This is a genomic window from Actinacidiphila acididurans (genome assembly GCF_016918855.1).
GTDB lineage: Bacteria > Actinomycetota > Actinomycetes > Streptomycetales > Streptomycetaceae > Actinacidiphila > Actinacidiphila acididurans.
On record NZ_JADKYB010000007.1, the window covers coordinates 343,431 to 401,101 of the forward strand.

47 protein-coding genes, 1 tRNA gene and 2 pseudogenes (2 of these 50 cut by a window edge) are annotated in these 57,671 nt (G+C 71.8%); 22 read left to right on the plus strand and 28 right to left on the minus strand.

Annotation, left to right across the window (positions count from 1 at the left end):
* The 3 genes from cydD to ITX44_RS15850 all read left to right on the plus strand — a co-directional run.
* Nucleotides 1-736, plus strand: partial view of a thiol reductant ABC exporter subunit CydD gene (gene cydD / locus ITX44_RS15840; protein ID WP_205357852.1) — the 3' portion only. It extends 2,855 nt beyond the left edge of the window; 736 of the gene's 3,591 nt are visible here — the last part of the coding sequence; its start codon lies off the left edge, out of view; the stop codon is at nucleotides 734-736.
* Nucleotides 737-1,025: 289 nt separating this feature from the next.
* A complete protein-coding gene (locus ITX44_RS15845) occupies nucleotides 1,026-1,700 on the plus strand; it encodes a DUF6344 domain-containing protein (RefSeq protein ID WP_205357930.1) in 675 nt (224 codons plus the stop codon).
* 161 nt (nucleotides 1,701-1,861) lie between these two features.
* Entirely contained in the window at nucleotides 1,862-2,806 is a 945-nt protein-coding gene (locus ITX44_RS15850) for an HAD family hydrolase (RefSeq protein ID WP_372440924.1), read from the plus strand.
* A gap of 119 nt (nucleotides 2,807-2,925) precedes the next feature.
* On the opposite strand, the gene ITX44_RS15855 is transcribed toward ITX44_RS15850, so the two are convergent.
* Together ITX44_RS15855 and ITX44_RS15860 are read right to left on the minus strand one after the other, a co-directional pair.
* Nucleotides 2,926-3,705 carry a VOC family protein gene (locus ITX44_RS15855; protein WP_205357854.1) on the minus strand — a complete coding sequence of 260 codons (780 nt, stop codon included), beginning with the start codon at nucleotides 3,703-3,705 and terminating at the stop codon, nucleotides 2,926-2,928.
* A gap of 252 nt (nucleotides 3,706-3,957) precedes the next feature.
* Nucleotides 3,958-5,193 carry a GDSL-type esterase/lipase family protein gene (locus ITX44_RS15860; RefSeq protein ID WP_205357855.1) on the minus strand — a complete coding sequence of 412 codons (1,236 nt, stop codon included), beginning with the start codon at nucleotides 5,191-5,193 and terminating at the stop codon, nucleotides 3,958-3,960.
* Between the two features lie 196 nt (nucleotides 5,194-5,389).
* Here ITX44_RS15860 and ITX44_RS15865 point away from each other — a divergent pair, with 196 nt between their 5' ends.
* The gene (locus tag ITX44_RS15865; protein ID WP_205357856.1) at nucleotides 5,390-6,340 is read left to right on the plus strand and encodes an amidohydrolase family protein; all 951 of its coding nucleotides are present in this window, start codon (nucleotides 5,390-5,392) and stop codon (nucleotides 6,338-6,340) included.
* An 87-nt stretch (nucleotides 6,341-6,427) separates the two neighbouring features.
* On the opposite strand, the gene ITX44_RS15870 is transcribed toward ITX44_RS15865, so the two are convergent.
* Both ITX44_RS15870 and ITX44_RS15875 read right to left on the minus strand, forming a co-directional pair.
* Complete coding sequence (locus tag ITX44_RS15870; RefSeq protein WP_205357857.1) at nucleotides 6,428-7,981, minus strand: glycosyltransferase family 39 protein; 1,554 nt, start codon at nucleotides 7,979-7,981, stop codon at nucleotides 6,428-6,430.
* A 362-nt stretch (nucleotides 7,982-8,343) separates the two neighbouring features.
* Nucleotides 8,344-9,588: a hypothetical protein gene (locus ITX44_RS15875; RefSeq protein ID WP_205357858.1), complete on the minus strand. Its 1,245-nt coding sequence runs from the start codon at nucleotides 9,586-9,588 to the stop codon at nucleotides 8,344-8,346.
* Between the two features lie 469 nt (nucleotides 9,589-10,057).
* Here ITX44_RS15875 and ITX44_RS15880 point away from each other — a divergent pair, with 469 nt between their 5' ends.
* Complete coding sequence (locus ITX44_RS15880) at nucleotides 10,058-10,966, plus strand: LLM class flavin-dependent oxidoreductase (RefSeq protein ID WP_205357859.1); 909 nt, start codon at nucleotides 10,058-10,060, stop codon at nucleotides 10,964-10,966.
* Nucleotides 10,967-10,991: 25 nt separating this feature from the next.
* On the opposite strand, the gene ITX44_RS15885 is transcribed toward ITX44_RS15880, so the two are convergent.
* Both ITX44_RS15885 and ITX44_RS15890 read right to left on the minus strand, forming a co-directional pair.
* Nucleotides 10,992-12,179: a MerR family transcriptional regulator gene (locus ITX44_RS15885; protein WP_372440925.1), complete on the minus strand. Its 1,188-nt coding sequence runs from the start codon at nucleotides 12,177-12,179 to the stop codon at nucleotides 10,992-10,994.
* A 184-nt stretch (nucleotides 12,180-12,363) separates the two neighbouring features.
* Nucleotides 12,364-14,229: an SDR family oxidoreductase gene (locus tag ITX44_RS15890; protein ID WP_205357924.1), complete on the minus strand. Its 1,866-nt coding sequence runs from the start codon at nucleotides 14,227-14,229 to the stop codon at nucleotides 12,364-12,366.
* A 342-nt stretch (nucleotides 14,230-14,571) separates the two neighbouring features.
* Here ITX44_RS15890 and ITX44_RS15895 point away from each other — a divergent pair, with 342 nt between their 5' ends.
* The 5 genes from ITX44_RS15895 (at nucleotide 14,572) to ITX44_RS15915 (ending at nucleotide 19,110) form a co-directional block, all read left to right on the plus strand.
* Nucleotides 14,572-15,573, plus strand: a complete 1,002-nt coding sequence (locus tag ITX44_RS15895; RefSeq protein WP_205357860.1) for an ABC transporter ATP-binding protein — start codon at nucleotides 14,572-14,574, stop codon at nucleotides 15,571-15,573.
* 58 nt (nucleotides 15,574-15,631) lie between these two features.
* Complete coding sequence (locus tag ITX44_RS15900) at nucleotides 15,632-16,498, plus strand: ABC-2 transporter permease (RefSeq protein WP_307795292.1); 867 nt, start codon at nucleotides 15,632-15,634, stop codon at nucleotides 16,496-16,498.
* Nucleotides 16,495-17,412, plus strand: coding sequence for an ABC transporter ATP-binding protein (locus tag ITX44_RS15905; protein ID WP_205357862.1), 918 nt, complete (start codon nucleotides 16,495-16,497; stop codon nucleotides 17,410-17,412). Before ITX44_RS15900 ends, ITX44_RS15905 begins: the two co-directional genes overlap by 4 nt.
* A 13-nt stretch (nucleotides 17,413-17,425) precedes the next feature.
* The gene (locus tag ITX44_RS15910) at nucleotides 17,426-18,232 is read left to right on the plus strand and encodes an ABC transporter permease subunit (RefSeq protein WP_205357863.1); all 807 of its coding nucleotides are present in this window, start codon (nucleotides 17,426-17,428) and stop codon (nucleotides 18,230-18,232) included.
* Between the two features lie 77 nt (nucleotides 18,233-18,309).
* Nucleotides 18,310-19,110 carry a rhomboid-like protein gene (locus ITX44_RS15915; protein ID WP_205357864.1) on the plus strand — a complete coding sequence of 267 codons (801 nt, stop codon included), beginning with the start codon at nucleotides 18,310-18,312 and terminating at the stop codon, nucleotides 19,108-19,110.
* Between the two features lie 85 nt (nucleotides 19,111-19,195).
* Here ITX44_RS15915 and ITX44_RS15920 read toward each other — a convergent pair.
* From ITX44_RS15920 to ITX44_RS15960, 9 genes and pseudogenes are all read right to left on the minus strand, one after another.
* Nucleotides 19,196-20,002: pseudogene (locus tag ITX44_RS15920) on the minus strand (HAD family hydrolase); the annotation flags it as partial.
* Nucleotides 19,999-21,297, minus strand: a complete 1,299-nt coding sequence (serS, locus tag ITX44_RS15925; protein ID WP_205357866.1) for a serine--tRNA ligase — start codon at nucleotides 21,295-21,297, stop codon at nucleotides 19,999-20,001. The pseudogene ITX44_RS15920 and the gene serS, both read right to left, overlap by 4 nt.
* 554 nt (nucleotides 21,298-21,851) lie before the next feature.
* Nucleotides 21,852-22,781, minus strand: coding sequence for a prephenate dehydratase (gene pheA / locus ITX44_RS15930; RefSeq protein WP_205357867.1), 930 nt, complete (start codon nucleotides 22,779-22,781; stop codon nucleotides 21,852-21,854).
* An 84-nt stretch (nucleotides 22,782-22,865) separates the two neighbouring features.
* Nucleotides 22,866-24,269, minus strand: a complete 1,404-nt coding sequence (gene efeB / locus ITX44_RS15935) for an iron uptake transporter deferrochelatase/peroxidase subunit (RefSeq protein WP_205357925.1) — start codon at nucleotides 24,267-24,269, stop codon at nucleotides 22,866-22,868.
* Between the two features lie 5 nt (nucleotides 24,270-24,274).
* Nucleotides 24,275-26,512 carry a copper resistance CopC/CopD family protein gene (locus ITX44_RS15940; protein WP_205357868.1) on the minus strand — a complete coding sequence of 746 codons (2,238 nt, stop codon included), beginning with the start codon at nucleotides 26,510-26,512 and terminating at the stop codon, nucleotides 24,275-24,277.
* 7 nt (nucleotides 26,513-26,519) lie between these two features.
* Nucleotides 26,520-27,008, minus strand: coding sequence for a copper chaperone PCu(A)C (locus tag ITX44_RS15945; RefSeq protein ID WP_307795286.1), 489 nt, complete (start codon nucleotides 27,006-27,008; stop codon nucleotides 26,520-26,522).
* A complete protein-coding gene (locus ITX44_RS15950) occupies nucleotides 27,005-27,685 on the minus strand; it encodes an SCO family protein (protein ID WP_205357927.1) in 681 nt (226 codons plus the stop codon). Before ITX44_RS15950 ends, ITX44_RS15945 begins: the two co-directional genes overlap by 4 nt.
* A gap of 250 nt (nucleotides 27,686-27,935) precedes the next feature.
* Nucleotides 27,936-28,895, minus strand: a complete 960-nt coding sequence (locus tag ITX44_RS15955) for a YcnI family copper-binding membrane protein (protein ID WP_236060645.1) — start codon at nucleotides 28,893-28,895, stop codon at nucleotides 27,936-27,938.
* Between the two features lie 277 nt (nucleotides 28,896-29,172).
* Nucleotides 29,173-30,078: a hypothetical protein gene (locus ITX44_RS15960; protein ID WP_205357869.1), complete on the minus strand. Its 906-nt coding sequence runs from the start codon at nucleotides 30,076-30,078 to the stop codon at nucleotides 29,173-29,175.
* 224 nt (nucleotides 30,079-30,302) lie between these two features.
* On the opposite strand from ITX44_RS15960, the gene ITX44_RS15965 reads away from it, so the two are divergent.
* Nucleotides 30,303-30,749, plus strand: coding sequence for an ATP-binding protein (locus tag ITX44_RS15965; protein ID WP_205357870.1), 447 nt, complete (start codon nucleotides 30,303-30,305; stop codon nucleotides 30,747-30,749).
* Between the two features lie 80 nt (nucleotides 30,750-30,829).
* Here ITX44_RS15965 and ITX44_RS15970 read toward each other — a convergent pair whose 3' ends face one another.
* Together ITX44_RS15970 and ITX44_RS15975 are read right to left on the minus strand one after the other, a co-directional pair.
* Complete coding sequence (locus tag ITX44_RS15970) at nucleotides 30,830-32,242, minus strand: aminopeptidase P family protein (protein WP_372440931.1); 1,413 nt, start codon at nucleotides 32,240-32,242, stop codon at nucleotides 30,830-30,832.
* Between the two features lie 233 nt (nucleotides 32,243-32,475).
* Nucleotides 32,476-33,906 carry a PP2C family protein-serine/threonine phosphatase gene (locus tag ITX44_RS15975; protein WP_205357872.1) on the minus strand — a complete coding sequence of 477 codons (1,431 nt, stop codon included), beginning with the start codon at nucleotides 33,904-33,906 and terminating at the stop codon, nucleotides 32,476-32,478.
* Nucleotides 33,907-34,506: 600 nt separating this feature from the next.
* Between ITX44_RS15975 and ITX44_RS15980 the strand changes: the two genes are divergently transcribed.
* Nucleotides 34,507-35,199: a bifunctional DNA primase/polymerase gene (locus tag ITX44_RS15980; protein WP_205357873.1), complete on the plus strand. Its 693-nt coding sequence runs from the start codon at nucleotides 34,507-34,509 to the stop codon at nucleotides 35,197-35,199.
* 677 nt (nucleotides 35,200-35,876) lie between these two features.
* Here ITX44_RS15980 and ITX44_RS15985 read toward each other — a convergent pair.
* Complete coding sequence (locus ITX44_RS15985) at nucleotides 35,877-36,845, minus strand: DUF5926 family protein (protein WP_205357874.1); 969 nt, start codon at nucleotides 36,843-36,845, stop codon at nucleotides 35,877-35,879.
* A gap of 664 nt (nucleotides 36,846-37,509) precedes the next feature.
* On the minus strand, nucleotides 37,510-37,905 hold the full coding sequence (locus ITX44_RS43020; protein WP_372440927.1) for an ATP-binding protein: 396 nt from the start codon (nucleotides 37,903-37,905) through the stop codon (nucleotides 37,510-37,512).
* Nucleotides 37,906-38,128: 223 nt separating this feature from the next.
* Here ITX44_RS43020 and ITX44_RS42180 point away from each other — a divergent pair, with 223 nt between their 5' ends.
* A complete protein-coding gene (locus ITX44_RS42180; RefSeq protein WP_265934225.1) occupies nucleotides 38,129-38,254 on the plus strand; it encodes a hypothetical protein in 126 nt (41 codons plus the stop codon).
* Between the two features lie 236 nt (nucleotides 38,255-38,490).
* Here ITX44_RS42180 and ITX44_RS15995 read toward each other — a convergent pair whose 3' ends face one another.
* Entirely contained in the window at nucleotides 38,491-39,324 is an 834-nt protein-coding gene (locus ITX44_RS15995) for a glycerophosphodiester phosphodiesterase (protein WP_307795287.1), read from the minus strand.
* A gap of 253 nt (nucleotides 39,325-39,577) precedes the next feature.
* Between ITX44_RS15995 and ITX44_RS16000 the strand changes: the two genes are divergently transcribed.
* The 6 genes and pseudogenes from ITX44_RS16000 to ITX44_RS16025 all read left to right on the plus strand — a co-directional run bounded on the left by ITX44_RS16000 (nucleotide 39,578) and on the right by ITX44_RS16025 (nucleotide 47,011).
* Nucleotides 39,578-41,404 (plus strand): S1C family serine protease, encoded by a 1,827-nt coding sequence (locus tag ITX44_RS16000; protein WP_205357877.1) that lies wholly within the window; start codon nucleotides 39,578-39,580, stop codon nucleotides 41,402-41,404.
* Between the two features lie 57 nt (nucleotides 41,405-41,461).
* Nucleotides 41,462-41,548: transfer RNA gene (locus tag ITX44_RS16005), tRNA-Ser, on the plus strand.
* A 299-nt stretch (nucleotides 41,549-41,847) separates the two neighbouring features.
* Nucleotides 41,848-42,576 carry a WXG100 family type VII secretion target gene (locus ITX44_RS16010; RefSeq protein WP_205357878.1) on the plus strand — a complete coding sequence of 243 codons (729 nt, stop codon included), beginning with the start codon at nucleotides 41,848-41,850 and terminating at the stop codon, nucleotides 42,574-42,576.
* Entirely contained in the window at nucleotides 42,573-43,832 is a 1,260-nt protein-coding gene (locus tag ITX44_RS16015) for a DUF6531 domain-containing protein (protein WP_205357879.1), read from the plus strand. Before ITX44_RS16010 ends, ITX44_RS16015 begins: the two co-directional genes overlap by 4 nt.
* Nucleotides 43,833-43,934: 102 nt before the next feature.
* Nucleotides 43,935-46,475: pseudogene (locus ITX44_RS16020) on the plus strand (RHS repeat-associated core domain-containing protein); the annotation flags it as partial.
* Nucleotides 46,472-47,011, plus strand: coding sequence for a hypothetical protein (locus ITX44_RS16025; protein ID WP_205357881.1), 540 nt, complete (start codon nucleotides 46,472-46,474; stop codon nucleotides 47,009-47,011). The pseudogene ITX44_RS16020 and the gene ITX44_RS16025, both read left to right, overlap by 4 nt.
* A 24-nt stretch (nucleotides 47,012-47,035) precedes the next feature.
* On the opposite strand, the gene ITX44_RS16030 is transcribed toward ITX44_RS16025, so the two are convergent.
* Nucleotides 47,036-47,632, minus strand: coding sequence for a DUF4291 domain-containing protein (locus ITX44_RS16030; protein ID WP_205357882.1), 597 nt, complete (start codon nucleotides 47,630-47,632; stop codon nucleotides 47,036-47,038).
* A gap of 347 nt (nucleotides 47,633-47,979) precedes the next feature.
* Here ITX44_RS16030 and ITX44_RS16035 point away from each other — a divergent pair, with 347 nt between their 5' ends.
* Nucleotides 47,980-48,684: a hypothetical protein gene (locus ITX44_RS16035; RefSeq protein WP_205357883.1), complete on the plus strand. Its 705-nt coding sequence runs from the start codon at nucleotides 47,980-47,982 to the stop codon at nucleotides 48,682-48,684.
* Nucleotides 48,685-49,111: 427 nt separating this feature from the next.
* Here the strand turns inward: ITX44_RS16035 and ITX44_RS16040 are convergent, their stop codons facing one another.
* Nucleotides 49,112-49,627 (minus strand): site-specific integrase, encoded by a 516-nt coding sequence (locus ITX44_RS16040; protein WP_205357884.1) that lies wholly within the window; start codon nucleotides 49,625-49,627, stop codon nucleotides 49,112-49,114.
* Nucleotides 49,628-50,053: 426 nt separating this feature from the next.
* On the opposite strand from ITX44_RS16040, the gene ITX44_RS16045 reads away from it, so the two are divergent.
* Together ITX44_RS16045 and ITX44_RS16050 are read left to right on the plus strand one after the other, a co-directional pair.
* Entirely contained in the window at nucleotides 50,054-50,329 is a 276-nt protein-coding gene (locus ITX44_RS16045; protein ID WP_205357885.1) for a hypothetical protein, read from the plus strand.
* A gap of 35 nt (nucleotides 50,330-50,364) precedes the next feature.
* Nucleotides 50,365-50,607, plus strand: a complete 243-nt coding sequence (locus tag ITX44_RS16050) for a hypothetical protein (RefSeq protein ID WP_205357886.1) — start codon at nucleotides 50,365-50,367, stop codon at nucleotides 50,605-50,607.
* Between the two features lie 297 nt (nucleotides 50,608-50,904).
* On the opposite strand, the gene ITX44_RS16055 is transcribed toward ITX44_RS16050, so the two are convergent.
* From ITX44_RS16055 to ITX44_RS16085, 6 genes are all read right to left on the minus strand, one after another.
* Nucleotides 50,905-51,360, minus strand: a complete 456-nt coding sequence (locus ITX44_RS16055) for a hypothetical protein (protein ID WP_205357887.1) — start codon at nucleotides 51,358-51,360, stop codon at nucleotides 50,905-50,907.
* Nucleotides 51,347-51,949 carry an RHS domain-containing protein gene (locus tag ITX44_RS16060; RefSeq protein WP_205357888.1) on the minus strand — a complete coding sequence of 201 codons (603 nt, stop codon included), beginning with the start codon at nucleotides 51,947-51,949 and terminating at the stop codon, nucleotides 51,347-51,349. The genes ITX44_RS16055 and ITX44_RS16060 overlap by 14 nt, the downstream gene beginning before the upstream one ends.
* 173 nt (nucleotides 51,950-52,122) lie before the next feature.
* Nucleotides 52,123-52,320 carry a hypothetical protein gene (locus ITX44_RS16070; RefSeq protein ID WP_205357889.1) on the minus strand — a complete coding sequence of 66 codons (198 nt, stop codon included), beginning with the start codon at nucleotides 52,318-52,320 and terminating at the stop codon, nucleotides 52,123-52,125.
* 194 nt (nucleotides 52,321-52,514) lie between these two features.
* A complete protein-coding gene (locus ITX44_RS16075) occupies nucleotides 52,515-53,270 on the minus strand; it encodes a hypothetical protein (protein ID WP_205357890.1) in 756 nt (251 codons plus the stop codon).
* Nucleotides 53,271-53,277: 7 nt separating this feature from the next.
* Nucleotides 53,278-57,150, minus strand: a complete 3,873-nt coding sequence (locus tag ITX44_RS16080) for a DUF6531 domain-containing protein (RefSeq protein WP_307795288.1) — start codon at nucleotides 57,148-57,150, stop codon at nucleotides 53,278-53,280.
* On the minus strand, nucleotides 57,147-57,671 hold the 3' portion of the coding sequence (locus ITX44_RS16085) for a WXG100-like domain-containing protein (RefSeq protein WP_205357891.1). 204 nt of this gene lie beyond the right edge of the window; 525 of the gene's 729 nt are visible here — the last part of the coding sequence; the start codon falls outside the window, past its right edge; its stop codon occupies nucleotides 57,147-57,149. Before ITX44_RS16085 ends, ITX44_RS16080 begins: the two co-directional genes overlap by 4 nt.

Sequence of the window (57,671 nt, forward strand, 5' to 3'; positions counted from 1 at the left end):
GGGGCTGACGGCCCGGCACCCCGGGCAGTTGGCGCCCGCGCTCGACGGGGTGGACCTGACCCTCACCCCCGGCCGCCGGATCGCCGTGGTCGGCCCGTCGGGCGCCGGCAAGACCACCCTCGCCCATGTCCTGCTGCGCTTCCTCGACCCGGAGTCCGGCGACTACACGCTGGCCGGGCGGGACGCGCGGGACCTGGCCGGGGACGACGTACGCCGCATGGTGGGCCTGTGCGCCCAGGACGCGCACGTCTTCGACAGCACCGTCCGGGAGAATCTGCGGCTGGCCCGGCCCGGCTCGTCCGACGCGGACCTGCGCCGCGCGCTGGCCGCCGCGCGGCTGGACATCGACCTGGACACCGAGGTCGGCGAGCACGGCGCCCGGCTGTCCGGCGGCATGCGGCAGCGCCTGGCGCTGGCCCGCGCGCTGCTGGCCGACTTCCCCGTCCTGATCCTCGACGAGCCCGCCGAGCACCTGGACCTGGCCACCGCCGACGCCCTGACCGCGGACCTGCTGGCCGCCACGCGGGGCCGTACCACGCTGATCATCACCCACCGCCTGGCGGCGCTGGCCGGCGGCGCGGTGGACGAGATCGTGGTGCTCGAGCAGGGCCGGGTGGTGCAGCGCGGCGAATACGAGGAACTGGCCGCGGCCGCCGGGCCGTTCCGCCGCGCGCTGGAACGCGAACAGGCGGCGGAGCACGGGGTGGGCGAGCGGCGTACGCCGCTTCCGGTGTGAGGCATGGGGGCCCGGGACCGCACGCCGGTCCCGGGCCTCGCGCTTTTACGGGGCCCGGCACGGCTGGGGAGGGCGGGCGTTCCGTGGCGCGTGCCGGCACCGGTGCGCTCATCAGCCCGCGCGGGCCCCGGAAACCGCCGGAAGAACCGGTCCCGCCCGACCGAATTGCACCATCCGGGTGGCGTTGATGTGAATATCGCCGTTTCCGAGGTGCGGCTCCGTGAATTCTGTGCTGGCTTCCCCATGATCGGAACAACAGCTCACCGCATCATGGGAAGGCGGGACCGTCATGGCCGTCACCGACGTCAAGACGTTGTGGCACGCGTTCGTGCGTGTGCTGCTGCAGTGCATCGCAGCGCTGGGGTTCGCCACCCCGGCCACCCGGAACTCGACCGCCGCCCAGGCCGGGCCGGCCGTCCGTACCCCGCGTGGCGTCCGCGCCGCCGTCCCCGCGGCCGGCGCCGCCCTGCCGGCCCAGGCACAGGCCCCGGACCGAGCACACGCACCGGAACGGGCCGGCGCCGCCCGATCGGCGTCCGGCGCGGAACCCGCAACAGCGCGAGCCGCGGGCAGGAACCGCCGCCGTACCACCGCAGGGCACGCCGAGCAGGCCAAGCACGCCAAGCAGGTCAAGAAGCAGGTCAAGAAGCGGGTCAAGCGCACCGCTCACACCGAGCCCGCCGGCCCCGCGATCCCGGCACCGCGCTCCGCGCAAGCCCGGTCCTCCCGCCGCGACCCGCGCACCCGGACCCTGCCGCCCACGATGAAGCAGCGCATCCGGGCCGAGGCGCACGGCGCCACCCCGACCGCCCGCAGCGTGCTCGACCCGGACCTCGCCGAAAGCCTGGCCGGGCCGGCCGCGGCCGGCCTGCCGCTCGCCGCCGCCCGGCCGGCCGCGGCCCGGACCACCGGCACGCTGATCCCCGCGCCCCGGGCCCGCGCGCACGAGGCGCTCTGCGACTAGGGCCCGCCGCACGGCCGGCCCCGTACGGCGGAACAACCCCGTACGACCTGCGCGATCCGCACGAAAAGCCGCTCTGATGACGACACCCCTTTGACCGATCCGGCTCCCCCGCGCCGCACCTGTCGGCTGCCGCGGAACCGCGATACGGGAGGATGGGGGTCGTGACCCCAGCCTCCGCACCCGAGACGACGCCCGGGACGACCCCCGGCAGACCCCTCGGGACCACCGCCACGACACGTGCCGAGCCGACCGACGGGACACGTGCCGAGACAAGCACCGACCCGCATGCCACCCCCGCGCCGCGACTGATCGCCACCGACCTGGACGGCACCCTGCTGCGCGACGACAAGACCGTCTCGCAGCGCACGATCGACGCGCTCGCGGCGGCCGAAGCGGCCGGCATCGAGGTCTTCTTCGTCACCGGACGGCCGGCCCGCTGGATGGGCGTGGTCGCCGGACATCTCGCCGGGCACGGCCTGGCGATCCTGGCCAACGGCGCCGCGGTCTGGGACCTGCGCGCCGACGAGCTGGTCGAGTCCTTTCCGCTGCCCGAGGCCGACGCCCTGGCAGTCGCGCAGGCACTCCGCGCGGCCGTACCCGGTACGGCCTTCGCCGTCGAGCGCACTCATGCGTTCCGGCGTGAGCCCGAGTACCAGGCCTTCGAGCCCGACGGGGACCTGCCCCCGGCTCCCCTGGAGGAGCTGCTGCGGGCCGACCGCACCCAGCCGCTGCTGAAACTGCTGGCCAAGCACCCCGCGCAGGACCCCGACGCCTTCCTGGCCACCGCCCTGTCCGTGGCGGGCCGGTACGGCGAGATCACCCGCTCGGCCGAGTCCGCGATGCTGGAGATCAGCGGCGCCGGAGTGAGCAAGGCGACCACCCTCGCGAAGTGCTGCGCCGAACGCGGCGTGACCGCCGCCGAGGTCGTCGCCTTCGGTGACATGCCCAACGACCTGGCGATGCTGCGCTGGGCGGGTACGTCGTACGCCGTCGCCAACGCGCACCCGCACCTGCTGGCCGCCGCCACCCACCGCACCGCCTCCAACCAGGACGACGGGGTGGCCCAGGTGATCGAACACCTCGTCGCGGGCCGCCGCACGCGCTGACCACTCTTCTCGTCCGGACGCCGGCCGGGGCGCGAGCGGCGCCCCGGCCGGGATCCGGACTGTGACGGGATGCGATGGGCTCTGGCGGGCTCTGATGGGCTCCGGTGCGCTGTGACGGGCTACGAGGACAGCGCCACCACCGAGAAAACGGCGCCCCACGGGTCGGCCAGCACGGCCATCCTGCCGACCTTCTCCATGTCGAAGGCCGGGACCAGGACCGCGCCGCCGGCCCGGACCAGGGCGTCGACGGTGCTGTCGGTGTCGTCCACGGCGAAGTTGACCAGCCAGTGCGGCGGGGTGCCCTCGGGGATGTTCGACATGTCCTGCACGCCGCCGATGGTGCGGCCGGCCACCTGGAAGCCGGTGAACTCCGGCATGTCCGGCATGGGTGCGGCGTCCAGGCCCAGCACGGGCTTGTAGAAGGCGGCGGCGCCCTTGGGGTCGGGGGTGCTGAGCTGGTTCCACACCAGCGCGCCCGGCTCGTTGACGATCCCCGCGCCGGGGAAGGACCGCGGCTCCCACACCCCGAAGATCGCGCCCTCGGGGTCGGCCGCGACGAACATCCGGCCCAGGTCCGACACGTCGGCGACCGGCATCATCACCGTGCCGCCGTTCGCGGTGACCGCGGCCTGCGCGTTGTCGGCGCTCGCGGTCGAGAAGTAGGTGGTCCAGGCCGGCGGGGGCGGAGTCTGCCCCTCCGGCGCCATGGCCTTCATGATCCCGGCGACCGGCTTCCCCTTCAGCGTGCACATCGAGTACCCGCCGAATTCCTCCGAGCCGACCTCGCCCTGCCAGCCGAGCAGGTCACGGTAGAAGTCGAGGGCGGCCTGCTGGTCGGGCACCATGACGTCGATCCAGCACGGTGTTCCAGGTGCGTACGGAGCGGTGACTTCGGGCATCGGCTTTCTCCCAGTTTCTCCCGGCGATCTCCGGCCGCGGCGGACTGCCGCCCCGGCGGTTCCACGCCCCCTGCCCACCTTGCTCGCGCCGCACGGATCGCGCCAGCCGGCGCCGGCGGCGGGTTCCCGCCCGCGCGCCACCGCCGTACGCCGGCCCTACGCGGGTCGTATGAAGGGCGTGCACGGGTCGTATGAAGGGCGTGCACGGGACGTACGAAGGGCGTGCGCCGGGGTCCGGGTGCGTTGTCCGGGTCAGCGGCGCGGACGGGAACGTACCGGACGTACCGGATCTGCCGGAGCGGTCAGCGCGTCCAGCGGGACCGCCGCCGCCAGGGCCCTGGCGCCCGCGTCGCCGGGGTGGACGCCGTCGCCGGAGTCGAATAGGGCGGCCAGCCGGGTGGGGTCGGCCGGGTCGCCGAGCGCCGCGCCGAAGTCCGCGACCGCCCATTCGTCCTGGGCGGCGACGGCCTTGTTCACGGCCTGCCGGACCTCCTCGTTGCTCCCGGCGCGGAAGGAGTCGAAGCGGCTGCCGCCGGAAGGGGTGATGGTGCCGAGCACCGGCCGGATCCCGCGCGCGTGCGCCCGAATCGCCAGGGCGAACAGCGCGCCGGCCAGCGCGGCCGGGTCCGGGGGCGGCTCACCGGCGGTGTACGCGGTCGCGACGTCGTTGATGCCGCCCATCAGAACGACATGGGTGGCCTCCGGCACGGCCAGCACGTCGCGCGCGAACCGCTGCACCATCGACGGCCCGACCCCCGGGGTGAGCAGCCGGTTCCCGCCCAGGCCCGCGTTGAGCACGACGGCTCCGGCCACCCCGGCCGCGTCCAGCCGGCGCTGGAGGTGGTCGGGGTACCGCTGCTCGGTGTCGCTGCTCGTGCCCACGCCCTGGGTGATCGAGTCGCCGTACGCGATTACCACCGGGCCCTGGGCGGGGGCGTCGACCAGGACCCGGGCCAGCCAGTAGAGGGAGGGGAAGGGGGTGCCGGGGTCGTTGTCCGTACGGTCGTCGCGGTCGTCGCGGTCGTCGCGGTCGTCGCGGTCTGCGCGGTCGCCGGGCAGGTGGCGGCCGGTGCGCTGGTACGAGTGCAGGTAGCTGGCGGCCGGGACGGGTCCGGGCAGGAAGCACTCGACGTGGAGGTCGTCGCCCGCGGCGGTGGGCAGGTCCACCGGGTCGCCGGTCGCGGTGGCGCCCGCCGGGATCGTCCAGCGGGCGGCGCCGTGCAGGAGGGCGAGCCGGGCAGGGCCGTCGCCGGTGGCCACGGTGATCCGTTCGACGACCATCGGCCGGTCGCCGTACTCGTTGCTCAGCTCCAGCCGCAGCGCCGTTCCGCCGCGGCGCAGGCGCACGGCCTGCCGTACGGTCCGCCCGGCGAAGTCCACCGGCTGCGGCAGGAAGGGGAAGCCCGGGTCGGCCGGGGCGAGGGCCGCCAGGTGGGCGGTGGTCCAGGTGCGGGTCGTGGTCATGGCGAGCGGGTCAACCCCCGTCATCCTCGGCGAGTCCTGGCGGAGCAGTTGCTGTTCGGCGCCCCTCGGACGGTACGGCCGCCCGCCCTCCGCGACGGCCGGGCTACGCTCGAGCCGTGCTCGACTCCCTTGTCCTCAGCGTCTTCGGCGTCGTCGGCGTCGTCGGCGTGTTCGGCGTCGCGGGGCCGTCCGCCGCAGCCGTACGCCTCCGGGGCGCCGTATGACGGCGGAACCGGACACGGACCTCGCCGAGCCCGCGGCAGCAGTGGTGCCGACGGCAGCCGTCCGGCCCGCGGCAGTCACCGAGGACGCCCGGGTCGCCGCCTTCCGGGAGTCGCTGGGGCTCGCCGGGCTGATCGACGTTCATACGCACTTCATGCCGGACCGGGTGCTGGCCAAGGTGTGGGCGTACTTCGACGCGGCCGGGCCGCTGACCGGGCGGCCCTGGCCGATCACGTACCGGCACGAGGAACGCCGCCGGCTGGAGCTGCTGCGCGGCTTCGGGGTGCGGGCGTTCACCTCGATGCTGTACCCGCACAAGCCGGGCATGGCTCGCTGGCTCAACGACTGGGCCGCCGACTTCGCCGCCCGTACCCCCGACTGCCTGCACACCGCCACCTTCTTCGCCGAGCCGGGCGCCGCCGACGACGTACGACGCGCCCTCGACCAGGGCGCCCGCGTCTTCAAATGCCATGTCCAGGTCGGCGGCTTCGACCCCAACGACCCCATGCTGGACGAGGTCTGGGGCCTGCTGGCCGAGACCGGCACACCGGTGGTCACGCACTGCGGCTCGGGCCCGGCGCCCGGCCGCTTCACCGGACCCGGCCCGATCGGCGCCCTGCTGGCCCGCCACCCGCGCCTGCCCCTGGTCGTCGCCCACCTCGGGATGCCGGAGTACGCGGACTTCCTCGCCCTCGCCGAACGCCACGACCGGGTCATGCTCGACACCACCATGGCGTTCACGCCGTTCGCCGAGGCCGAGGCGCCCTTCCCGCGCGCCGCCCTCCCCCGCCTCGCCGCCCTGGCCGACCGGGTCCTGCTCGGCACCGACTTCCCCAACATCCCCTACGCGTACGCCGACGCGCTCGACGCCCTGCGGGACGCGCTGCCCGATCCGGCGGTGCTGCGGGCGATCTGCCACGACAACGCGGCGCGGCTGTTCGGGCTGTGAGGTCCCGTTCGGGGAGATCCTTTTCGGGTTCGGGAGGTCCTGTTCGGGGATGTCCTGGCGGGGACGAGTACGGGGCCGGGCGGCGGTTCAGCGCTTCGGCGTCGTACGGCCGGTGTGCTGGGGCGCGGAACGGGCCGGGGCCTTCTTCCCCGGCCGGGGCTTCGGCTTTTCCGGCACCTTTTCCCAGAGCATGACCAGTTGGGCCGGGGTCTCCTGCCAGGAGATCGACACCCGGTAGCGGTCCTCGCGCAGCAGGTCGAGCGCGGCCTGGGTGTACTCGGGTTCGGGGCCGCGGGTCCACAGCACCCAGACCCGGTCGTAGCCGGCGAGGCGGTCGTCGAGTCGGGTGAGCGGGTAGTCCTCGCCGAAGAGGGTGCCGCCCTGGGCCGCCGGGGTCTGGAGCAGCAGGTCCTTCGTATTGCGGAAGCAGTCGGGGTAGGCGATCGCCGCGTACCTGTCCCTGGTCGGCAGGAAGAGCACGCCGTCGCCGGGGCGGGCGTAGTCCCGTACGGTCTGCGCCGTCTGGAGCAGCGGGTCGGCGTGGCCCATGGGGCGGCGGATCTCGGTCTGGCCGGGCCAGCTCGCCACGGCGACCACGGCGACGGCCAGCGTGCCGGCCAGCAGGCCCACGGGCCTGTCCAGGATCGCGAGCCGGCGGCCGAGCAGGCGGCGCCGGACCCGGCCGGCCAGCCGCAGCACGGCGTCCAGGCCGAGCCCGACCAGCCAGGCGCAGCCGACCAGCGCGTACAGCACGTACCGCAGCACGTAGCGGGGCTCGCCGATCATTGAGTAGCCGATCAGCAGGACCGGCGGCAGCACCATCAAGGGGAGCGCGAGGGCGGCGAGTTCGCGCTCCTGGCGGCGGAAGAGGGCGAGCAGGCAGCCGAGCGCGGCGATCGCGAGTACCGGGACCACCGTGCGGTGGCTGCCGGTCATGGCCTCGGCGAGGTCGGTCCAGGTGTGGCGGTTGGGCCGGGTGATCCAGTCGAGCACGTCGGACTGGCCGCGGCCGCGCAGCGCCACCGGGAGCGCGCCGACCAGGACCGCCACGGCCATCGACGTCATGGCCGCGACCACCGCGCGGTTGCCGGCGGCGCCCTGGAGCCGCCACACCACGAGCGTCACCGCGAAGGCGACCAGGGCGAGGACGGAGAGCAGGTTGAGGGCGGAGGCCAGCGCGGCGGCGACCGTGAGCCAGCCCCACCAGCGCCTGGTCAGGCAGTAGGCGGCGGCCACGACGCACAGCGACACCATCGCGTACGAGCGGCCCTCCTGCATGTACCGGCTGACCTGCGGCAGCACGGCCCAGAACAGGCCGGCCAGGAGCCCGGCCCGGCGGTTGGCCAGCCGGCCCGCGGTGGCCGCGAGCAGCCCGGCGGTGGCCGCCCCGGCCAGGGCCGAGGGCAGTCGCAGCGTCTGCGGGCTCACGCCGAAGAGGGCGAAGTCGAGGTGGACGATCAGGTAGTAGACGCCGTGCGTGGCGTCCACATGGGCGGTCATGTGCCACAGCTGCGGCAGGCTGCGCCCGGCACTGGAGACGGTGGCCGCCTCGTCGCGCCACAGCCCGGCGCCGGTCAGCCGCCACAGCCCGAGGCAGAGCGCGACCAGGGCCGGCACGACCGGCATCAGCCGGCCGGCCACCGCGCGCGTCCGTGCTCTTCCACCAAGACCGGGCGCACTTGCCTGGGTACGGGAATCGTCGATACTTCCCGCTCGATCCGAGCGGCCTATCGGAAGGCTGGTAGCCACGATTCATTCTGCCCGGTCCCGCCCCCACGCCGTGCCCTCAACCGACCCCTGAGAGTGACCTGTTGCAGGGCGGACTTCGGTTTGTGCCCGGGCTGTGACAGTCGGAACCTTCGGCGGGGGGTGGGCGGGGGTTCGTCCGGGGGTCGGTGGGGGTTCGGGCCGGGGTCGCGCGGCGGCGGCAGGTCGGTGTCCGCGCCGGGTCAGCGGGCGGCGCCGGCAACGGATCAGCGGCCGGCGGCGTCAGCGGCGCCGGGTCAGCGTCGGCGGCGGATCGGGGAGGGGGCGCGGTTGCCGGTCCGGGGGCGGCCGGGGGCGGGACCCTGCGTGCGGTCCCGGGCCTGCTCGCGGTCCTGGGCCTGGCTCGCGGCGAGGAGTTCGGTCAGGCGGTCGCCGACGACGGTGACGCCGGGGTGGACCGTGTCCTCGTCGTACCAGGGCTTGTGCCGGCGCAGCAGGTCGTCGCCGTCGTCGTTCCAGGTGGCGGCGGGCTTGTGCAGGAGCTCGCCGATCAGGGTGTCGGCGGTGCCGGGGAAGTCGGCGGCCAGGCGGCGCAGGGGAAGGGGGGCGATGGTGTCGTCGCGCAGGTAGGCGTCCAGCAGGCCGCGGTGGCGCGGGTCGGCGAGCAGGGCGGGGTCGGCGAACAGGTCGCGGAGCAGGCCGTAGTCGGCGTAGAAGTTGAGCCCGTCGGTCGCGTCGTAGATGACGCCGACGGTGTCCGCGGCGAGCATGGCCTCGGTCAGCGCGGGAACGGCGGGGGTGCCCTCGGAGGGGTCGCGTTGTGCGCCGCCGCGCAGCCAGTAGTAGTCGGTGAGGCGGCGTTCGGCCTCGGCGGGTGGGGCCAGCCAGGAGTCGGCGCCGAAGAACTCGACGAACGCGCTGCGGTCCTTGCGCATCCGCTGTCTGCCGAGGGCGAGCAACTCCGGGTTGCGGAAGACGATGTCGGGGCGGCCGGTGGCCAGACCGAGCGCGGCCTGGGCGACCTGTGGGGCACGGGATTCGGCGTACGAGGACATGACACCGGAGACCAGCCAGGCGTCGGGGGCGGCCGCGAGGGGGACGAGGCGGGTGCCGAGGAAGGCGCCGCGGGGGATGCCGCGGAAGACCGCGGGGCCGGCGTTGGCGTACGCCTCGTACTCCATGTCGTCCACCAGGTTGAGCAGGAGTACGGCGGCGCCGTCCCTGCCGCGCACCTCGAACAGGCCCTCCACCGGGTGCCGCCAGGCCAGCACCATTTCCCGGTCGGCCGAGCTCAGATCGGCACGGCGGGCGACGAACTGATCGGCAACGGTCGAGCCGTCGGCCAAACGGTACTGGAACAGAAAGTTTTCGATGACGCCGATCACGGTCGCATCGTCCAACGCGCCGCCCGGCCCGGCGGCCTTCTCCAGCAGTGCCGTCAAAAGCTCCTCGTAGTCGGGTCCCTGCCCGAACGCGACGAGCTCTTTCTTCAGTCTTGCGCTGTGCTGTACCGCCTTCAGCAGCTCCCATTGCGCACCCACGCTGCCTGTTCCCCCTCTCTGCGCGGACCCTACCCGAGGCCGCTGCGGCCCAGGTCAACGCTGTCTCCGGGGGCCGGTGCACTGCTGAAACGTATCCTCAGCCGTACCGCACGTCCCCAGAGACCACTCCCGGATCAAACGTATCGGTAGGCCTCGAACGCCTCAAGTCCTGTTTTCCGTAGGCGTAATCAACAGTGCCGTGGGTCCCTGTGTGCCGTGCTGAATAGTCTCGCCTTCAAGTAAATCTCCGATACGGCGGGGCGCCGGCCCGGTAAGCCCGCTTATGCGCGGGAATCGCGCCGGGGGAGATCTTTTCCGTGCGCGTGATCCACTTGGCCCGGGGCAGGCCCGTGGGCCGGTTCCCGGAAATCGAATAGGACATTCCGCTTTCCCATTCGTTTACGGGAGTTGGTGCCGTCACACCCGTGGCCCCTCTCCTCACCGGGTGCGTCCGCATAGGGTCGGTGGCATGCATCTGAGTACGGTGATTCTCCCCGTCTACCGCTGGCACGCCGAGGGGCGGGAGGTGTGGCGGCGGGCGGAGGAGCTGGGGTTCGACGCCGCCTACACGTATGACCATCTGTCGTGGCGGGTGCCGTTCCGGGACGGGCCGTGGTTCGGCGCGATGCCGACGCTGACGGCCGCAGCGGGCGTGACCGAGCGGATCCGGCTCGGGACGCTCGTGACCTCGCCGAACTTCCGGCACCCGGTCACCCTCGCCAAGGAACTGATGACGCTGGACGACGTCAGCGGCGGGCGGGTGACCCTCGGGATCGGGTCCGGCGGGACCGGCTTCGACGCCTCGGTGTTCGGGCAGGAACCGTGGTCCCCACGGGAACGGACCCAACGCTTCGAGGAGTTCACCGAACTCCTCGACCGGCTGCTCACCGGCCCGGACGTCAGTCACCAGGGGCGCTACTACTCGGCGAACGAAGCGCGCGACATCCCCGGCTGCGTGCAGACGCCCCGCATCCCCTTCGCCGTGGCCGCCACCGGACCGCGCGGCCTGCGACTGGCCGCCCGCCTCGGGCAGGGCTGGGTGACCACCGGCGACCCCACCCTGTTCGAGACCGGCACCCCGGAACAGTCCCTCGCCGCGATCCGCGGCCAGTCCGAACGACTTGCCCAGGCGCTCACCGAAGCCGGCCGCGAGGCCGAGGTGGCCGACTTCCCCAGGACCCTGCTCACCGGCTTCACCCCGGACCCCGACCGGCCGCTCAGCTCGGTCGATGCCTTCGTCGACTTCGCCGGCCGCCACGCCGAGGCCGCCGGCATCACCGAGATCGTCCTCCACTGGCCCGTTCCCGGCACCATCTTCGGTTACGACCCCAAGGTCTTCGAGGCCATCGTCACCGAAGCCCCCGCCCAACTCGCCTGACCGCTCGCCTCGCCTGTCCTCCTCCCTACACCGTCACCCCTCCTCCCTGGACCGTCCCCCGCCCCGCCGGGGGACGGCCCGCACCCGTCCCCGCGGCCAGCGCGTCCATCCGGCGTGCCGCCACTTCCCGCTCGGCCGCCGCCACCAGGAACTCCACCACCCCTTCCGCCCCCACCAGCCCGCGCACCGCGTCGACCGTGCCCGCCGGCAGCACAACGGTCACCTGGCCGCTGCCCCCGCTGCCCCCGCTGCCCTCTGCCTCCGGCTGCCCCTCGCCCGGGCCACGGCTCCCGGTGAGCGACGGCTCCGGGCCGGCAGGCAGCTCGGACCCGGGCTCGGACGCGAACCTGGGTCCGGGCCGGGCGCCGGTCCGGAGCGCCTGCCCGTTCCCGGGCTCGGGCTGAGACACAGGCACCGGCACCGGCCCGGCCCCGGACACGTCAGGCAGGACGGCGACGGCACCCAGGTGGCGGCGGACCGCCTCCGAAGCACCCTTACCCATGGCCCGGGCCAGTTCGGCGTCGAGGGTCTGGCGGGCGAGCGGGCGCAGTCGCCGGACCAGGCCGGTCGCCTCCTCCGCCTCGGCGTCGGTCGGCGGATGGTCCAGGAACCGACGGAAGACGTACTCCGTGGTGAACCGCAGGAACCGCTCGGATATGTGCTCCACCTGACCCCGCACCTCGCGCAGGTGCCCGGAGATCGCCGACAGCGGCACACCCGCGGCGTGCAACTCCACGGCGACGGCCAGCTCCTGCGGGCTCGGCACGGCGAACTCGTCCTGGCTGCCCGGCACCGGTTCGAGGATGCCCAGCTCCAGGGCGTCGCGCACCGTGGCCGGGTCAGCGACCCCGCCGAACGCCGCGGCCAGCTCCGCCAGGGTGACCCGGCCCGGCGCCTCGTCCGACCAGCCGCGGTCCACCTCGTCCACCAGCCCCAGCACCCCGCCCAGACCGGTGCCCGCGTCCCACGCCGCCAGCAACTCGCCGATGCTGGCCAGCGTGTAACCGCGCCCCAGCAGGCCGGCTATCCGTCGCAGCCGGGTCAGGTGCGTGTCGTCGTACACATTGGCCCGGCCGCTACGCTCCGGCCTGGGCAGCAGCCCGCGGTCGGTGTAGGCCCGGATCGTCCGGACCGTGGTCCCGCTCAGCCGGGACAGGTCCTCGATCCGGTACGCCGCAGTCCGCCCACCGCCGTTCACCTCGTCACCGTCCACCTGATCACTTCACCTCCTCTTCCGCCTGCGCTGCCCCCGGCCGACCGGCCGCGGGTCGTGCCGCCTCGGGCGTCCTGCTCGTACGACTCACAATGCTTCGGCCTCCTTCACGGGCTCGAGGGTTTCCACGGACGGGACCCCGGGGGGCACGTGCCGCGCGGGCTCATCGGGACCGGGGTGGCTGTCACAGCGGCGGGTCCACCCGGGCCAGGGTCCGCGCCACACCTGGAGCCAGCCGGGAGAGCAGCCGCAGCCCGTGGGCCTCGGGCGTGACCGGGACCACCGCCAGGTCCCGCTGGACCGCGTGCACGATGGCCCGGGCGACCTTCTCCGGCGGGTAGTTGCGCAGCTTGTAGAGCTTGGCGCTGCGGTCCCGGCGGCGCTGCTGCTCGGCCGCGTCGACCCCGGTGTGCCGGGCGCTCGCGGTGATCGGGGTGGCGACGAAGCCGGGGCATATCGCGCTCACCCCGATGCCGTGGGGTGCGAGTTCGGCCCGCAGGCACTCGCTCAGCATCAGCACGGCGGCCTTGGACGTGCTGTACGCGGGCAGTGCGCGGGACGGCTGGAAGGCCGCGGCAGACGCGGTGTTGACGATGTGACCGCCCTGGCCGCGTTCGACCATCTGCCGGCCGAACAGCCGGCAGCCGTGGATGACACCCCACAGATTGACGTCCAGCACCTCCTTCCAGTCCGCCGGGCTGGTGTCCAGGAAGGAGCCCGCCAGCCCTATCCCCGCGTTGTTGACCACCACGTCCGGCACACCGCGGTCCGCCGAGGTCCGGATGGCGAGCTCCTCCATCGCCCGGGCGTCCGACACGTCCACGGTCTCCGGCCACGCCTCCGGCGCCCCTGCCCGGCGGGCCAGTTCGACCGTACGGGCGGCGCCTTCACCGTCCCGGTCCACTGCCACCACCCGTGCCCCGGCCTCCGCGAAGGCGAGCGCGGTGGCCCGGCCGATCCCGCTGGCCGCCCCCGTGACCAGCACGAGTTGCCCGCCGAACCGCTCGACCGCCTCGGCTCGCCCCTTCCCCAGCACGGAGGGGACCTTCGAACTGCCGGTCGGCGCCGGGTCGGACCCCCGCTCCCCGTCCCTACCGCTCTCCCGATCCGTCCTGCTCACGAATTCCGTGACCCAACCTGCCAGTTGGTCCGGGCGGGTGCGCGGGACCCAGTGCTTGACGGGCAGGGTGCGGCGGGTCAGGTCGGGGACCCATCGCTCCAGGTCGGCGTAGAGCGGGACCGAGAGGAAGGGGTCGCCGGTGGGGGTGACGAGCTGGACCGGGACATGGGGGCGGGGGTCGGGGCGGGGGTGGCTGAGGCGTTGCCTGACGTTGTCCCGGTACAGCCAGGCACCGTGTGCCGCGTCCCGTGGCAGTGAGGCGGTCGGGTAGTCGCCGCGCGGCAGCTTCTCCGCGCGGGCCATCATTGCGGGCCACCGCTTGCCCAGCGGGCCGCGCCAGGCCAGTTCGGGCAGGACCGGGGTGTGCAGGGCGTAGATGTACCAGGACTTGGCGCCCTGCGAGAGGACCTGGGCCAGGTGGCGCGCGGTGGGGCGGCGCACCCGCTCCCGGATCCAGTGGCCGAAGTGGTCCAGGCTCGGGCCGGAGACGGAGGTGAAGGAGGCGATCCGGCCCCGGGTCTGCGGCACCGTCACGAACTCCCAGCCCTGCACCGAGCCCCAGTCGTGCCCGACCAGGTGCACCGGCCGGTCCGGGCTGACCGCGTCGGCCACCGCCAGGAAGTCCGCGGTGAGTCTGTCCAGGGTGAAGCCGCCCTTGAGAGGGGCGGGGGCCTGCGAGCGGCCGTGCCCGCGTACGTCGTAGAGGACCACGTGGAAGCGGTCGGCGAGCAGCGGGACCACGCGTGACCAGACCTCCTTGCTGTCCGGGTAGCCGTGCAGCAGCACCACGGTCGGCCGCGCGGCGTCCCCGGGCCCCTCCCCGTACTCCGCCACGGACAGACGGACGCCGTCCGCGCCCGTCACGAACCGCTCCCGCACCGGCCCGCGGGCCCCTTCCTCCACCGGCGATCCGTCCGACCGCTCGGACATCCCGGACATCTGCTCACCCCCGTTTCCCGGCCTCCCCGGCCACTTCCCGGCCAGGGCCCGCACATCGCGGCACCCCGGCCGTACGACAGCACGACCTCCGTCAGCCCGCCCGGGCCCGGCGGTCGCCGTCTGCCCGAAGCTGACATCAATCAATGTGACATCGACCGCTGACAGTGAGCAAGACCCCGTTCGGGGCCTGTGGAAAACTCCGACCCTGACACCTGCCACCCGCACGGGGGACCGTCCCCTACGGGTGGTCCGCCCCGAGGCGTAGCCGGATCGCGACGAATCCGCGACCTCGGGCGGACGACCGGGTGTGGCGTCCGCCACTACCTTCGACGCGTGACTGTGATCGCTACCGAAAGCCTGAGCAAGCGGTACCCACGGGTGACCGCTCTCGACCGGCTGACCGTGGACGTCACCCCCGGCGTGACCGGGCTGGTGGGCGCGAACGGAGCCGGCAAGTCGACCCTGATCAAAATCCTGCTGGGGCTGGCCCCGGCGAGCGAGGGTCGCGCGGCCGTGCTCGGGCTCGACGTGGCGACCGCCGGTCCGCGGATCCGCTCGCTGGTCGGCTACATGCCCGAGCACGACTGCCTGCCGCCGGACGTGTCGGCGACCGAGTTCGTCGTGCACATGGCGCGGATGTCGGGGTTGCCGCCGGCCGCCGCGCGCGAGCGCACCGCCGACACGCTGCGGCACGTGGGCCTGTACGAGGAGCGGTACCGCCCGATGGGCGGCTACTCCACGGGCATGAAGCAGCGCGTCAAGCTCGCCCAGGCCCTGGTCCACGACCCGAAGCTGGTGCTGCTGGACGAGCCGACCAACGGCCTGGACCCGGTCGGCCGCGACGAGATGCTGGGCCTGATCCGCCGGGTGTGGACCGACTTCGGCATCTCCGTGCTGGTCACCTCGCACCTGCTGGGCGAGTTGGAGCGCACCAGTGACCACATCGTCGTCATCGACGGCGGCAAGCTGCTGCGCGCCTCCTCCACCAGCGACTTCACCAAGGTCACCGGCTCCCTCGCGGTCGAGGTCACCGACCGCGAGGACGAGCTGCTGGACCTGCTGGACCTGCTGACCGCGGCCGGCCTGAAGCTGCGCCGGTCCGGCCACCTGCTCCAGGTGGACATCGCCGACGAGGACACGTACGACGTCGTGCGCGACGCGGTGGCCGGCCTCGGGGTCGGCCTGGTCCGCATGGAGCAGCGCCGGCATCGCATCGCCGAGCTGTTCATCGACCCCGAATCCGCCGACGACCCCGCCGGCGACCACGGCCCGGACCACGACCCCGGCCCCCGCCACGACCCGGACCAGGAAGGAGGCAGCAGTGTCGCAGCCTGACGCGGCCACGGCAGCCGCGCCGCCGCCCGAGCCGTCCGCCGCCCCGCCCACCGACGTCATCCACAACATCGGCTACCGGGCGTACGAAGGCCCGCGCCTGGGCCGCGGCTACGCACGGCTGTCCCTGTTCAGCCAGAGCCTGCGCGGAGCGTACGGGCTGGGCCGCAGCGCCAAGTCCAAGGTGCTGCCGATGATCCTGCTGGGCGTGATGTGCGCGCCCGCGCTGATCATGGTGGCCGTCACGATCTTCACCCACATGAACCGGCTGCCGGTGCAGTACACCCGCTACGCGGTGCTGCTGCAGGCCGTCATCACCTTGTTCGCCGCCTCCCAGGCGCCCCAGTCCGTCTCCCGCGACCTGCGGTTCAAGACCACCCCGCTGTACTTCTCCCGCCCGATCGAGCGCATCGACTACGTGGCGGCGAAGTACGCGGCCCTGGCCACCGCGCTGTTCCTGCTGACCGCGCTCCCGCTCGTCATCCTCTACGTCGGCGCGCTGCTGGCGAAGCTCGGTTTCGCCCACCAGACCGCCGGGTTTGCGAAGGGCCTGGTGTCCGCACTCCTGCTGTCCGTCCTCTTCGCCGGCATCAGCCTGGTCATAGCCGCGGTCACCCCGCGGCGCGGCTTCGGGGTGGCGGCCGTCATCGCGGTGTTCGTGATCAGCTACGCCGCGGTTTCCAGCGTCCAGGGTGTCGCGATGAGCCAGGAACGCTACGACGTGATCGGCTGGCTCGGCGTGTTCTCGCCGATCACCGTGATCGACGGCTTCCAGACCTGGTTCCTCGGCGCCACCTCCGCCTTCCCGCACGCCGCCGGACCGCCGAGCGCGGTCGCCGGGCTGGTCTACCTGCTCGTACTGTTCGGCGTCGCCGCCGCCTGCTTCGGCCTGCTGATGCGCCGCTACCGGAAGGTGGGCCTGTCATGACGGTGATCGGCATCGACAAGGTGTCCCGCTGGTTCGGCAACGTGGTGGCCGTCAACGACATCACCATGACCATCGGCCCCGGCGTGACCGGCCTGCTCGGCCCCAACGGCGCCGGCAAGTCCACCCTGATCAGCATGATGGCCGGCTTCCTGGCGCCCTCCACCGGCGCGGTCACCCTCGACGGCGCCACTGTGTGGCGCAACGAGCAGGTGTACCGGCAGGTCGGCATCGTGCCGGAACGGGAGGCGATGTACGACTTCCTGACCGCGCGGGAGTTCGTCGTCGCCAACGCCGAGCTGCACGGCCTGCCGGACCCGGGCGCCGCGGCGCAGCGGGCGCTGGCCACCGTGGAGATGCAGTACGCCCAGGACCGGCGGATCGACACGTACAGCAAGGGCATGCGGCAGCGGGCCAAGATGGCCTCGGCGCTGGTCCACAACCCCTCAGTACTGCTGCTGGACGAGCCGTTCAACGGAATGGACCCGCGGCAGCGGCTGCAGCTGATGGAACTGCTGCGCCGGATGGGCGCCGAGGGCCGGACCGTGCTGTTCTCCTCGCACATCCTGGAGGAGGTCGAACAGCTCGCCCACCACATCGAGGTGGTGGTGGCCGGCCGGCACGCGGCCTCCGGTGACTTCCGCAAGATCCGCCGCCTGATGACGGACCGCCCGCACCGCTACCTCGTCCGGTCCAGCGACGACCGCCGCCTGGCCGCCGTGCTGATCGCGCACGCCTCCACCGCCGGGATCGAGCTGGACCGCACGGAGGAGGCGCTGCGCATCCAGGCCGTCGATTTCGCGGCCTTCACCGAGTTCCTGCCCCGGATCGCCCGCGACCACGGCATCCGGCTCTTCACGGTCTCGCCCTCGGACGAGTCCCTGGAGAGCGTCTTCTCCTACCTGGTCACGGCATAAGGAGCCGCCCGAGATGTCCGCCACCACCGCCACGCGGCCCCCGGGACCGCCGCGGCCACCGGCCGGGATTCCCGCGGCCGGCTCCGGCACCGGCCCCCGCTTCTTCCACCCGACCGTGGCCCGGCTCACCTACCGCGGACTGCTGGGCCGCCGCCGCGCCCTGCTGCTGTTCGCGCTGCCCGCCCTGCTGCTGGTCATCGTCGGCGCGGTGCGCGCCCTGGCCGGCGCGGACGACTCCACCGCGCACGACGTGCTCCAGGGCTTCGCCCTCAGCGGGGTCGTGCCGCTGGTCGGGGTCATCGCCGGCACGGGCGCGATCGGCCCGGAGATCGACGACGGCTCGATCGTGTACCTGCTGTCCAAGCCCATCCGGCGCGGCACCATTGTGACCACCAAGCTGCTGGTAGCCATAGGCGTCACCGTCGCCTTCTGCGCGATACCCACACTGCTGGCCGGCTTCGTCCTCAACGGCAACGGGCAGCGGCTGGCCGTCGCCTATGCGGCCGCTTCCGCCGTCGCGGCCGTCGCCTACTCGGCGGTCTTCCTCATGCTCGGTGTGCTCACCCGGCACGCGGTGGTCGTCGGCCTGGTCTACGCGCTGCTGTGGGAGGGCGTGATCGGCAATGTGGTGCCCGGCGCCCGTACCCTCAGCGTCCAGCAGTGGGCGGTCGCCGTCGCGCAGAAGATCGGCCGGGGCGACCTGATCAGCTCCGACGTGGGCCTGTCCACCGCCGTTGTGCTGCTGGTCCTGGTCACAGCCGGCGCGACGTGGTTCGCGGCCCACCGGCTGCGAGGGCTGAAGATCACCGGGGAGGAGTGAGCCCCGCGGGCAGGAAGCGTGCGCCGTCTGCCGGGGTTCCCAGGCGGCGCACAGCGGCTCGCCCGACACTGAGGGGGATGGCTTCCCAGATGCCGGAGACCTCCGACCCCCCGCACGACCGCGCGCTCCCGCCGTCCTTCAGGCGGCACCGCCGCGCGGGCGCCGCAATGCGACACAAGGCGGCGGGTTGGCTGCGCTCCCGGCGGCGGCCGCCGCTCGCGTCCTGGGCGCGGAAATGGGTCGGGTCGAGCCCCGGCACCCATCTGTGGCTGGTGATACTGGCCGTCACCAGCATGATCGTGGCCGCGAGCCCGCCGCACGTACGGTCCTATCTGCTGCACGGGGTGAGCACCAACCTGGTCGAGCTCGGCCGGCACCCGATCCGGGTGCTGGTCGCCAGCGCGCTGTGGATCGAGTCGCCGTCCGGGTTCGCGTTCTACGCGGTGCTGTTCGAGCTGATCCACGCGCCCGTCGAGCGCTGGCTGGGCACCTGGCGGTGGCTGGCGGTGGTGGCCCTCGCCCATGTGGGCGCGACCCTGGTCAGCGAGAAGGCGGTCCTGCTGGGCATAAGGGACCAGCGGCTGCCGCACTCCCTGGCGCACACCATCGACATAGGGGTGAGCTACGGGCTGGCCGGAGTGGTCGGCGTCCTGGCGTACCAGGTGCCTCGACCGTGGCGCTGGGGCTACGCGGCCGGGATCGTGGCCTTCTTCGCCTGGCCGCTGCTGCACGACGGCACCTTCACCGACCTGGGCCACCTGAGCGCCGCGCTCATCGGGCTCGGCTGCTGGGTGCTCACGCCACCGGCCCGCACAGCGGATCCGGATCCCCGAGGTCGCCGGGACCGTCGCGATCTGCCGGGCTCGCTGACCCGGTGACGGAGGACTCCGCGACGGCAGACTCCGCGGCAAAGGACTCCGCAGCGATGGCCTCCGCAAAGGAATCCGCCGCAAAGGGCGCGAAGAGGCGTTCCAGCACCACCGCGACCCCGTCCTCCTCATTGGAGGCGGTGATCTCGTCGGCGACGGCCTTGAGGGCGGGGTGGGCGCCCGCCATGGCGACGCCGTACCCGGCCCAGGTCAACATCGGCAGATCGTTGGGCATGTCGCCGAACGCAATGGTGTCGGCTCCGGTCACCCCGAGTCGCCGGGCGGCCAGCGTCAGCCCGGTCGCCTTGGTGAGTCCGAGCGGCAGCAGCTCGACGAAGCCCTCACCCGCGACGGTGACCTCCACCAGGTCACCGGCCGCCGCCCGCGCGGCCTCGGCCAGCTCGTCGTCGCCGAGCCCGTCCGGGTGCTGGAGGTAGATCTTGTTGAGCGGCTCCGCCCAGAGCTCGTCGAGGTCCCTCATAAGGGTGACGGGCAGCTCGGGGTTATAGACATACCCCTCGCTGACCAGTACCTCGCCGGCCAGCCCGTCCCGGCCGGCCGCGAGCGCCAGCGGCCCGGTCTCCGCCTCGATCTTGGCCACCGCGAGGGCGGCGAGCCGCCGGTCCAGGGTGACCGAGGTGAGCAGCCGGTGCGCGCCGGCGTCGTACACCTGCCCGCCCTGCCCGCACACGGCGAGTCCCTGGTAGCCGAGGTCGTCCAGGACGTGCCGGGTCCAGGGCACCGCGCGCCCGGTGACGACGATGTGCGCCGCGCCGGCCGCCGTCACCGCGGCCAGCGCCCGCCGGGTGCGCGGGGAGACGCTGTGGTCGTCGCGCAGCAGGGTGCCGTCCAGGTCGGTGGCGACCAGCCGGTACGGAAGCGGCCCCGGGGCCGCGCTCACGTGCCGGAACCGGCGGGCGGAGCCGTGAGCGGCTCCAGCACCTCGCGCCCGCCCAGGTAGGGCCGCAGGATCTCGGGCACCCGCACCGAACCGTCGGCCTGCTGGTGGTTCTCCAGGATCGCCACAATGGTGCGCGGCACCGCGCACAGCGTGCCGTTCAGGGTGGCCAGCGGCCGGGTGCCGGCGGTGTCGCGCAGCCGGATGTTCAGCCGCCGGGCCTGGAACTCGGTGGTGTTGGAGGTCGAGGTCAGCTCGCGGTACTTGCCCTGAGTGGGGATCCACGCCTCGCAGTCGAACTTGCGGGACGCCGAGGAGCCCAGGTCACCCGAGGCCAGCTCGATCACCCGGAACGGCAGCTCCAGCGAGGTCAGCCACTGCTTCTCCCACTCGACCAGCCGCTGGTGCTCGGCCTCGGCCTCCTCCGGGGTGGTGTAGACGAACATCTCCACCTTGTCGAACTGGTGGACCCGGATGATGCCGCGGGTGTCCTTGCCGTACGAGCCCGCCTCCCGCCGGTAGCAGGGGGAGAAGCCCGCGTACCGCAGCGGCAGCCGGCCGGCCTCGATGATCTCGTCCATGTGGTACGCGGCCAGCGGCACCTCGGAGGTGCCGACCAGGTACAGCTCGTCCTTCTCCAGGTAGTAGACGTCGTCCTCGACCTGGCCCAGGTAGCCGGTGCCGGCCATGGCGGCGGGCTTGACCAGGGTGGGAGTGAGCACCGGGGTGAAGCCGGCCGCGGTGGCCTGCGCGATCGCCGCGTTGACCAGGGCCAGCTCCAGCAGGGCGCCGACGCCGGTGAGGTAGTAGAAGCGCGAGCCCGACACCTTGGCGCCGCGGTCCACGTCGATGGCGCCGAGCAACTCGCCCAGCTCCAGGTGGTCGCGCGGGGCGAAGCCCTCGGCGGTGAAGTCGCGCGGGGTGCCGAGCTCCTCGACGACGGCGAAGTCCTCCTCGCCGCCGATCGGCGCGTCGGGGTGGACCAGGTTGCCCAGTTGGAGCAGCAGCGCGCGGGCCTCCTCGTCGGCCTCGTGCTGCTCGGCGTCGGCGGCCTTGACCGCGGCCGACAGCTCGCCGGTGCGCTTGAGCAGCTCGGCCTTCTCCTCGCCCTGGGCCTTGGGGATCAGCTTGCCGAGCCGCTTCTGCTCCGCCCGCAGCTCGTCGAAGCGGGTACTGGAGGACCGGCGCCGCTCGTCGGCGGACAGGAGGGAGTCGACGAGCGCGACGTCCTCTCCTCGGGCGCGCTGCGAGGCGCGCACACGGTCGGGGTCCTCACGGAGCAGGCGAAGGTCAATCACGATCACAGGCTACCGGGGCACAGGCCCGCGACGCGACAACTTAGCGACGCAAATGTGCACTATGCCCGTTTCATCACTCATGCCGAAAAAATCCGGAAAGGGGGAGAAAAGCGGCCGTCAACCTAATGCGTACGATCGCTCCCCCGGGGTACCCGCCCTGTGGAGAACCGGAGTTGATCATGTCCGCCGGGCTGGGTTATCCACAGGCCGGGGCGGGATTTCCGCACGTTGTCCACAGGGTGTGGGGACAAGCTGTGGAGAAGGCGTGCGGTCATTTCCATGGCCGGATGCTCGGCCATCAATTCCCCGTCGAAACCCGTCCCACACTCCCTTTCGAGTGAGAATTCTTCCCTCGGGAGGATTCGTAGGGCGTTTTGGGGTGACGACAATCGATGTGCGTCACTCTGTGTGGTCGTGGTGCTTGTGTGCCCATTTGTCGACTTGATGGCCTCGCCGCCGAGTAGCCGTGTCGACTTGTCCCCAAGTTACCCACAGGCGAGCTCACCAGCCTGTGGATAACTTTCGCGGCCGCCGCGACGAACGCGGGAGGATGGTCAGGCCCGCCCGTCCAGCGCCCGGTTCAGCCAGTCCGCGGCGTTGGTGAACTCCTCGTCCGTCGTGCCCCGCGCCACCCGCGCCGCCACCTCGTCGGCGCGCGGGTACGACCCGAGGAACCGCACATTCAGACAGCGCCGCCGCAGGCCCATCAGCGCCTCGCCGACCCGCCGGTCGGTGAGATGGCCCTCGGCGTCCACCGAGAAGCAGTACCGGCCCAGCCCCTCACCCGTGGGCCGGGATTCGATCCGCATCAGGTTCACCCCGCGGATGGCGAACTCCTGGAGCAGTTCCAGCAGGGCGCCGGGGTGGTCGTCGCGCAGCCAGAAGACCGCAGAGGTCTTGTCCGCGCCGGTCGGCGCCGCCAGCCGGGCCGGGCGGCCCACCAGCACGAAGCGGGTGGTGGCGTTCTGCGCGTCGTGGATGTCGGTGGCCAGCGGCTCCAGGCCGTACGTCGGGGCCGCGAACTCGCCGGCGAACGCCCCGTCGAACCGCCCCTCCTGGACCAGCCGCGCCCCGTCCGCGTTGGACGCCGCCGACTCCCAGAGCGCGTCCGGCAAGTGCTCGGCCATCCACTTGCGCACCTGCACCTGGGCCGCCGGGTGCCCGGTGACCGTCTTGACGTCGCCGAGCGCCGTGCCCGGCCGCACCAGCAGCGCGAAGGCGATCGGCAGCAGCACCTCGCGGTAGATCATCAGAGGCTCTCCGACCGCGAGCTCGTCCAGGGTGGCTGTGATCCCGCCCTCCACCGAGTTCTCGATCGGGACCAGCGCCCCGCCCGCGTCGCCGCCGCGCACCGCGTCCAGCGCGGCGGCCACCGACACCATGGGCACCAGCTCGCGCGTGGCGGCCTCCGGCAGCGAGCGCAGCGCTGCCTCGGTGAACGTGCCCTCGGGTCCCAGATACGTGTAGCGGCTCGCCGGCGACATGCGTTCAGCCTAACGGCCCGCGCCCCCGCGCCCGTACGGGTCCGGACAAGCACCCACGGAAGGGGACAGGCCTCGAGTCGGCCCTCACCCCTCCAGAAGCCGCTGGCCCACGTACTCGCCGGGGCCGACGCCGCCCGGCACCGCGTACAGCCCGCTCGTCTCGTGCCGCAGGAAGCGGGTGAGGCCGTCGCCGCCGTCGAGCTTGCGCTGCACCGGCACGAAGCCGCGCATCGGGTCGGCCTGCCACGCGACGAACAGCAGCCCGGCGTCCGGCGTGCCGTCCGCACCGATGCCGTCGTGGTACGAGAAGGGCCGCCGCAGCATGGTCGCGCCGCTGTTGGAGGCCGGGGCCGCGACCCGTACATGCGCGTCGGACGGGATGGCGAGCGAGCCGTCGGGCAGGAATGTGTCCAGCCCGACCGGGGTCGTCTCGGTGCCGCCCGACAGCGGGGCGCCGTCGGACTTGCGGCGCCCGATCACCCGCTCCTGGCGTGCCACCGACAGGTGGTCCCAGGAGTCCAGCAGCATGCGGATCCGGCGCACCACCGCGTACGAGCCGCCGGCCATCCACGCCGGAGAGCCGTTCGCCGGGACGAACACCTTCGCGTCGAAGCCGGGCTCGGACGGCTTGGGATTGTTGGTGCCGTCGATCTGGCCCATCAGGTTGCGCGCCGTCATCGGCCGCGCGGTGGCGCCGGGGGTGCGGTTGAAGCCGTTCATCTGCCAGCGCACCTCGGCGGTGTCGCGAGCCGCCTTCTGGATGACCCGCAGCGCGTGGAAGGCGACCAGCGCGTCGTCCGCGCCGATCTGCACCCAAAGGTCCCCGTCGCTGCGCCGCCGGTCGATCGCGTCGGACGGAAAGTCCGGCAGCGGGGCCAGGGCCTCCGGGAGCTGCGCGGTCAGCCCCGTACGGGTGAAGAAGCTGCGCCCGAAGCCGAAGGTGACCGTCAGCGAGGACGGCCCGGCGTCGTCGGCGACCTGGTCGTCGTATCCGGCCGGGAGCGCCGGGCCGCCCGCCCGCCCCGCCTCGGTCATCGCCCGGACCGCGTCCGACCAGCGCCGCAGCAAAGCCGCCGCGGCCCGCCGGTCCGCCCCGGGCGCCAGGTCGAACGCCACCAGGTGCCCGCGAGCCTGGCCCGGCTCCACGATCCCGGCCTGCCGCGGTCCTTCGAACGGGATGTACGACGATCCGACCGTCGTCAGTGCGGTGGCCGGGCTTTCCACCGCACGGCTGACGCCCGCGCCGGTGGCCGCCCCGGCGGCGAGCCCCGCGGCTCCCGCGGCTCCCGCGGTGCCGAGCAGCCGCCGCCGGCTGATGCCGTTCGTGGTGCTCGGCTCGGTGCTCGACTTGCTGCCCGGCCCGGTGCCGGAGTCGATGTCCGGCCCGTTGTCCGGTTCAACGCCCGGCCCGGCGTCCGGCTCCGCGCTCGCCCTCCCCGTGGTCGCCGCTGTCTTCGTCGCCTTGGCTGCCTTGGTTGCTTTCGCCATCTTCGTCACTGGCCGATCGTCACGTTCCGCGTCTGCTGCACCTCGTCGATGTCGGAGGTGCGTACCGTCAGGGACATCTGCCACTGGCCGGGCAGTGGGAGCTGGGCGTTCGCGGCGGTCCAGTCACCAGCGGCGAGCCGCTTGAGCGGCACCGGGATCGGGCCCAGGCTCTTGGCCGGAAGGGTGAACGACAGCCGCACCTCGGGCACATCGGCCGGCGCGCCGGTCGGGTCGCTGAGCAGGATATGGATCACCCCGGCTGCCCCCGCCTTCGACGGCGACATGGTGACCTCGGCGCTGCCCTTGCCCTTGATGCCGCCGGTGTCGTACGGGATCGTCAGGTCGAATCCCGACGAGTCGCTACCGCCGCCCGACGCGGACGACGCCGCGGGCGCCGGGGCCAGCTTCTTCTGCTCCTCCGCGGCCCGGCCCGGCTGGGTGCCGCTCAGCATGGTCGTCACGGCCAGCAGCACCACGGCGATCAGGGCCTCGGCGAGCACCGAACGGCGCAGCGTCCGGCGCGCCGGGTCCGCGTCCCGCACTTTCCTGGCCAGCGCCGCTTCGCGGGCGACCTCCTGCCGCCGCAGTTGTGCGGCCCGCGCGGCGGCCTCGATGCCGTCGTTCCCGGCTCCGTCCGGCTCCGGGGCGGCGGCGCCTGAACCCTTCCCCCCGGATCCCTTGCCCCCGGGTCCCTTGCCGCCGGGTCCCTTACCGTCGGCCTTCCGCTCCTTGCCGGACCCCGTACCCCCCGCTTCCCCCTTGTCGGCCACGGCCGTACCGCCGCTCGCCTGGCCGGCCGTCACCTCGGCGGTACCGGACTTCGCCGCCGCCTTGGCAGCCGCCGCGGACGTTCCGGAAGCCCCGGAGGGTCCGGTGCCCCCGGACGCCTTGGACGCCCTCGACGCCCCGGAAGCCGCCCCGCCCCCCGCCGCCGACTTCACCTTCGCCGTCGCGACCGTCCCCAGCCGCCCGGTCCACCGCCGCGAGACCCAGGCCGCGGCCACCAGCACGCACACCAGCCCGATCTTGATCAGCAGCAGCCGCCCGTAATGGGTGCCGGTGAAGGCGCCCCACGTGCCGATCTGCCGCCACGCCTGGTACGTCCCCGTGCCGGCCAGCAGGGTGACGGCGGTCAGCCCGATCAGCGAGAAGCGGCGTACCGCGTACGGCTCCAGCGTCCCCGCGGTGGACGGTGCCCACAGCGCGACCAGCAGTGTGACCAGGCCGCCCAGCCACACGGCCATGGACAGCAGGTGCACCACGTCGACCGGCATCGCCACCTGACGCTGGATGCCGACCGAGGCGTGCTCGGCCATCGCCCAGGTGGCGGCGATGCCGACGGCCACCACGGTGCCGCCGATACCCAGCCCCCACGCCAGGTCGGCGCGTTCGGCCGGGTCCTCGCGCTTGGCGTAACTGCCGAAGAGCACCGCGAGGAAGACCGCCGCCGCGGCCAGCAGCAGCAGCCGGGACAGCAGGGCGGCCCCCGGCCTGGTCTCCAGCTGGGCCCGCATCAGGTCGGTGTCGAACATCCGGTCGATGCTCTTGCCGTCGACGTACGGGCCGCGCAGCATGATCAGCCCGATCGCGCCGGCCACCATGGCGACCCACCCGCCGGCCACCAGGCGCTGCATGGTGCGCAGCAGGGCGCCGCGCGGCCAGCACACGCTCAGGAACACCGAGCCGCCCACCAGCAGCGCGAAGCCGAGATAGGAGACGTAGCGGCCGACCCCGTAGAAGAAGGCGGCCGCCCCGCCGCCGGCCGCCGCCTCGCCGGAGACGTCAACGCTGGTCCGCGACGGTGCCCCGACGGAGAAGGTGAACGCCCCGGCGACGGGGTGACTGTCCTGGGAGACCGCCCGCCAGGCCACGGTGTACGTGCCGTTCCCGATCCCGGACCGCAGCGCGATGGTGGCGGTGGCACCGGAGTCGGCGCCGTCGGCGTGCCCCGGCGTGCCCACCGCCACATTGGTGCCGTGCGGGTCCAGCACGCGCAGGCTGTCGTCGGACAGCAGCACTCCCTCGGAAAAGGTGAGCACTACGCGCTGGGGCGCTGTCTTGACGACCGCTCCCTCGGAGGGGTCGGTACGAATCAGCGCCGCATGCGCGTCCGCGGGCGCGGCGGTGCCGAGCAGCAGGGCCAGCAACCCGCCGAGGGCGAGCGCGAAGGCGGCCAGGCGCCGGGTGAACCGCTGGGAGAACCGCCGCGGCGTCCGGCTCGGTACGTACGACCGTGTGTTCATCGTGGGATCAGCCCCCCGGTTGATACGTCGTCGGGCGCACCGGCACGGTGACGGTCACCGTGGCGGGTGCGGCGTGGGCGAAGTGCAGCGTCAGCGGGACCGTTTCACCGACCGCGGGCTTGTGGGTCAGCCGCTCCAGCATGAGGTGGTCCGCGCCCAGGCCCAGGGACAGCCGGCCGTGCGGCGGCACGGTGAGCGCGGTGACCTGGCGCATGGTGGTGCCCGTGCTGGTGTGCAGGGTGACGTACGTGGCCAGCGGGCTGCTGGCGGAGGTCAGTTCGGCCGCGGTGCCGCCGCTGTTGGTGACCGTCACATAGGCCGCGGCTTCGTCGGTCAGCAGCGGCCGCGGGATGTAGCCGGCCGTGACCGACAGGTGCGCGGCGGACGCGGCCGAGGAACTCCCACCGAACGCCACCACGGCGGCCGCCGCGACGGCCGCGCCGCCCGCGACCGCGCCGGTGACCGCCCCGGCCAATCTTCGGGTGCGCCGGTTCACGGCGCCTCGCTCTTGATGATCTTCGGCAGGTCGGCCTGGTACTGCGCGGCCGTCGTGCCCGACATGTACAGCACGTGGCCGAGGTTGTCCTTGGGCCAGAAGGCCAGCACCTCGGCGCCGTGGGTGACGGTGATGCTGCCGTCCTTCTCCTTCACCGGCGCGTCGATGCCGACGCCGACCGACCGCGCGGCGGCCTGGATCTGCGGGAACTTGCCGGTCAGGCCGATGAAGCTCTTGTCCATTGCGCCCAGCCACTCGTTCAGCCGGGCCGGGGTGTCCCGCTCGGGGTCGGAACTGACCATCACCACGCGCAGCTTGGCCTGCTCGGCGGCCGGCAGCTTGGACTTGGCCAGCGCGATGTCGCTCATGGTGGTCGGGCAGACGTCGGGGCAGTGGGTGTAGCCGAAGAACAGCAGGGTGGGCAGGCCCGCGGTCTGCTTGACCAGGTCGAACGGCTTGCCGTGGTTGTCGGTGAGCACCAGGTGCGGCTTGGCGAACGGGGTGTCGAGCAGGGTGCCGGCCTTGGCATTGCCGCCGGAGACCGCGGCGACGTTGCCCGGGTCGGCGGCGGCGTTCGCCGAGGCCTGGCCGCCACTGGTGCCGCAGCCGGCGAGCGCGACCATGGCGGCGACGGCCACGGCGGCGGCGCCGAGCCTCACAGATGTGGCGGGGGCCATGGACCTGCGGCGGGGGCCGGGGGTGCCTTCGCCGGCTGCGGCGGCAGAGGTGCCGGTGGCGGAGCCGGGGGTGACGGACCGGGTGGTGGCGGAACCGGTCGTGGCGGAACCGGTCGGGACGGAACCGGTGGTGGGACTGGTCGTGCGCATGGAAGAACGTCCTGTTCGGGAGGAGCCGGGCGGCCCCCCGGGGCGGATACGGCGGACCGTATCCGCCCGCGGGGCGGCCACCCGGTGGATGACGGCCGGATCAGGCGGAGGCGCCCGGCGAACCGCCGGCCGGCCCGCTCGGGGAGTCACCGGCGGGGTTGCGGCGGCGGCCGGCGAAGACGCCGAAGGCCACACCGGCGATGCCGAGCACGATGCCCGCGACGCCCAGCGCCCGGGCCGTGTCGTCGTTGCCCTCGCCGGGAATCGGGGCGTTCGCGTTCGCGGCGGTGCCGGCCTTGGGGTCGGACGCGGGGGCCGCGGCCGGTGTGCCGGTCGGCGTGGAACCTGTGGCCGAGCCGCTTCCGCTGCCCGAGGCCGGCGCCACGGTCAGGGTCAGGGCCGGCGCCGGGTGGTCCGGCTCGGGCTGACCGGCCTGCGGGATGTCGATCCAGCGGACGATGTCGCCGTTGTCGTACGTCTGCAGGGTCTTGAAGGTCAGGGTGTCCGTGTTGTCCGGCAGCGGGCCGAAAGAGACCGGGAACTGCTGGAACTGACCCGGCTGGATCTTCCCGCCGGACCAGGTGATCTTGCTGACCGCCTCGCTGACGGTGCCGTCGTCCGTCTTGAGCGGGGTGGCCAGCTTGACGGTGGTGACCTGCGCGGTCCAGCCGGGCACCGGCTGGAGGGAGACCGACGCGATCGGGTGGTCGGCCGGCAGGTTGACCTCGATCCGGACGGTCTTGGCGTGGTCCTCCTCGTCGGGGACCTTGAAGTTCACGGTGCTGTAGCTGCCCTTGGGGGCCGTGTTCGGCTGCACGGTGACGTGCGCGAACGCGGGCACCGCGGCCAGTACGACGGCCGACCCGGCGAGCGCCGCGACGGTCACGGCCCGGCGCCGCAGCCGGGACAGCCCGGTCGTGCGGTAGGTCCGGTGGGTACGGGCGGCCCGGGAGGTACGGGAGGTTCGGGACGTCCCGGACGCGTGCGGCAGGTGCGCGTACGGTGCGGCGGCCGGTGGAACGGACCCGGCGGACGAGGCAGGCATACGTGAGCTGCTCATGGCAGAGGTGTTCTCCACGGTGAGAGGGGGCAGGGCACTGCGGACCGAGCGCCGCGGGACTTGCCGGACCGAGCGCTGACGAACAGCGCGCGCGTACGGACCGAGCGCGTACGGACAGTGCCGCTGATGGACGGACGAACGGTGACGTGGCGAGGCGGACCCGCGCGCCGTACCGCTGCCGCCCTCCCCGCGTGAAGCGCCGCGGAAAACCGCGGGAGAACCCACGAGAGCCCGGGAAAGCCCGGGGAGAAGGGAAAGCCGGAGAGCCGACGCCGCGTCAGGCCGCCAGGGCGAACTCCGGCGGCCCGCGTCTGGTCACCGAGTGCCGCAGCCACACCGAACGGTGCCGGGCCCGGATCCCCCGCCCGTCCGCCCGGCCGTGCCGCAGCGGGTAGGGGGCCCGTGCCGCGAGCACCGACAGCAGCGCGTGGGCGCGGCGCAGCGCGGCTGCCGGGGAGAGCCGGGTGGTGCCGCGCACCCGCCGCGACAGCCGGACCAGCTTCCACAGCGCGGCCTCGCCGCGGCGCAGCAGCAGACCCGCCACCACCGCGGCCAGCAAGTGGCCGAGCAGCATCGGCAGCGAGCACACCGGCAGGGCCGTCAGTACCGCGCGCCAGCCGGCGCCGCCGCCTGCGGATCCGGCGGACATGCCAGGCATTCCCGGCATGGACGTCATTCCGGCTGCCCCGGACATTCCGATCGCGTGCGCCGCCCCCGGCGTCGACCCGAACGCCGACGGGTCCAGGCCCGCGCGGCTCACCACTGCCCGGGCGGTCTCGGCGGTCAGCCGGAAACCGTGCGTGCCGCACACCAGCCGGGCGGCCACGGCCAGCAGACTTCCGCCACCGGTCCCGGCGCCCGTACCGCTTGCGCCGGCCGGCGCGGTGAGGACGGAGGCCGGAAGGGCCGCGCAGGCCTGGCCCATGCTGAACACCGCGTGCAGCGCGATCTGCCCGACCGCCAGCAGTGCCGCGATGCCGGGCAGCGTCCTTTCGCGCCCGGCCAGCGGGGCGACCACCGCGAACACCGCGAGCCAGCCCAGCACCAGTGACCAGCCCGGCACCGTACGTCCCGAGGCCAGCGTGTGCCCGGCCGCGGCCAGCACGACGCAGACCGCGGTGAACACCGCGGCCCGCAGCACTCTCAAGCCGGCGCCTGCGCGCACGGTGGCGGGGGAAGCCATGACGGGCGACATCTTCTCACCGCGGCCTCGCCCGGCCCACAGTGGGTGGCCACGTGATGGGGGTCTCGTCCCGTTACGGGGCTGTTTCGCCACGCCGCCCATACACCCGTCCGCCTGGCCCGCGCGTCGGCCGAATGAGCGGCATCACGTCAACACCACGCTTACGCGCTGCCCTTCGCGGCAATACGTAACCGTATGTCGAGCCGCGGCCAGGAGGCTGGAACATGAGCATCTGGTGGTCCCTCCATTTGCGGCGCGAGGCTGCGAGTGTTCCGCTCGCCCGGAGACTGCTGCTGGGGACGATGGAGACCGCCGGGGTGGACCCCGACATCTCCTTCGACCTCTCGGTGGCCCTCACCGAGGCGTGCGCGAACGCCGTGGAACACGCCGGATCCGCCACCAACTACAGCGTCACCGCACAGATCGACGGCGAACGCTGCAGGATCGAGGTGGCCGATTCCGGACCGGGTTTCGCCCGCGACCGTTTCCTCCGTCATTCGACCCGGACGCCGGCCCACCGCGGCCAGCACGCCGAGCACGGGCGGGGGCTCTTCCTCATCGAGGCCTTGGTGGACCATGTCCACTACCAGGACCGGCCCGGACACGGGACGGTCGTCTCCTTCGACAAGGTACTGAAGTGGCGGGACGGAGCCCTGCTCAGGGCCTCCTGACCGGAAGCCGAGGCAGGGCCCCGCCACGCCGAGCCGGGCCCGCACCGAACGACGCCCGCACGGAACCGGGCCCGCGTGACCTAGGCCCGCAGCGAGGCCATCCACGCCTCGACCGCGCCGGCCTCCCGGGGCAGCCCCGCCGACAGATTCCGGTTGCCGTCCTCGGTGACCAGGATGTCGTCCTCGATCCGCACGCCTATGCCGCGGTACTCGGCCGGCACCGTCAGGTCGTCGGTCTGGAAGTACAGCCCGGGCTCCACCGTGAGCACCATGCCCGGCTCGAGGGTGCAGTCCACATACGTCTCGGTCCGCGCGTGCGCGCAGTCGTGCACGTCCAGGCCGAGCATGTGACCGGTGCCGTGCAGCGTCCACCGGCGCTGGAGGGCCAGTTCGAGCACCCGCTCGACCGGGCCGTCGAGCAGGCCCCACTCCACCAGCTTCTCCGCGAGCACCCGCTGGGACGCGTCGTGGAAGTCGCGGTAGGCCGCGCCCGGCTTGACCGCGGCGATGCCGGCCTCCTGCGCCTCGTACACCGCGTCGTAGATCTTGCGCTGGAGCGGCGAGAAGGTGCCGTTGATCGGCAGGGTGCGGGTGACGTCGGCGGTGTAGAGCTCGTGGGTCTCCACGCCGGCGTCCAGCAGCAGCAGTTCGCCGGAGCGGACCGGGCCGTCGTTGCGCACCCAGTGCAGGGTGGTGGCGTGCGGGCCCGCGGCGCAGATCGAGCCGTAGCCCACGTCGTTGCCCTCCACCCGGGCGCGCAGGAAGAAGGTGCCCTCGATGTACCGCTCGCTGGTGGCCTCGGCGCGGTCCAGCACGCGCACCACGTCCTCGAAGCCGCGTGCGGTGGAGTCGCACGCCTTCTCCAGCTCCGTGATCTCGAACTCGTCCTTGACCAGGCGCAGTTCGGACAGGAACTCGGTGAGTTCCGTGTCCCGCTCGCCGGTCACCTTGTCGGCGAGGGCGGCCTCGATCCCCGCGTCGTACCCCCGCACCACCCGGACCGGGCCGGTGGCCGCGCGCAGTGCGTCGGTCAGCTTGCGGACGTCCTTGCACGGCACCCCGAGCAGCTGCTCGGCCTCGGTCAGGCTGTGCCGCCGGCCGACCCACAGCTCGCCCTGACCGTCGAGCCAGAACTCGCCGTTGTCCCGGTCCGAGCGCGGCAGCAGGTACGCGGTCGCCTCGTGGCCGCCCTCCGCGAGCGGCTCGAACACCAGCACGGCGTCCTGGGTCTGGTCGCCGGTGAGGTGGACGTACTCCGAGGCGGCCCGGAAGGGGTAGTCCGTGTCATTGGCGCGGGTGCGCAGGTTCCCGGCCGGGACCACGATCCGCTCGCCGGGGAAGCGCGCGGACAGCGCGGCCCGCCGCGCCGCGGTGTGCTCCGCCTGCGGTATCGGCTCCAGGCCGTGCCGCTCGGTGTCAGCCCAGCCCGACTTCATCAGCGCGGCCAGCTCCTCGGACACCGCCGGGTACAGCCGGTTCTTGCGCTGCTTGATCTGCTGGTCACCGGTGTCCTTCGGGTCCCGCGGGTCCTGGGTGCCGCTCGGATCGGCCTCCGCCACGTCCACGTCCTGCCTCCTCCACGACGAACTTTCGTCCATCGTAGGGCGGCCCCCCTCCGCTCCGGGCGGCCCGCCCCTTCGCCTGTGGAAAACTCGCGCACCCGGCGCCCGACCTGCGCGGTTCTCGGCGCTTCCCGGGCCCCGCGTCCTCCCGGGGCCCATCCGCCTCAGTCGAACCGCGCCACCATCAGCACCAGGTCCTCCACCCCGTCCGTACGGTCCACGCCGTCCGGCAGCATCGCGCGCACCACATGATCGGCGAGCCGCTCGGGATCGGCGCGGACCGAGTGGGGCGCGCCCTGCGCGGCCGCGTGCAGCCGGGCGAAGGCCCGGTCGACCGGCTCGCCGGTGCGGTGCAGCAGCCCGTCGGTGTAGAGCAGCAGGCTCTCCCCGGGGTGGGCGCACATCTCGACGCTCGGCGCCTCCCAGCAGCTCAGCATGTTCAGCGGCGCCGAAAGCGACGTCTCCACGTACTCGCAGCGCCGGTCGCCGACCACCAGCGGCGGGCAGTGCCCGGCACCGGCCAGCACCAGCCGCCGCCCGCCGCCCGGGAGCGCGGTCGCGTACCCGAACAGCGCGGTCGCCGCGCGGGCCGGCTCGGTCAGCCGCAGCAGGAGCTCCAGGTCGGACAGCACGGCGACCGGGTCCTCGCCCTCCATCACGGCATACGCCCGCAGGCTCGCCCGCAGCCGCCCCATTGCGGCCACCGCGCCCGGCCCGGCGCCCGTCACCCCGCCGACGGCGAGCCCGAGCGCGCCTTCCGGCAGCGGCAGCGCGTCGTACCAGTCGCCGCCACCACGCGGCCCGGCGTCGTGCCGGACCGCCATCCGTACCCCCGGCACCCGCGGCAGCCGGGCCGGCAGGAGTTCGGCGGCCAGCGACGAAGCGGCCTCGTTGGCGCGGGCCAGCGCCAAGCAGCGCCCCAAGTGCTCGGCGGCGAACCGCAGGTAGAGGCCGGCCAAACGGCGCTGGCGGGCGGCGGGTTCGGCCGGCTCGTCGTAGAACCACACCGCGGTGCCGAGGGTCCCGGTCCGCTCGGCGGTCAGCGGCAGCGCGTAACTGGCGCCGAGGCCGAGCCGTTCGGCCACCTCGCGGTGCCGCGCGGACAGCCCCGGCCCGTGGCGCAGGTCACCGTGCACCACCTCCGGCGCCACGTCCAGGGCGACGGGCTCGGTCGGCGCCGTGGCCGAAATTGTCTCCAGGGCGCCGAGGTCCGCGTGGGCCAGACCGAGTCCGACGGAGTTCCGGCGGCCGAAACCGTCCGGGCACTCCAGGGTGATCATGCCGCGCCGGGCACCGACCAGAGTGGCGCCCGCCTGGAGCACCTCGTGCAGGACATCGCCCGGCTCGGCGGTGCGGACCAGGCGTTCGGTGAGCTCGTGCAGCAGCGACAGGTCGCACACCCAGGCGGCGAGCCGGTCCTGGACGGCGATCGGGTGCTCCGGGGAGCCGCGGTCCGGCATCCGCTCGGGGTGTCCGGCGGGAAGCGCGGGCGGCACGGGGACGGCCGCCGGAGTGATCGCGGCGGCGTCAGTCTGGGGGATGCCGGCGGAAGACGGTTCGGTTCCGGCCACTTTTCTGACGTGAGCGGGGCTCATGGCCGGGAGCTCCCGGCCGGGGTCCGGCGAGCGGGGAATTCAGCGTGTTTTGTTCGCGCCGCGCGGAACATCCGCATCAATAGCATCGCAAACCCCCAAGTCGTGCTGCGCCGCTATCAAGAACCCCACTTCTACACGCACGATCGTGGGCATGTCCAGGATTGTCCTGGTACAAGAGATGGTGTCGGAGCCTTGCGGTTCCGGGCCGGACCGACGTACGTTGGCCGGACGCTGTCCCGAACATTGGCTCAAAACAGCCACCCCCGGTTCATGCGCACTGTCGACTGATCCCGGCCAACAGCGCGTCATATCGTGGGTGCTGGGTAGGAACCCGATGTCCGGCTCAAGCGTCGTAGTACGTAAACAGTTGACGGCCGACCCAACCCCGAGTGGCAGAAGGGTGCCGCGTCCGGCGGGAGCATGACCGGTTGCTCACGCTCAGGGCTTTGTGCGCCACAATGAGCGCCTCGCGCGCACCACCCTCCGCCACGTTCCACGCTCGGCTGGCAGTGTGCTGCGCTGCCTCGTATGCGGTGTGCTCGACAGTTACGTTGTGTAATGGGCAGATCCATGGGCGTTAACGGAAAGGAACGAGCGCTGATGCGCGAGATCCTCGGAAGGCGACGCAAGCTCTCACTCCAGCTCCCGCGAAAGGGGCGGACCGCGCTGCTGAGCGCGGCCCTCACCTACGCCGAGCAGTGGAAATGGCGTGTCGTGCCCGGCGTCGGGTACGACCGGCGGGGCACTTGGCGGGCGACCGGCGCGCAGCCGTGCGCCTGCCCGCGCCCCAACTGCCCGGTGCCCGGCGTGCACCCGCTCGACCCCGGTCTGCTCGCCGCCACGCGCGACCCGCGCATGGTGCGCTGGTGGTGGACCAACCGGCCCGACGCGCCTGTGGTGCTCGCCACCGGCGACCGGGTCTCGGCCGCGAGCCTGCCCGCGGCGGCCGGCGCGCACGCCCTGACCGCCATCGAGCACTTCGGCTTCCGGCTCGGCCCGGTGGTCGCCACTCCCACCCGCTACATCTTCCTGGTGGCCCCCTACTCCCTCGCCGAGCTGGGCGAACTCCTCGACAGCCAGGAGTGGGTGCCGACCTCGCTGCGTTACCACGGTGACGGCGGATACGTCGCCCTGCCGCCGTCGAGCGGCAACTCCGGCCAGTTGCGCTGGGTGCGCGAGCCGGTGGTGGAGCCGGGGGAGTCCGCTCCCTGGCTGCCGCAGATCAGCACCCTGGTGGACGCGATGGTCCGCGCGGGACGCACGGCGCCGGACGGCGACCGGCTCACGTACTGATCGCTTCGATCGGCTGATGGGGGACCCGGACCGGGGGGTCCGGGACGTAGGGACGACGTACGGATGCCGTACGAACAAAGAGGTGGAGGGGGGCCGCGCCGGCGAGCGGTGCGGCCGGGCCGGGCGTAGGGACGCCGCGGCCGACGAGGCGGGGACCATCCGGAGCAGAGGCGCGCGTCGATGCGCGCGTTCCGGGCGACCGTACAGGCGCGGACAGGACGCTGGCTCAGTCGATCCGCGGACGACCCGTAACCGACACCCATGAGTCGCGTTGGCGGCGTACGTCCGGCGCGCGTCCATTGACGCGAAGAACCTGCGCGGCCTACCCGGCGCAATGGCGGCGGCTGGCGGCGGGTATGGAAGTGCCCGGTCGCTGGCGACGGGGGATGCACCAGCGACCGGGCTGTTCAAACGGTAACAAGACTTCCGCCGTTCGCAAATCCCGGAAGCGGAGGCCGCCCTCGATTTCCCGGGGTTTTCCCGGGAGTTGTGATCGACATCACTGACTGACCGCTCAGTTCGACCCCGCGGCGGGGCCTGGCGCCGGGGGTACGGCCGTACCCCGGACGGGTGTTGGCGGTGGGGCGGATGGTGGCCGGGAGCCGACCGGCGCAGCGCCGGGGGCCCGACGCCGGACAGCCGAGAGGGCCAGCCGCAGGGCGGCCGGCCCCAGGCGCTCAGCGCAGGGTGATCTGGCGGTTGGTGAAGCCGCTGCGGGCCCGCCGCTCCTCGGCGCTCAGCGGCCCGGTGACGGCCAGCGTCTCGGTCAGCCGCTCCTGGAACTGCGCGGCCGGCTTCTCCACCTCGTCGGCGGGCATGCCCACCGGTAGGTCCCACACCGGCGCCACCAGGCCGTGCGCGCGGAAGGAACCGACCAGGCGGGTGTTCGCGCCCAGCGAGGACGCCCCGGCGGCGTGCAGCCGGGCCAGCGCGTCCAGCAGATCGTCCTCCGGGTACGGCATCACCCACCGCAGGTGGTTCTTCTCCGGCGTCTGGCACCAGTACGCCGCGTCCACCTCGGTCAGCCGTACGGTCGGGATCGCCGCCTGGTTGGCGCGCTCCAGCGACGCGGCGACCTCGCCGGTCGCCGCCTCCGCGTCCTCCAGCCAGAACTCGAAGCCGCTGTGCACCTCGGGCACGAAGGGCGCGGCCAGGTCGAGGAGGTCCTGCAGCCGCAGCCCGTCCGCGGCCGGCCGCCGGGCCTCCACCGGGTTGCCCGGCTCCGCGGTCAGCGCCCGGCTCAGGGTGTCGGCCAGGTCCCGGCTGATGTCGCCGGTCACCACGTCGTTCTGCAGGCCGAGCAGCACGCCGCCGGTGTCCCGGCGCAGCCCCGGCCAGGCCATCGGCAGCACTGTGCCGAGCGTCACCGTCGGCACGCCCTCGGGCAGGCCGCCCGCGAGTGTCAGCTCCGCGGTGGCGGCCGGCACGAGTTCGCGCAGCGCCACCCAGTCGCACTCGCCGGGCAGCCCCTCGAACGGGCGCTGCACCAGTTCGGTCACCGCGTGGGCGCTCTCCCGGCCGTGGCACGCCTTGTACCGGCGGCCCGAGCCGCACGGGCAGGGCTCGCGCGCGCCGACCACGGGGATCTCGCCCGTGCTGTTGCGGGGGGCCTTGCTCTGGGTGGGGGTCGCGCGCTTCTTGGCCATGGCTCGGTCTCTTCCGGGTCTTCCGGTGTGTTTCCGGTACGGCGGGTACCCGGCGGAGCTTAGCGGGAGGGGGGCGGGGGGTTGGTGGACGTCGGGGGTCCGATCGGGCACCGGTCGGCGGCCCGAACGGTCACGGGTGCGCCGGGCCGGACGGTACGGGCGGGCGGCGCGGCGGTTTTCGCGGGCCCGCGAGCGGTGGCCCGGCTCGGAAAATGTGCGGGTCCGGTTTTCCGGGGCGTCGGGATCTGTGCGATACGGAGCGGAGCCCGGCCGCCGGTTCGTACTCGGCGCAAATGGGCCGGAACGCGTGCGCGTCGTGTCAAGCGGTGAATCGGGCCGAAGAATCGGACACAGGGGCCGTTCCGGCTAAAGCACGGGAACACCGGCACAACACCGCCGGAACCTTCCGGAAGGCCGTCAGAACGCCGCCGGAACGACGGCGGAACTCCGATGGATCGCCACGGGATCGTCATGGGATCGCCTTGAGATCGCCGCCGGATCGTCAACGGATCACCTGTGGACTCACCGGCCGGCTGCGCCGTATGCCGCCGGAAGTGGCGGTTCCGCGGGAGTCGGCCGAAAATCCGGAAAGCGACAGCGTTCCGGGCCGAAAATCTCACCTGCTGATGACCCGAGTGATACCGGAAAATGTGACGCAGATCACTCAGGTCATATCGTCGAGGGATTCCGCGAGATCCAGTGGCAAGTCGAGTGGTACGCCCCGGGGCAGGCCGATTCCGGTCGGGTTGTCCCGCCGGGCATGGCGGCCGCGGACCGGCAGCAGCACCCATACGGTGACCTCGCCGGGGGCGTCGCGCACCCCCCAGCGCAGCGCCAGGGCTGCGACGATACCCAGGCCACGGCCGCCGCGCGCGGTCAGCGAGGGGCTGGCCGGCCGGGGCCGGGTGGGCCCGCCCCCGTCGGTGACCTCCAGGTTGAGCAGGCCGTTCGGGCCGACCGACCAGAAAGCCCGTATCCCGTACGCCTCGCTGTCCGGATAGTCCGCGTCCGGATCCGGGGCCGGGTCCGCCGGAAGCTTCGTGCCGCGATCGGTGGGCACGGCCGTCAAACGAGGGGCGGGCGCCTGAGCGCCCGCCTGTACCGTGCCGTCGGGATATGCGGCTTCGCTCAGCGGGCGGGCATGCCGGCAGGAATTGCTGAGCAATTCGGACAGAATGAGGACCGCGTCGTCGACGACCGGATCCGGTACGTCCCGCGCGTACAAATCGGCTCGCAGCCTTCTGCGCGCCTCCGCGACACCCGCAGGACCATGGGGCAGGGCCATGGTCGTGGACGTCGGCACCTCCTGGGCCACCATCAACGACACCCCCGAGACCTCCTTCACCCCACGCCACAAGGTGAATGCCCCCCGGGACAAGACCGGAAACTGCCCAACCGCGATCTATTGACGCACTCCATACACAGCACCGCGATATGCCCATGCCCCTGGCACGATCCGGCGCGAGCCGATACGCTCTGCTTGCGCCGCAACACGCCGGGTAAGGATGGTTACCAAGGTTGCCCCGGGAAGTCGGGGTCGTCCCGGAGCGTGCGGGGCCCCTGCCAGGGGCTTGGCGGACCCGCGGGCGGCGTACGCGCAGGCAGGCCCGCAGGCGGCGGATCGCCGGTATCTGTGGCCGGGCAGTCAGCGCCCCAACTGGGCCAGCACCTTCCGCGGCCGGTTGGTGATCACCGCGTCCACCCCGAGCCGTACGCACAGCTCGACGTCGGCCGGCTCGTCCACGGTCCACACGTGCACCCGGTGCCCGGCCCGGTGCAGCCGGTCCACGTACCCCGGGTTCGTGCGGACGATCCGCATGCTCGGCCCGGCGATCCCCACCCCCGCCGGCAGCCGCCCGTCACGATGGCGCGGGGTGACGTACTGCATCAGGTAGACGGTCGGCAGGGCGGGCGCGGCCATCCGTACCCGGCGCAATGAGCGCGAGGAAAAGCTCATCACCCGCACCCGGGAGGGCTCGCCATGCGGCGGGCGGTCCAGGTCGAAGCGGCGCAGCAGGTCGATCAGCCGTTCCTCCACCTGGCCGGCCCAGCGGGTGGGGTGCTTGGTCTCGATGGCCAGCTCCACCCGGCGGTCGGTCTCGACGACCAACTCCAGCAGCCGCTGCAGGGTCAGCACCTGGCTGCGCTCGCCCGGGTCGAAGCGCTCAGGCGTCTCCGGGTCGGCGTACTGCCCCTTCCACGAGCCGAAGTCCAGCGCCGCCAGATCCGCCAGCTCCAGGGACGAGACCGCGCCGCGGCCGTTGGACGTCCGGTTCACCCGCCAGTCGTGCACGCACACCAGCGCGCCGTCCGCGGTGAGCCGTACGTCGCATTCCAGCGCGTCCGCGCCCTCCTCAATGGCTTTCCGGTACGCGGCGAGCGTATGTTCTGGTACGTCCTCGGAGGCGCCCCGATGAGCGACGACCTGCACCTGTCGCCCCTCGGGATGCGCGTCCTGGACCGCGCGGAGGAAGGTCACCGGCCCATGGTGCCACCGTGCCGACTGTGGCGGGCGGGGCGCCGCTGGCCGGGGCGGCGGTGCTGCGGGCATGCGGTACGGGCACGTACGCTCGCCTACGTTCTCCCGCGCGCCTGCCGGTTGCGGTTCGGCTCCGTTCCGCCTCCGGCCTGCGCTGTGCGGCGGGCGCACGGAACGCACAGCTACCGCTTACGGCGGTCCGACACGCCGTGGGAAATGCTGTGCGCACCCCTTTACATTTGTCCTGACCCTGATGAGGAGAGTCGCTGTGAGCACCGAGAACGAAGCCGGGTCCTCCCAGCCGGCTGCGGAGTCGGCAGCAGCGGCACACGAGGGTGCCGCCAGCGACGGTGCCCAGGTGGCCCCCGCTGCTCCCCCCGTGCCTGCGGCCCCGCCCGCGGAGCCCGTCTCCGACCCGCGGCTGACGGACGAGCCGCGGGAACCGCGCACAGAGGTGCTGCCTACGCAGCCGCCGGTGCCGGCTTCGGCGCCCACGCCGCCGTCCGCCCCGGCACCTGGCGCTCCGATGCAGGCGCCGCCGCCGGTGGGGCCGCCGTCGCCGTACGGGCCGCCGCCGAATGAGCTGGCGCACGCGCCGCATCCTGCTCCTCCCGCGTCGGTACCTCCCGCCGCAGCGCCTCCCGCGCCCGCTGTGAGCGAGCCGCCCGCGCAACCCGCCGCTATTGCGCCGGATTCGGCGGCGAAGGCGGACGCGACACAAGGCGGCGGATATCCGGCGGGGCCGAACCCCGACGCGAGCCAGGGCCAGGGCCAGGGTCATGGCCCGAACCCGGACCCCTATGCCGTGCCGGCCACTCCGGCGTACGCCTCCTCGGGCGCGTACGCCGGGATGTCCTCCGGCGCGTACGGCGGCACCAACGGCCCGGAGCCGGGCCAGCCGGGCGGGGGCGGCGGGACGCCGTGGCCCGGGTCCGTACCGCCGCAGGGCGACGGCTCGGGTGGCCGGCGACGCGGAGTCGGCGCCCTGGTGGCGGCCGTCGTGGTCGCCGCACTGGTGGCGGGCGGCGTCGGCGGCGGCATCGGCTACGAGGTGGCCAAGCACAACAACGACAACTCGAACTCGACCACCATCTCGGCGCCGCAGAGCACCCAGGCGCTCAACCGGGCCCCCACATCGGTGGCGGGCATCGCGAACCGGGCGCTGCCCAGCGTGGTGACGATCAAGGCGAGCGGCAGCCAGGAGAGCGGTACGGGCACCGGGTTCGTCTACGACACGCAGGGCCACATCCTGACCAACAACCACGTGGTGGCGCCGGCGGCGGACTCGGGCGGCAAGCTGACCGTCACGTTCTCCAACGGCAACACGTACGACGCGTCGGTGGTCGGCCGGGCCCAGGGCTACGACGTGGCGGTCATCAAGCTGAAGAACGCCAGCGGGATCAAGCTGTCGCCGCTGCCGCTGGGCAACTCGGACGACGCGCAGGTGGGCGACGCGACGATCGCGATCGGTGCGCCGTTCGGCCTGTCCGGTACGGTGACTACGGGCATCGTGAGCGCGGTGCACCGCCCGGTGGCGTCGAGCGACGGCCAGGGCTCGGCGTCCTCGTACATGAGCGCGATCCAGACGGACGCGTCGATCAACCCGGGCAACTCCGGTGGGCCGCTGCTGAACGCGACGGGCTCGGTGATCGGCATCAACTCGGCGATCCAGCCGGGCGGCACCACGTCGCCGGGCAGCCAGGGCGGCAGCGTCGGCCTGGGCTTCGCGATCCCGATCAACCAGGCCAAGCGGGTCGCCGACCAGCTCATCAGGACCGGCCAGCCGGTCTACCCGGTGATGAAGGTGAGCCTGGACACGCAGTACCAGGGCGACGGGGCCCGGATCGGCACCTCCGCCGACTCGGTCACCGCGGGCGGCCCGGGCGCCCAGGCGGGCCTGAAGCCCGGTGACGTGATCACCAAGTTCGACGACACGATCATCGACAGCGGCCAGACCCTGATCGGCGAGATCTGGACCCACTCCCCGGGCGACAAGGCCACCCTCACCTACACCCGCAACGGCTCCACCCACACCACCACGGTCACCCTCGGCAGCCGCGTGGGCGACTCCCCCAACTGACCACCCACTAAGCTGTCCCCCGGGACGCCGCCACCCCACCCCCGGCGGCCCTCCCGGGGAGGCTTGCCCGAGCGGCCGAAGGGAACGGTCTTGAAAACCGTCGTGGCAGCGATGTCACCGTGGGTTCAAATCCCACAGCCTCCGCGCAGGTAGTAAACGCGCAGGTGGGGGCGGGTCCCGGTTCTCCGGGGCCCGCCCCCTGCGTATTGGGTAGAGCCCCTCGTGACCAGAACTGGCGAGGCCCCTACGGACCGGGACCTGCTCCTTCCGCCGGCTCGGCATGGGGAGGGGCTGAGCGGAAGGCCTTGGGCTCCGAGGGCCTGAATGTCCATTGCTGGCAGCCGGTTTGGGGCACGTCTGCGGCAAATTGCTCCCATCGGTGTCTTTTTCTGACGTAGCCTGATCACTGTCCGCATCGGGTGTGTCCTGTGGGGGGCTGGCTTGTGGCGGTTGAGTTGCCGGGGCCGGTGGTGTCGTTCCTGAGCGTCGTCGGGATCAGCTGGCCGAACGTCAACGAGGACAAGGTGCGGGAGTTCGCCTCGCACATCCGGGAGTTCGCCTCGGCGGTGGACACCACCCACCAGCAGGCCACGGCCACCGTCAAGGAGCTGGGGGCTCACTACAAGGGGGCCTCCTACGAGGCGCTGCTGGCCGCGTGGGGTGAGAAGTCCTCCACGCACATGGCCGAGTTGGTCAGCCTGTGCCACGGGGTGGCCACCGCGCTGGACGTGGCCGCGGGCGTGATCGTGACGATGAAGGGCGAGTGCATCGCCGAACTCATCGGCCTGGCAACCGCGTTCGTGGCGGAGCAGGCGGCGGCGGTGGAGACGCTGGGGTTGTCGGAGGCGGCGGCAGCGGCGACGGTGAAGCTGGCCGAGAAGGCCGTGCAGGTCCTGGAGGACCAGCTCACCCAGTACATCATCGCCGAGGTCATCGAAGCGGCCCTGGACCCCCTGGTCGAAGCCGTCGGCAAGGCGGCGAGCGGGCTGATGTTCAAGGCCACCGAGGACGCCCTCGGCGTGGACACCGACGGATGGGACGGCGGCCCCGGCTTCGAGATCCACCCGTCCATGCTGACCTTCCACGCCACCACGATGCACGGCCACGCCGAGACCGTCACCGGCCACGCCACAACCCTGCAGACCAAGCTCGCCGGGGTGAACTTCCAGTGACCAACCGCATCGTCGCAGCCCTGGAACACGCCGCGACCAGGCTCGGCAAGACCCTGGGCGAGGACGCCGGCAAGGCGGTCGGGGATCTGTACCACTCCACCGGCCACAACCTGACCGGCATCGCCGAGGACACCACCGCAGCCGACCTCAAGCACGAAACAGCCCTGCGGGGCCTCATGCACGACACCAAACAGCCCTCCGTCCACGCACCCCACGACGTCAGCGACACCGGGCACCTCCCCCATCAGCAAGGCGACGAGCCGCCGCTGGGCGGTGAACACGCCCCCGGGCAGCCCTCGGAGGGCAACGGCGGCTGCACCACAGGCGGCGACCCCGTCGACGTCGTCTCCGGCCAGATGATCACCTCCGCCACCGACATCGACCTGCCCGGCCTGCTGCCCGTGGTGCTGCGCCGCGCCTACGCCTCCGGCTACACCGGCGGACGCTGGTTCGGCCCAGGGTGGGCCTCAACCCTCGACCAGCGCATCCAGATCGATCCCGACGGCATCCACTACGCCGGCGAGGACGCCGAAATCCAGCACTACCCCCTGCCCACCGACCAGCAACCAAGCGTTCTGCCCATACGCGGCCCGCAACGCCCCCTGATCTGGGACCGGGACACCGACACCATCCGCATCGAGGACACCGCCACCGGTGTCACCCGCCACTTCGCCACCCCACCTGCACCTGGGGCACAGACTCGTACGATCACCGCGCTGACCGACCGCAACGGCCACCGCATCGACTACCTCACCGGGCCCGACGGCCTGCCGACAGAAATCCGCCACACCGGCGGCTACCGCGTAGCCGTCGACACCACCCGCACCCTCACCGGGCCCCGCATCAGCGGCCTGCGCCTGATCCACGACGGCACGAGCACGCGGATTCTCCAATACAGCTACGACGGCCGTGGCCGCCTGACCGCTCTCACCGATTCCACCGGCCTGCCACTGACGTACGCCTACGACGACCACGACCGGATCACCTCCTGGACCGACCGCAACAACCACTGGTACGCCTACGAATACGGCTCCGACGGCCGCGTCACCCGAGGCCACGGCCCCCAAGGCGCCCTCCAAGCCCACTTCGCATACGACACCGAGGCCCGCGTCACCACCATCACCGACAGCCTGGGCGCCCGCACCGAATACCACTACGACCGCCACGGCCACCTCACCACGGTCGTCGACCCCCTCGGCGGCACCGTCCACACCGAACACGACCCGTACGGCCAGCTCCTGTCACGCACTGACTAGCTCGGCCGCACCACCCGCCTGGCCAGGAACTCCCAAGGGGACGTCACCGGTGTGGAACGGCCCGACGGCACCGTGGTGCGGATCGCGTACGACGCACGGCGCCTGCCCGCCGAGGTCGTCGCGCCCGACGGCGCGACCTGGCGTCAGGCGTTCGACGCGAGGGGCAACCGCACCGAGGTCACTGACGCCGCCGGGGCCACGACCCGCTTCGCTTACGACGACGACGGTCGTGCGACCTCGGTGACGAATCCCGCCGGTCACACGACCCTGGTGCGATGTGACGAGGCCGGGTTGCCGGTTGAGGTCATCGACCCGCTCGGGGCGGCCACACGCTATCGCCGTGACGCCTTCGGCCGGATCATCGACGTCACCGATCCCCTGGGCAATACAACCGGCTACAAGTGGTCGGTCGAGGGACGACCGCTGTCGCGTACCGAACCCGACGGCGCCAGGCACGCCTGGGACTACGACGCGGAAGGCAACACGACCCGGCACACCGACCCCTCGGGCGCGGTCACCGCCCTGACGTACACGCACTTCGGCCTGGCCACGGATCGAACCGACCCCGACGGCGCCCGCTACACCTTCGTGTACGACACGGAGCTGCGCCTGGTTCAGGTGACCCAGCCGCAGGGCCTGACCTGGAACTACCGCCACGACGCAGCCGGGCGGGTGATCGGCGAAACCGACTTCGACGGCCGGTCGCTCACGTATACCTACGACGCCGCTGGGCGGTTGACCACCCGTACCAACGGCCTCGGCCAGACGATCGCCTACCACTTGGACGCGCTGGGCCGCGTCGTCAGGAAGGACGCGAACGGCGCCGTCACCCAATACGCCTACGACCGTGCCGGGCGTCTTCTGAGCGCGCGCGACGGCATCACCGAGCTGATCCGCGGCTACGACCCCGTAGGCCGCCTGCTGTCCGAGAGCGTCGACGGACGCACCCTCGACCTCGCCTACGACGGTCTCGGCAGGCTTACCCGTCGCCGCACCCCTTCCGGAAGCGAGAGCCGGTGGACGTACGACCCGGCCGGCAACCCGACGTCGCTGGACGCGGACGGGCACCGCGTCGACTTCGACCACGACGCCGCCGGACAGGAGACCCTCCGCCGCCTCGGCTCCGAACTGCGCCTTGCCTTCGTCTGGGACGCCTCCTACCGCCTCACCGACCAGACCCTGTCCAGCACGGCCGCCACGGCCATCGGCCCGGCCCCCGAACACCTGCTGCACCGCTCCTACGCCTTCCGGGCCGACGGCAACCTGACGTCCTTCAGCGGCCAGACGGCCGGGCAGTCCGCCGAGGCCGTCCACTACGACCTCGATCCTGCCGGCCGGGTCACTGCCGTCCGAGGAGGCACCTGGACCGAACAGTACGTCTACGACCGCGCGGGCCACCCCGTAGCGGCCGACCTCACGACTCCCCAGTCCCAGGCCGGACACGGTCCCCGTGCCTACGACGGCGCCCGGCTGCGCACCGCCGGCCGCCTCCATTACAGCTACGACGCCCAGGGCCGGGTCACCGCCCGTCGCAGTACGACCCTGTCCGGCCGGCCCTCCACCTGGACGTACTCCTGGGACGTCGAGGACCGTCTCACCGACGTCACGACCCCCGACGGGCAGCACTGGCACTACCGCTACGACCCCCTCGGCCGCCGTATCGGCAAGCAGCACGTCGTGCAGGAAACCGACGATGCCCAGGGCCTGAGCGCCTGGGAACGGACGCACTACACCTGGCACGGCCCCACCCTGGTCGAACAAACCGCCCAGGGCCCCCACCTGCCCGGCCCCTACACCCTCACCTGGGACTACCGCGGCCTGCATCCCATCGCCCAGCGTGAACAACTGGCCTCCAACGCCAGCCAGGACGAAATCGACCGCAGATTCTTCGCCGTCGTCACCGACCTCATCGGCACCCCAACACACCTCTACGCCCCCGACGGCACCCTCGCCTGGCAGCAGCGCACCACCGTGTGGGGCACCACGGTCCACTCCACCGCCAGCCGGACCACCACCCCGCTACGGCTGCCCGGCCAGTACGCGGATCCCGAATCCGGGCTCCACTACAACCTCCACCGCTACTACGACCCCGCCACCGCTCGCTACCTCAGCCCGGACCCGCTGGGCCCGGCCCCCGCACCCGACCCGTACGGCTACGTCGACAACCCCCTGCTGTGGACCGACCCCCTCGGCCTCACCGCCCACTGCGGCACCGGCACGGGCGACGATCCGGTTACTGTGTACCGGGCTCAGTCGGACCATCCCCTGAGCCAACGCCTCTCGGTGGACAGTGAAGGGAATGTGTCGATCGCTGGGGACCAGATGCTGCACTTGAATATGAGTGGAGACATCTCACACAGTGAGACGTTCCGCGGATCGGGCAGCAGGATCATCGCCTTCGATGTACCCCGCTCATTTGTCGATCGAGTGAGAGCTTCGGCCGTCAGGCAAGATGAGGCCCGCGGTATGAGCCGCCGGAAGTGGAATATCCACTCCAATGGCCGCCCGCAGGTGGACGATCCGACCAAGGGGCCCGATCTCTACGGAATTCCTGCAAACCTGTTCGACCCCGCGTGGGAGCACGGAGACTTCTCCGCCTTGCTGGGAGCGATAATCCCGGGCTCAGGAAGAGTGGTGCGATGATGTCCGAGATGCGCGATCACACGTCGGCCGACGGGAGCAGCGACGAGCTCGAGCGCCTGGTCAACCGTCCCTCCGTGCCACTGGGTCCGTTGTCCAGCTTTTTCGTCGAGTTGAGTGATTGGCGCGAGGTCGACGACTTCGGACGCAAGGTGAGATCTGTCATCGAAGCCGGAGTGCGGATCTCGCGCGAAGCCGACTTCGACGCGGACGAGCTCCCCGAGTCAGGTGTACCGGTGTGGGCGATCGAGCACTGGGAGGACGGCGCCCCGCGCTATTCCCTGCATCGGGGAGAAAGCGGTTGGACGACTCAGGATTTCCTCTATTCGTACGATCCGGGCAGGCGGGCCTGGTCCTGGTGGGACGTCACTCTCGCTGCCGGGAACATCGTTCAGGTCTGGGTCGATTCCCGGGGAGAAGCCGTCTTTCCGTGCGATGATCTGAGGTGGGCCTTCTACATGTGCGGTGCCCGCACCGTCGTGGGTCCGTTGCTGGAGCCCCCGGAGCAATGGGAGCGGCAACCGTCCGTGGGATTGTGACGACCCGCCTGCCCTGGACGTCCCTCACGAGCGCAGGTGGGCCAGCAAGTGGTCCTCGACGGGATACGGGGCCTCCGCGGGGAGGAGCTGCTCGGCTTTCGTCCCGTTCCCCTCACGAAGGAGGTTGTGGATCCGGTGTACGCACGGCGTGATGTCGGTGATGGCGAGCGTCCACTCGTCCGCGTACCGTCGGGCCGCCTCGCCAGCAAGGCCCAGTTGCAGCGAGCGATGAGGAAGGGGCCGCATGTGCACATCGCGTTCAGGATCCCACTGCACACGAGCGGCGGCTTGTTTCAGCTGGCGTTTCCATGTGGCCCGGTCGGCGTGCAGGCCTGGTTTGTAGTGTGACAGGCAGGCGTGGCTCAGCGCCCACGCGAAGCCGGCGCGGGACATCTCGATGGCGAGGACCGTCTCCTGGCCGTCGTTGGTGGCCCAGCCGCAGCGGTACATCATCCACAGGAACGACGGCTTGATCCATGTCATCCGGTCCCGCTGCCAGGTCTCCGGGAAGCGACCGTCCCTTGCTGCGGGCAAGCCGATGTGCGCCGGGTACGCCTGGTACACGGTGATTGTCGTCGCTGTGAAGCTGGCGCGGATCCGGTATGTCGCTGCGTCTGTCACAGCTAAAGAGTGCGGTGGGCCCGCAGCGGATGACCACTTGTTTTGCGGTGCCGCATGAGGACGGAGCCACCGATGGCCGAGAGGGCTGTCCGTCACCTCGGGAACAACCCGTCCGCGTCATGGGGAAGGTGAGCAGGCGGGGAGGCCACCACGGCCGGCAACGCTTACACCGCTGCCCGGCCACTGCTGGGTTTACCGGGCCGGGACAGAAGGCACGCGATAGCTTCCTCCCAGCGAGGAGGGGAGATTCGGTGGATCTACGGTCGATGCCAACCAGATTCACGCGCTTACGCCGTGTGCTCGTGGGCCTGCTGGGGACAGGGTCGTTGGGGACAGGAGTATGCGCGGTGTTCGTGACCGAGAACGGGACGGGCACGGGGGTGCTGCTCGGTCTCGGTGGCGTGCTGCTGGTTCTCGCGCTGTTCGAGGATCGCTTGGAGAGCTTCGAATTCGGGGGAGCCAAGCTCAGGCTTCGCGCGGCCGCCGCGGACACGTACGCACTCGCGGAGGAGGCGGAACGCCAAGGGGACAGCAGCACCGCGCGCCGTCTGCGCGAGGAGGCACGGGCCCTGCTGGGCGTGGCCGAGCCTGCGGCAGCCGAGTACCGAGCGTTGCGTGATTCGATGGCGCCTGGGCCGGAGCGCACTCGCGCTCTTGAGGAGCATGTTGCTCGCACGCGCCGTCGGGCGAAGGAGGAGCGATTCGAGCCGGCGGAGGTTCTGCGTTGGCTGCGGGAGGGAAACGAAGAGCAACGTGTCACCGCCTTGGTTCTGATGCAGGCCTTACGGGAGTTGCGGGACTTCGAGGCCGTGCTGGACGCCATCGGGCACTCGTACAGTGCTTTCGAGCAGTACCACGCGATGCGGCTTGCTGTGGATATGGTCGACGATCTCGACGCTCGGCAGCTCAGGCGGCTTGCCGAAACGGTCACCTCGCAGCGCGGGTACAGATTCTTCCGCGGCGGGGATCGGTGGACCCTGAGCGGGAACATCCTCGAGAAGATCAGCGCTCGATCAAGCGACACGCCAGCCGGGGACGACTTGGCCAGGTGAGGTACAGCCCACCTGCATCACGATAGATCTTTGGCCAGGGCGCTGTGCTCTTGTCCTGCACGGGCGCTCCCGACGATGTCCGCCTTGTAAGGGCGGATGTCGCCACTGGAACTCTGCACGGAAGCCGTGGCCAACCTGTGGTCAGCGCGCCCTGGCCACAGGGCCGCCACCCGGCCTTGCCGCTGGTCAGCCCGCCTGTGCATCCGCCGCCCGAGCCGGTCTTGAAACCGTCGTGGCAGCGATGTCACCGTGGGTTCAAATCCCACAGCCTCCGCGCAGGTCAGCGTTTTAGCTGGTCAGATGGCGTGCTCCGGGTTCCGGGGCACGCCATCTGTGTGTGACCTGTCTCACTCCTGACCGCCTGAATCCCACTGTCGACCAGTGCGTGTGGACCAGGCGTGGACCGGATTCGCTGGCTGCGGGCTCCTCACGGGGCGTCGTCGTCGGCTTCCGCGAGGGCGCGGGCGATGCGTTCGTTGTCCTGCGTCTGCCGTCCTTTGACGACCTTGGCGTAGAAGAGGAAGAGCACGGCGACGCTGTGGCCGGCGCGGCGGGCGACCTCGGTGGGTTCCACTCCGGAGCTGAGCCACAGGGAGACTCCGGCGTGGCGGAGGGAGTACGGGACGTCGGCGAGTGGTGTCTTGGCGTCCTCCGGGGTGAGCGCCTTCTTGCGGGCTTCCTGCCACACTTCGCCGTACTCCTTGGAGAGCACGTGGCCGCCTTCCGCGGCCCGGAAGAGACGTCCGTCCGGGGCCGTGCCGTGCGCTTCGAGATGATCGCGCAGGAGCTCGACGAGGACGGGCGGGGTCGGGATGGAGCGGGTCTTTCCGCGAGCACGGCGTTTGAGCCTCTCGGACGAGTGCCGGCCTGTCGACCGGGAGATCCCGCCGACCGAGGAGGCGTCCGGGCCTCGATCTTCCTCGTCGTTGACCTTTACGAACACCGCGAGGGCATCCGCCCCGGCGCCGACCCCGAGTCCTCAATGGTGGCCGCCATAGATGACGCGGCCCGCCTCCGCGGCCGGGCCTTCAAACGCATCATGTTCCTGGCCGGCGACGACGTAGTGGAAGCCGTCCACCCCCTCAACGCGGTTGCCGTGGAAATCACTGGCAGGCCCTGGGCAAGACGCCGGGCACCTTGGACGAGTGGCGGCCCCGCCACCGCAGGGCCTTCGCGGCGCTCAACGCCTTCCACGAGGCTGCGCGCGCGGACCTCGGCGTCGGCGGCACCCTCACCGGCGACACCCACCCCGGGGTGCTGCTCGCCCTCGGGGGGTTCTGCTCGTACTCGCGCTCTTCGACGACCGTTTGGAGAGCTTCGAGGTCGGGGGAGCCAACTCAGGCTTCGTGCGGCTGCCGCGGATACGTACGTGCTCGCGGAGGAGGCCGAGCGCCGAGGGGACAGCACCACCGCGCGCCGTCTGCGGGCGGAGGCCCGGGCCCTGCTGGGTGTGGCCGAGCCTGCGGCGGCCGAGTACCGAACGGTGCGCGATCGGATGGCCCCCGGGCCCGAGCGCACCCGGGCTCTGGAGGAGGTCGTTTCCCGTGCGCGCCGTCAGGCGGAGCAGGAGCGGTTCGAGCCGGCGGAGGTCCTGCGCTGGCTGCGGGAGGGAACGAGGAACAACGTTTCACCGCCTTGGCTTTGATGCAGGCCAGAGGCGAGTTGCGGGAATTCGAGGCGGTGCTCGACACCATCGGGCACTCGTACAGCGCTTTCGAGCAGTACCACGCGATGCGGCTTGCTGCGGATATGACCGACGGTCTCGACGCTCGGCAACTTCGGCGGCTTGTCGAAACGGTCACCTCGCAGCGCGGGTGCAGGTTCCACCCCGGCGGGGATCGGTGGCTGCTGAGCGAGGAGATCCTCCGGAAGGCCGGCGCTGGGACGAGCGACGCCGAGGCAGGGAACGACTCGTCCAGGTGAGGTGGAGCCGTGCATCAGCGCAGGCCTTCGGTCTTCGCCTGTCCGATGGTTTTCCGCGGGCGTACGTCATCCGCACGAGCGCTCAGGTAAACGAGCGGTCGCTCAAGTCAACCGGCCGTCACACCAGATACGGGACGGTGAGTCGCGCGTCCATGGCGGCTCGGCCGAGTCCGAGGCCATCCGCTACATCGAGCCACCGGCGGAATGCGCTGACGTGCGGTGTTGCAGCGTATTTCACTGGTTGCTTCCCGACCGGCGCCGCGTTACTCGCAAGGTGCGGGATGATGCCCGGAGCGGTCACGCGACAGGCTTGCGGCCGACGTGGGCTTCGTAGCGGTATTCGGCCTCAAGTACGGCGACGACCACGTCAAGGTCGCCGGACGCGAACTCCCAGGGGTCTTCGATGGTTTCTCGGACCTGCGACACCCATCCGCTGCGCGGGACGCGGCATTCGAGCCAGGGGGTGCCGACCGGGTGGCTGGCAACGCAGACCCTGCCGGTTACACCATGCCGCACCAAAAGTTCCTCGATCCATGCGCTGACGGCTTCGGGTGCGGATTCATCGGACAGGGTCTCCAGCGGTTCGATGAAGATGTCCCAGAACCCCCAGGTAGTTTCATGGATCCAGGCAGGTGCCACGTCGGCGTCCAGGGTATTTCCGGTGAGCAGGCCGGACAGCTTCTCGCGGATTTCATCGAGCCGCGCTTTCTCGCGATGCTCCCTGAGTTTCCGTTGAAGCCTAGTCTCCTCCATGGCATCCACCTTGCGTGTAATGGAGATGATGCTTGGGCAGGATTTGCTTGTAGGGCCTGCCCTGCATGTTCACATCTCGCGGTTCTCCTTCGGGTGCCCGGCCTGCGTGGAAATGCGGATACGGTGCCCTGGGATCGGAGGTGTGTTCGGCGACGACCCGGGAGCCGTGCGGCGTATCGTAATGGTAGTAGCGGCCCCATCCGGCCCGTGGATCCTTGCCGAATTCGGGGTCGTAGTACTGGCCCGGGAAGCGGAGGGGCGTGCTGGTGGTGCCACGACGGCTGTCGGTGGTGTTGCCCCACAGTGTGGTGCGGGCTTCCCAGACCGTGGTGCCCTCCGGGTTGAGCAGGTGAGTGGGGGTGCCGACGAGGTCGGTGATGATGGCGAAGAGGCGGCGGTCGATGTCGTCCTGTTGGCTGTCCGGTGGGGCGAGGCGCTCGCTCTGGGCTATGGGGTGGTAGCCCTGGCGGTCCCAGGTGAGGCTGTAGGGCCCGGGCAGGTGTGGGCTGTGAGCTGTCTGTTCGGCGAGGTCCGGACCGTCCCAGGTGAAGTCGGTCCACTCGGTCATGTGGGTGCCGTCGCCGCTCATGTGGTTCTTGGCTGTTCGGCGGCCCTACGGGTCGTGGGCGTATGTCCAGCGTTCGCCGTCAGGTGTCGTCACGGCGACCAGACGGTCCTCACCGTCCCAGGCGTACCTTCCAGGTGTCGGTGCGGCCGGAGAGGGTGGTCTCGCGGCGGGTGACGACGCGGCCGTGGCCGTCGCTACTCGTAGCGGATTCGGCCCGCGGTACGGATGAGGGTGCCGGTATACGTGCGCTGGCCTCGCGCGGTCTCATCACGCTGGGTCGGCCAGTCGGCTTCGGTCACGTTGCCGAGAGCGTCGTATGCGTAGGTTTCCGTCCAGTCGGAGGCGTGTGCCGCGGTGATCCGGCCGGCTCGGTCCGCGTCGAAGCGGCGCATCGCTCCTTGGTCGATTACGGGCCGCCACGGTCCCGTTCGGGCGATAGGCGTAGGCGCCATGGTGGAAGAACCCCCGTGGCCGATTCGTGGGTGAGACTCTGCACGGTGAGGCGGTGAACGGCGCACTGCAGACTCCCGAAGGTGACCTCAAAGCCGCTCGCGTCCCCCGGGGTGGGCGAGCTGTCGAACCGTCATCAGTTCGCGTAGTCCCGCACGTAGGTGGCGATCAGGCCGAGAAGGGCGTCGGCCCGGTTCCGGTCCTCGTGGTGGGCGCGCAAGGCCTCGTCGGCGGCGCGGAGGCGGGTCAGGGCGGCCGGTTCGCCGTCCACCACGTCGTCCACCAGGGGCGAGGTGACCAGGTCCAGGCATTCGGTCAGCAGCCGGCGGGTGACAGGCGACGGCGGGTCGGTGTCGGGTTCGGCGTACGCGGTCGTCAGGTGCTGCGCGGGGTCGGTGAGGCTCCAGCCGACGACGGTGCCGTGCTGGGCGAGGAGCGCCACGTCGGGGGCGATGCCGATGCGTGCCTCCAGCGGCTCGTCGAGGACATCGAGGTCGCGCAGACAGATCAGCATGGCGTCCCCGGGGGCGCGGCACAGCACCGTGCACGTCTCGTGCCGGAAGTCACGGACCTCGTCGGCGTGGAGTCCACCCTGGCGCAGGGCGGGCATGACGGGAAGGCGGGTGGAGGTCTCGGCGTCGGCGGACACGTACGGCATCTGGAGTTCGGCCCCGACCAGCTTCCGGCTGTCCGGATCGAACCGGAACACGTCGGGGGTGTCCCACAGCAGGTCCTGGCTGCCGAAGGTACGCGCGAGGAAGCGCTCATGCTCCTGTACGTCCGCATTCAGCGTGATATCCACGGAGTCGCCCGTGAAGCGGGGGGTGATGTGCAGCGGATCGTCCGTCACCGTTGCGCGCCAGTTGTCGCCGAACGACAGTTTCGTGGTCATTCCCGCCTCACCTGATCTGCCGTGCTGGGGCCATGTAGCCGTCCTCACCGGGAATCCTGCCCTGCACGATGTCCTCGTGGGTCACCGGAGCACCGGGGTCCGTCGGACTGCCACCGAGCGCGTTCGCGCCGGATTCGCCCTTTATGCCTGAGTCGCCGTAGGCCGTGATGGCCTGACCCTGCTTGGAGCCAGGACCATAGACCACGACGATGTCATTGTTCTTACGGAAGATGAAGTTTCCTGCCTGGCCCGATGACTGGTACACCGCATCAGGGTCCTTCAGGATTTTCAGTACCTGTTCGTCGGTGAAGCCGTGCCGCTCGTCCCCGTGGTACTTGGGGTGCTTGTTGATCTCACCGTTCCGTGCCCTCTCGGCGACGTCGTCCAGGATCTTGTCGACCCGCTTCTGTGCCTTCTCCTCCTTCGTGTACTTGGGCATGAGGCCCAGCGGGTCGCACCCGCTGTGCGGGTTGTCCACGTACGCGAGGGGATTCGGGGCGGGAGCCAGGCCCAGAGGGTCCGGCGAGGTGTAGCGACCGGTCTCAGGGTCGTAGTGGCGGAAGAGGTTGTAGTGGAGGCCGGTCTCAGGGTCGTAGTACTGGCCCGGGAAGCGGAGAGGGGTGTAGGCGCTGCCGCCGCGGGCCCATGCGGTGCTGCCCCACAGCGTGGACCGGGAGCGCCATGCGATGTCACCCGACTCGTCAATCAGTTCGGCAGGGGCGCCGATGAGGTCCGTGGCGATGGCGAAGAAGCGGCGGTCGATCTCGTTCTGTAGGTCGTCTGCGGTGAGGACGCGCTCGGTCTGGGTCAGGGGGGTGTGGCCGCGGTGGTCCCAGGTGAGGGCGACCGTGTTCGGTTGGTCCGGTCCGTGACTGGTCTGCTCGCACAGGGTCAGGCCGTCCCAGGTGAACCGGACCTCCTCGACCACGCTCTCGCCCTCGGCCGCCAGACGCTCTTTCGCGATGCGGCGGCCGAGCGGGTCGTAGCGATACCTCCACCGGTTCCCGTCGGGAGTGGTCACCGAGGTGAGGCGGTTCTCCGTATCCCACGCGTAGCGCCACGTGTCCGGCTTGCGGGAGAGGCGGGTCTTCTGCCGCAGGATGACCCGGCCGAGGGGGTCGTGCTCGAAGCGGACGTCTCCGGCGCGGGTGATGGTGGTGCCGGTGTAGGCGCGCGGTCCGGTGGCCTCGCTGCCGGGGTGGCCGGAGGGCCAGGATGCCGAGGTCTGGTTGCCGGCGTCGTCGTAGGCGTACCGCTCCGTCCAGCCCCGGGCGTGGACGGCGGTCACTCGGCCCCCGCGGTCGAGATCGAAGGTGCGGGTGCCCGACAGCCTGTCCACGACAGAGGTCAGCCGGCCATCGACGCGATAGGAGTAGGCGCGGCTGTTGACGTCGCGGCCCCCGGCTGTGATCCGCCGCGCGGCGAGCCGTCCGGCTTCGTCCCAGGCGGAGGTCATGCTGATCGTGTCGCCGAAGACGCGGGCGAGCTCCCGACCGGCGTCGTCGTGGGTGAAGTCGATCCGGTGACCGCCGCTGGTCAGGTGGTGGGGCAGTCCATCGGCGCCGTAGGAGTAGGAGGTGATGTGACCGGTGGGCGTGGTGCGGCGCGTGCGGCGGCCCAGCACGTCATAGGCGTACAGGATGGCGCGGCCGTCGACCACTTCCGCCTCGGTGAGTCCGCGACGGTCGTACTGGTAGCGCAGTTCGCTGTCCGGTCCGGCTGCCTCCAGCAGGCGTCCTGCCCTGTCGTAGACGTATTCCGTCACGCGGCCGTCGACGTCCTTGCGGACCACTTCGCCGACCCGGTTGCGCTCGAACGAGATGGTGCCGCCGAGCGCGTCGACGCGGGCGGCGAGTCGGCCTGCGGCGTCCACCCGGTAGGTGAGGGTGCGGCCGTCGAAGTCGGTCTCGGAGACGACGTTGGCGGCGGCGTCGTACTCGTAGGTCCAGGTCAGTCCTTGCGGGTTGATGACGCGGGTGAGGCGCAGCTCGGCGTCGTGCTCGAACTCGTAGCGGGCGCCGTCGGGTCCGGTCCGGGCGGTGAGCAGGTCGAAATGGGTGTACTCGAAGCGGGTGACGCCTCCGGCCGAGTCGGTGTGGGTGAGCAGGTTGCCCTCGCCGTCGTAGGTCCACGTCTGCGTGGCGCCGTCGGCGGCGACGCGGCGTGCGAGCGTGCCTTCGGGGGTCCATTCCAGACACTCGGTGACGCTCAGGGGATCGGTGACGGCGGTGGGGCGGCCGAAGGCATCGCGGGTGTAGGTGGTGACCGCGCCGAGGGGGTCGGTGATCTGTGCGGGGAGTCCGGCAGCGTCGCAGGAGATGACCGTGGTCTGGCCGAGGGCGTTGGTGATGGTGGCGGGGCGGCCGTGGTCGTCGTAGCCGTAGCGGGTGACGGCTCCGGTGGGGTCGGTCACGGCGGTGCGGTTGCCCTGGCTGTCGAATTCCTGGTGCCACACGGTGCCGTCGGGGTTGGTCACGGTGACCGGCAGACCCAGATGGTTGTAGTCAGCTGTGGTGCGCGTGCCGTCGGGGCGCATGACGGCGGTGAGGCGACTGTGCTCGTCGTATGCGTACGACGTGGTGTTGCCCATGGGGTCGGTGACCGAGGTGGGCTGGTCACGGTCGCTGTACTGGGTGTGGGTGGTGTTGCCCAGAGGGTCGGTCTCGGCGACGATGCGCAGCCGGCTGTCGACCAGGTAGCGGGTGGTGTGTCCGGCGGCGTTGACGGCGGTGGTGACGCGGTGTCCGGTGGTGGGGTCGCTCTCGTCGTAGGCGAAGGTGAGGCTGATGTGGCCTGCCTGGCCGCCTTCGGCTATGCAGCGGTCCTGGTCGTCGTAGTGGTAGTCGTAGCGGCGGTTGTTGGAGTCGGTCCAAGAGGTGACGCGGGCGCGGGCGTCGTACGTCAACTGCAGGGTGGCGCCGACGGCGTTGGTCACCGTGGTGAGGTTGCCGTCGGTGTAGGAGTAGCGGCGCAGTTCTGTGTCTTGGGCGTGCAGGGCGGTGATCCGGCCGTCCTGGGTGGTCAGGGTGAGGTGGTAGCCCGCATGATGGCGGATGCCGGTCGGGGCGCCGGTGGCGTCGTCGTACGCGAAGGCGATCCAGTTGCCGTTGCGGTCCGTGATCTGGTCCAGCAGCGCCACGCCCGGGTCGTGTGCGGAGCGGCTGAAGTGCCGGGTGTGGCCGGTGCCGGGGTCGTGGACCGTCCAGTCGCCGTCTGCCGTACGGGTCAGTGGCCAGCGTGGGCCGTCGGCCGGCAGAACCGGTTCACCGCCCGGCTCGGGATGCCCGTACGGCAGGAGCATCCCGTCCTCGGTGACGAATACGACGCCGGCGTCGTCCACTTCCAGGCGCTGGTCGGCGGTCGAGGACCAGGACGGGCCGAACCAGCGGCCCACCCGGTAACCGGACTCCACTCTGCGGGTGAAGACCAGCGGCAGGACTCCGGGCAGGACGATGTCGGTCTGCGGCAGGAACATCCGGCCGCTGGCCATGTCGACCGGGTCGCTGCCGCCGGAATTGACCGAAGAGGGCGGCCGTGTGCTGGCGTTGGGATGCTGCTCGTTGACCTGATCCCGGGCCCGCGTCGTCGGGCTTCCGGTCTCCGACGGCGGCACAGGGGGGTGGGCGTCCTCGTGGGGGAGGTGCCCTTCGTCGCTGACGTCGTGGGGTGCGTGGACGGAGGGCTGTTTGGTGTCGCGCATGAGGCCGCGCAGGGCTGTCTCGTGCTTGAGGTCGGCTGCGGTGGTGTCCTCGGCGATGCCGGTCAGGTTGTGGCCGGTGGAGTGGTAGAGGTCCCCGACCGCTTTGCCGGCGTCCTCGCCCAGGGTTTTGCCGAGCTTGGTGGCGGCGTGTTCCAGGGCTGCGACGATGCGGTTGGTCACTGGAAGTTCACCCCGGCGAGCTTGGTCTGCAGGGTTGTGGCGTGGCCGGTGACGGTCTCGGCGTGGCCGTGCATGGTGGTGGCGTGGAAGGTCAGCATGGACGGGTGGATCTCGAAGCCGGGGCCGACGTCCCATCCGTCGGTGTCCACGCCGAGGGCGTCCTCGGTGGCCTTGAACATCAGCCCGCCCGCCGCCTTGCCGACGGCTTCGACCAGGGGGTCCAGGGCGGCTTCGATGACCTCGGCGATGATGTACTGGGTGAGCTGGTCCTCCAGGACCTGCACGGCCTTCTCGGCCAGCTTCACCGTCGCCGCTGCCGCCGCCTCGGACAACCCCAGCGTCTCCACCGCCGCGGCCTGCTCCGCCACGAACGCGGTTGCCAGGCCGATGAGTTCGGCGATGCACTGGCCCTTCATCGTCACGATGACGCCCGCGGCCACGTCCAGGGCGGTGGCCACCCCGTGGCACAGCGACACCAGTTCGGTCATGTGCGTGGTGGACTTCTCGCCCCACGCGGCCAG

Bases quoted from the DNA above. Each gene is read 5' to 3' on its own strand.
- ITX44_RS15880 (WP_205357859.1), top strand. From the start codon at position 10,058: ATGCATCTGAGTACGGTGATTCTCCCCGTCTACCGCTGGCACGCCGAG.
- ITX44_RS16075 (WP_205357890.1), bottom strand. From the start codon at position 53,270: ATGACCACGAAACTGTCGTTCGGCGACAACTGGCGCGCAACGGTGACG.
- ITX44_RS15975 (WP_205357872.1), bottom strand. From the start codon at position 33,906: ATGAGCCCCGCTCACGTCAGAAAAGTGGCCGGAACCGAACCGTCTTCC.
- ITX44_RS16060 (WP_205357888.1), bottom strand. From the start codon at position 51,949: ATGAGCGGCGACGGCACCCACATGACCGAGTGGACCGACTTCACCTGG.
- ITX44_RS15980 (WP_205357873.1), top strand. From the start codon at position 34,507: ATGCGCGAGATCCTCGGAAGGCGACGCAAGCTCTCACTCCAGCTCCCG.
- ITX44_RS15955 (WP_236060645.1), bottom strand. From the start codon at position 28,895: ATGAGCAGCTCACGTATGCCTGCCTCGTCCGCCGGGTCCGTTCCACCG.
- ITX44_RS15940 (WP_205357868.1), bottom strand. From the start codon at position 26,512: ATGAACACACGGTCGTACGTACCGAGCCGGACGCCGCGGCGGTTCTCC.
- ITX44_RS15960 (WP_205357869.1), bottom strand. From the start codon at position 30,078: ATGGCTTCCCCCGCCACCGTGCGCGCAGGCGCCGGCTTGAGAGTGCTG.
- ITX44_RS15865 (WP_205357856.1), top strand. From the start codon at position 5,390: ATGACGGCGGAACCGGACACGGACCTCGCCGAGCCCGCGGCAGCAGTG.
- ITX44_RS15985 (WP_205357874.1), bottom strand. From the start codon at position 36,845: ATGGCCAAGAAGCGCGCGACCCCCACCCAGAGCAAGGCCCCCCGCAAC.
- ITX44_RS15855 (WP_205357854.1), bottom strand. From the start codon at position 3,705: ATGCCCGAAGTCACCGCTCCGTACGCACCTGGAACACCGTGCTGGATC.
- ITX44_RS16000 (WP_205357877.1), top strand. From the start codon at position 39,578: ATGAGGAGAGTCGCTGTGAGCACCGAGAACGAAGCCGGGTCCTCCCAG.
- ITX44_RS15890 (WP_205357924.1), bottom strand. From the start codon at position 14,229: ATGTCCGAGCGGTCGGACGGATCGCCGGTGGAGGAAGGGGCCCGCGGG.
- ITX44_RS15915 (WP_205357864.1), top strand. From the start codon at position 18,310: ATGGCTTCCCAGATGCCGGAGACCTCCGACCCCCCGCACGACCGCGCG.
- ITX44_RS16025 (WP_205357881.1), top strand. From the start codon at position 46,472: ATGATGTCCGAGATGCGCGATCACACGTCGGCCGACGGGAGCAGCGAC.
- ITX44_RS15950 (WP_205357927.1), bottom strand. From the start codon at position 27,685: ATGGCCCCCGCCACATCTGTGAGGCTCGGCGCCGCCGCCGTGGCCGTC.
- pheA (WP_205357867.1), bottom strand. From the start codon at position 22,781: ATGTCGCCGGCGAGCCGCTACACGTATCTGGGACCCGAGGGCACGTTC.
- ITX44_RS42180 (WP_265934225.1), top strand. From the start codon at position 38,129: ATGGTCGTGGACGTCGGCACCTCCTGGGCCACCATCAACGACACCCCC.
- ITX44_RS15965 (WP_205357870.1), top strand. From the start codon at position 30,303: ATGAGCATCTGGTGGTCCCTCCATTTGCGGCGCGAGGCTGCGAGTGTT.
- ITX44_RS15860 (WP_205357855.1), bottom strand. From the start codon at position 5,193: ATGACGGGGGTTGACCCGCTCGCCATGACCACGACCCGCACCTGGACC.
- efeB (WP_205357925.1), bottom strand. From the start codon at position 24,269: ATGGCGAAAGCAACCAAGGCAGCCAAGGCGACGAAGACAGCGGCGACC.
- ITX44_RS16070 (WP_205357889.1), bottom strand. From the start codon at position 52,320: ATGCGCCGCTTCGACGCGGACCGAGCCGGCCGGATCACCGCGGCACAC.
- ITX44_RS15845 (WP_205357930.1), top strand. From the start codon at position 1,026: ATGGCCGTCACCGACGTCAAGACGTTGTGGCACGCGTTCGTGCGTGTG.
- ITX44_RS15910 (WP_205357863.1), top strand. From the start codon at position 17,426: ATGTCCGCCACCACCGCCACGCGGCCCCCGGGACCGCCGCGGCCACCG.
- ITX44_RS16055 (WP_205357887.1), bottom strand. From the start codon at position 51,360: ATGGAGGAGACTAGGCTTCAACGGAAACTCAGGGAGCATCGCGAGAAA.
- ITX44_RS15905 (WP_205357862.1), top strand. From the start codon at position 16,495: ATGACGGTGATCGGCATCGACAAGGTGTCCCGCTGGTTCGGCAACGTG.